Source organism: Sphingobium sp. TKS, assembly GCF_001563265.1.
Classification (GTDB): Bacteria; Pseudomonadota; Alphaproteobacteria; order Sphingomonadales; family Sphingomonadaceae; genus Sphingobium.
This window is the reverse complement of record NZ_CP005088.1, coordinates 1-55,562: the sequence shown is the minus strand read 5'-3', so window position 1 is coordinate 55,562 and position 55,562 is coordinate 1. Positions and strand designations below refer to the sequence as shown.

General features: G+C 62.0%; 56 protein-coding genes and 7 pseudogenes (1 of these 63 running past the window's edge). 20 read left to right on the top strand and 43 right to left on the bottom strand.

The window, feature by feature from the left end; translation table 11 throughout:
* Positions 1-720, top strand: a pseudogene (locus K426_RS29215) (DUF4158 domain-containing protein); its annotated part reaches 411 nt to the left of the window's first position; the annotation flags it as partial.
* Positions 721-936: 216 nt separating this feature from the next.
* Here the strand turns inward: K426_RS29215 and istB (K426_RS29210) are convergent.
* Positions 937-1,665: an IS21-like element helper ATPase IstB gene (gene istB, locus K426_RS29210; protein WP_015449229.1), complete on the bottom strand. Its 729-nt coding sequence runs from the start codon at positions 1,663-1,665 to the stop codon at positions 937-939.
* A complete protein-coding gene (gene istA, locus K426_RS29205; protein ID WP_015449228.1) occupies positions 1,652-3,169 on the bottom strand; it encodes an IS21 family transposase in 1,518 nt (505 codons plus the stop codon). Before istA ends, istB (K426_RS29210) begins: the two co-directional genes overlap by 14 nt.
* 118 nt (positions 3,170-3,287) lie before the next feature.
* On the opposite strand from istA, the pseudogene K426_RS29200 reads away from it, so the two are divergent.
* The 3 genes and pseudogenes from K426_RS29200 to K426_RS29190 all read left to right on the top strand — a co-directional run.
* Positions 3,288-5,075 (top strand): annotated as a pseudogene (locus K426_RS29200) (Tn3 family transposase); the annotation flags it as partial.
* Positions 5,076-5,217: 142 nt separating this feature from the next.
* Positions 5,218-6,084, top strand: coding sequence for a recombinase family protein (locus K426_RS29195; protein ID WP_006961816.1), 867 nt, complete (start codon positions 5,218-5,220; stop codon positions 6,082-6,084).
* Positions 6,085-6,090: 6 nt separating this feature from the next.
* Entirely contained in the window at positions 6,091-6,588 is a 498-nt protein-coding gene (locus tag K426_RS29190; protein ID WP_257721832.1) for a recombinase family protein, read from the top strand.
* A gap of 298 nt (positions 6,589-6,886) precedes the next feature.
* Here K426_RS29190 and K426_RS29185 read toward each other — a convergent pair whose 3' ends face one another.
* From K426_RS29185 to K426_RS29150, 8 genes are read right to left on the bottom strand one after another with little or no spacing between them, the layout of a single operon-like run.
* Positions 6,887-7,348: a hypothetical protein gene (locus K426_RS29185; RefSeq protein WP_013038681.1), complete on the bottom strand. Its 462-nt coding sequence runs from the start codon at positions 7,346-7,348 to the stop codon at positions 6,887-6,889.
* A gap of 37 nt (positions 7,349-7,385) precedes the next feature.
* Positions 7,386-9,047 carry a type IV secretory system conjugative DNA transfer family protein gene (locus K426_RS29180; protein WP_013038680.1) on the bottom strand — a complete coding sequence of 554 codons (1,662 nt, stop codon included), beginning with the start codon at positions 9,045-9,047 and terminating at the stop codon, positions 7,386-7,388.
* A gap of 6 nt (positions 9,048-9,053) precedes the next feature.
* Positions 9,054-9,770, bottom strand: coding sequence for an SIMPL domain-containing protein (locus K426_RS29175; protein ID WP_013038679.1), 717 nt, complete (start codon positions 9,768-9,770; stop codon positions 9,054-9,056).
* Entirely contained in the window at positions 9,767-10,702 is a 936-nt protein-coding gene (locus K426_RS29170) for a HEPN domain-containing protein (protein WP_013038678.1), read from the bottom strand. Before K426_RS29170 ends, K426_RS29175 begins: the two co-directional genes overlap by 4 nt.
* A complete protein-coding gene (locus tag K426_RS29165; protein ID WP_013038677.1) occupies positions 10,699-10,983 on the bottom strand; it encodes a hypothetical protein in 285 nt (94 codons plus the stop codon). Before K426_RS29165 ends, K426_RS29170 begins: the two co-directional genes overlap by 4 nt.
* Positions 10,980-11,255 (bottom strand): hypothetical protein, encoded by a 276-nt coding sequence (locus K426_RS29160; protein WP_013038676.1) that lies wholly within the window; start codon positions 11,253-11,255, stop codon positions 10,980-10,982. Before K426_RS29160 ends, K426_RS29165 begins: the two co-directional genes overlap by 4 nt.
* Positions 11,248-11,484, bottom strand: coding sequence for a conjugal transfer protein TraD (locus K426_RS29155; RefSeq protein ID WP_013038675.1), 237 nt, complete (start codon positions 11,482-11,484; stop codon positions 11,248-11,250). The genes K426_RS29160 and K426_RS29155 overlap by 8 nt, the downstream gene beginning before the upstream one ends.
* Positions 11,485-11,521: 37 nt before the next feature.
* The gene (locus K426_RS29150) at positions 11,522-11,827 is read right to left on the bottom strand and encodes a conjugal transfer protein TraD (protein WP_013038674.1); all 306 of its coding nucleotides are present in this window, start codon (positions 11,825-11,827) and stop codon (positions 11,522-11,524) included.
* Positions 11,828-12,003: 176 nt separating this feature from the next.
* Here K426_RS29150 and traA point away from each other — a divergent pair, with 176 nt between their 5' ends.
* The 3 genes from traA to K426_RS31000 all read left to right on the top strand — a co-directional run bounded on the left by traA (position 12,004) and on the right by K426_RS31000 (position 16,254).
* Positions 12,004-15,129 (top strand): Ti-type conjugative transfer relaxase TraA, encoded by a 3,126-nt coding sequence (traA, locus tag K426_RS29145; protein WP_013038673.1) that lies wholly within the window; start codon positions 12,004-12,006, stop codon positions 15,127-15,129.
* Between the two features lie 157 nt (positions 15,130-15,286).
* Entirely contained in the window at positions 15,287-16,024 is a 738-nt protein-coding gene (locus K426_RS29140) for a DUF6118 family protein (protein WP_013038672.1), read from the top strand.
* On the top strand, positions 16,021-16,254 hold the full coding sequence (locus K426_RS31000) for a helix-turn-helix domain-containing protein (protein ID WP_013038671.1): 234 nt from the start codon (positions 16,021-16,023) through the stop codon (positions 16,252-16,254). The genes K426_RS29140 and K426_RS31000 overlap by 4 nt, the downstream gene beginning before the upstream one ends.
* Positions 16,255-17,457: 1,203 nt before the next feature.
* Here K426_RS31000 and K426_RS29125 read toward each other — a convergent pair.
* Positions 17,458-18,150 (bottom strand): hypothetical protein, encoded by a 693-nt coding sequence (locus tag K426_RS29125; RefSeq protein ID WP_007685994.1) that lies wholly within the window; start codon positions 18,148-18,150, stop codon positions 17,458-17,460.
* A gap of 192 nt (positions 18,151-18,342) precedes the next feature.
* Here K426_RS29125 and K426_RS29120 point away from each other — a divergent pair, with 192 nt between their 5' ends.
* Positions 18,343-19,107: an IS6-like element IS6100 family transposase gene (locus K426_RS29120; protein WP_001389365.1), complete on the top strand. Its 765-nt coding sequence runs from the start codon at positions 18,343-18,345 to the stop codon at positions 19,105-19,107.
* Between the two features lie 170 nt (positions 19,108-19,277).
* Here the strand turns inward: K426_RS29120 and K426_RS29115 are convergent, their stop codons facing one another.
* The 4 genes and pseudogenes from K426_RS29115 to K426_RS29105 all read right to left on the bottom strand — a co-directional run bounded on the left by K426_RS29115 (position 19,278) and on the right by K426_RS29105 (position 23,000).
* Positions 19,278-21,650, bottom strand: coding sequence for a TonB-dependent receptor (locus tag K426_RS29115; protein ID WP_066564841.1), 2,373 nt, complete (start codon positions 21,648-21,650; stop codon positions 19,278-19,280).
* Positions 21,651-21,843: 193 nt separating this feature from the next.
* A pseudogene (locus tag K426_RS33220) lies at positions 21,844-21,990 on the bottom strand (ATP-binding protein); the annotation flags it as partial.
* 50 nt (positions 21,991-22,040) lie between these two features.
* Positions 22,041-22,805, bottom strand: coding sequence for an IS6-like element IS6100 family transposase (locus K426_RS29110; protein WP_001389365.1), 765 nt, complete (start codon positions 22,803-22,805; stop codon positions 22,041-22,043).
* Between the two features lie 39 nt (positions 22,806-22,844).
* Positions 22,845-23,000, bottom strand: a complete 156-nt coding sequence (locus tag K426_RS29105) for a helix-turn-helix domain-containing protein (protein ID WP_443018235.1) — start codon at positions 22,998-23,000, stop codon at positions 22,845-22,847.
* Positions 23,001-23,189: 189 nt separating this feature from the next.
* On the opposite strand from K426_RS29105, the gene K426_RS29100 reads away from it, so the two are divergent.
* The 4 genes and pseudogenes from K426_RS29100 to K426_RS29085 form a co-directional block, all read left to right on the top strand.
* Positions 23,190-24,386 carry an IS256 family transposase gene (locus K426_RS29100; RefSeq protein WP_007684572.1) on the top strand — a complete coding sequence of 399 codons (1,197 nt, stop codon included), beginning with the start codon at positions 23,190-23,192 and terminating at the stop codon, positions 24,384-24,386.
* Positions 24,387-24,437: 51 nt separating this feature from the next.
* Positions 24,438-24,935: pseudogene (locus tag K426_RS29095) on the top strand (IS21 family transposase); the annotation flags it as partial.
* On the top strand, positions 24,932-25,795 hold the full coding sequence (gene istB / locus K426_RS29090) for an IS21-like element helper ATPase IstB (RefSeq protein ID WP_004211466.1): 864 nt from the start codon (positions 24,932-24,934) through the stop codon (positions 25,793-25,795). The pseudogene K426_RS29095 and the gene istB (K426_RS29090), both read left to right, overlap by 4 nt.
* 81 nt (positions 25,796-25,876) lie before the next feature.
* Positions 25,877-26,200: pseudogene (locus K426_RS29085) on the top strand (transposase); the annotation flags it as partial.
* A gap of 45 nt (positions 26,201-26,245) precedes the next feature.
* Here the strand turns inward: K426_RS29085 and K426_RS29080 are convergent.
* The 8 genes from K426_RS29080 to K426_RS32970 all read right to left on the bottom strand — a co-directional run bounded on the left by K426_RS29080 (position 26,246) and on the right by K426_RS32970 (position 31,004).
* Positions 26,246-27,343: an IS630 family transposase gene (locus K426_RS29080; RefSeq protein WP_007683624.1), complete on the bottom strand. Its 1,098-nt coding sequence runs from the start codon at positions 27,341-27,343 to the stop codon at positions 26,246-26,248.
* Between the two features lie 63 nt (positions 27,344-27,406).
* Positions 27,407-28,369 carry a tyrosine-type recombinase/integrase gene (locus tag K426_RS29075; protein WP_007682488.1) on the bottom strand — a complete coding sequence of 321 codons (963 nt, stop codon included), beginning with the start codon at positions 28,367-28,369 and terminating at the stop codon, positions 27,407-27,409.
* Positions 28,369-28,767 (bottom strand): hypothetical protein, encoded by a 399-nt coding sequence (locus tag K426_RS29070; protein WP_007682491.1) that lies wholly within the window; start codon positions 28,765-28,767, stop codon positions 28,369-28,371. Before K426_RS29070 ends, K426_RS29075 begins: the two co-directional genes overlap by 1 nt.
* Complete coding sequence (locus tag K426_RS29065) at positions 28,764-29,069, bottom strand: hypothetical protein (RefSeq protein WP_007682492.1); 306 nt, start codon at positions 29,067-29,069, stop codon at positions 28,764-28,766. Before K426_RS29065 ends, K426_RS29070 begins: the two co-directional genes overlap by 4 nt.
* Entirely contained in the window at positions 29,069-29,458 is a 390-nt protein-coding gene (locus K426_RS29060; RefSeq protein ID WP_007682494.1) for a type II toxin-antitoxin system VapC family toxin, read from the bottom strand. Before K426_RS29060 ends, K426_RS29065 begins: the two co-directional genes overlap by 1 nt.
* Positions 29,455-29,703 carry a type II toxin-antitoxin system VapB family antitoxin gene (locus K426_RS29055; RefSeq protein WP_007682496.1) on the bottom strand — a complete coding sequence of 83 codons (249 nt, stop codon included), beginning with the start codon at positions 29,701-29,703 and terminating at the stop codon, positions 29,455-29,457. The genes K426_RS29060 and K426_RS29055 overlap by 4 nt, the downstream gene beginning before the upstream one ends.
* Positions 29,704-29,871: 168 nt before the next feature.
* Positions 29,872-30,315 (bottom strand): TolC family protein, encoded by a 444-nt coding sequence (locus tag K426_RS32975; RefSeq protein WP_335339818.1) that lies wholly within the window; start codon positions 30,313-30,315, stop codon positions 29,872-29,874.
* 8 nt (positions 30,316-30,323) lie between these two features.
* Positions 30,324-31,004: a TolC family protein gene (locus K426_RS32970; protein ID WP_335339817.1), complete on the bottom strand. Its 681-nt coding sequence runs from the start codon at positions 31,002-31,004 to the stop codon at positions 30,324-30,326.
* On the opposite strand from K426_RS32970, the gene K426_RS29045 reads away from it, so the two are divergent.
* The gene (locus K426_RS29045) at positions 30,991-31,755 is read left to right on the top strand and encodes an IS6-like element IS6100 family transposase (protein ID WP_001389365.1); all 765 of its coding nucleotides are present in this window, start codon (positions 30,991-30,993) and stop codon (positions 31,753-31,755) included. The genes K426_RS32970 and K426_RS29045 overlap by 14 nt on opposite strands.
* A 97-nt stretch (positions 31,756-31,852) precedes the next feature.
* Here K426_RS29045 and K426_RS29040 read toward each other — a convergent pair whose 3' ends face one another.
* From K426_RS29040 to K426_RS31695, 4 genes are read right to left on the bottom strand one after another with little or no spacing between them, the layout of a single operon-like run.
* Complete coding sequence (locus tag K426_RS29040; RefSeq protein ID WP_007682395.1) at positions 31,853-32,215, bottom strand: hypothetical protein; 363 nt, start codon at positions 32,213-32,215, stop codon at positions 31,853-31,855.
* Entirely contained in the window at positions 32,215-32,901 is a 687-nt protein-coding gene (locus K426_RS29035) for an EthD domain-containing protein (protein ID WP_007682394.1), read from the bottom strand. Before K426_RS29035 ends, K426_RS29040 begins: the two co-directional genes overlap by 1 nt.
* Before the next feature lie 21 nt (positions 32,902-32,922).
* Positions 32,923-33,675 (bottom strand): 2,5-dichloro-2,5-cyclohexadiene-1,4-diol dehydrogenase LinC, encoded by a 753-nt coding sequence (linC, locus tag K426_RS29030; protein WP_015460611.1) that lies wholly within the window; start codon positions 33,673-33,675, stop codon positions 32,923-32,925.
* A gap of 39 nt (positions 33,676-33,714) precedes the next feature.
* Positions 33,715-34,164, bottom strand: a complete 450-nt coding sequence (locus K426_RS31695) for a TonB-dependent receptor (protein ID WP_237230250.1) — start codon at positions 34,162-34,164, stop codon at positions 33,715-33,717.
* Between K426_RS31695 and K426_RS29020 the strand changes: the two genes are divergently transcribed.
* Positions 34,141-34,905: an IS6-like element IS6100 family transposase gene (locus tag K426_RS29020; protein WP_001389365.1), complete on the top strand. Its 765-nt coding sequence runs from the start codon at positions 34,141-34,143 to the stop codon at positions 34,903-34,905. The two genes, K426_RS31695 and K426_RS29020, sit on opposite strands and share 24 nt — an antisense overlap.
* A gap of 18 nt (positions 34,906-34,923) precedes the next feature.
* Here K426_RS29020 and K426_RS29015 read toward each other — a convergent pair whose 3' ends face one another.
* The 4 genes and pseudogenes from K426_RS29015 to linX form a co-directional block, all read right to left on the bottom strand.
* Positions 34,924-36,081: an FAD-dependent oxidoreductase gene (locus K426_RS29015; protein ID WP_021246209.1), complete on the bottom strand. Its 1,158-nt coding sequence runs from the start codon at positions 36,079-36,081 to the stop codon at positions 34,924-34,926.
* A 428-nt stretch (positions 36,082-36,509) separates the two neighbouring features.
* Positions 36,510-36,980, bottom strand: coding sequence for a hexachlorocyclohexane dehydrochlorinase (linA, locus tag K426_RS29010; RefSeq protein ID WP_013040172.1), 471 nt, complete (start codon positions 36,978-36,980; stop codon positions 36,510-36,512).
* Positions 36,981-37,040: 60 nt separating this feature from the next.
* Positions 37,041-37,741: pseudogene (locus K426_RS29005) on the bottom strand (SDR family NAD(P)-dependent oxidoreductase); the annotation flags it as partial.
* A gap of 320 nt (positions 37,742-38,061) precedes the next feature.
* Positions 38,062-38,814 (bottom strand): 2,5-dichloro-2,5-cyclohexadiene-1,4-diol dehydrogenase LinX, encoded by a 753-nt coding sequence (gene linX, locus K426_RS29000; RefSeq protein ID WP_007682029.1) that lies wholly within the window; start codon positions 38,812-38,814, stop codon positions 38,062-38,064.
* Between the two features lie 367 nt (positions 38,815-39,181).
* On the opposite strand from linX, the gene K426_RS28995 reads away from it, so the two are divergent.
* Complete coding sequence (locus tag K426_RS28995; RefSeq protein ID WP_007682027.1) at positions 39,182-40,420, top strand: acyl-CoA dehydrogenase family protein; 1,239 nt, start codon at positions 39,182-39,184, stop codon at positions 40,418-40,420.
* Positions 40,421-40,554: 134 nt separating this feature from the next.
* On the opposite strand, the gene gorA is transcribed toward K426_RS28995, so the two are convergent.
* The 7 genes from gorA to K426_RS28960 all read right to left on the bottom strand — a co-directional run bounded on the left by gorA (position 40,555) and on the right by K426_RS28960 (position 48,740).
* Positions 40,555-41,901: a glutathione-disulfide reductase gene (gene gorA / locus K426_RS28990; protein ID WP_007682024.1), complete on the bottom strand. Its 1,347-nt coding sequence runs from the start codon at positions 41,899-41,901 to the stop codon at positions 40,555-40,557.
* Between the two features lie 38 nt (positions 41,902-41,939).
* Entirely contained in the window at positions 41,940-42,932 is a 993-nt protein-coding gene (locus tag K426_RS28985) for a molybdopterin-binding protein (RefSeq protein ID WP_007682023.1), read from the bottom strand.
* The gene (locus tag K426_RS28980; protein ID WP_007682022.1) at positions 42,929-43,870 is read right to left on the bottom strand and encodes an XdhC family protein; all 942 of its coding nucleotides are present in this window, start codon (positions 43,868-43,870) and stop codon (positions 42,929-42,931) included. Before K426_RS28980 ends, K426_RS28985 begins: the two co-directional genes overlap by 4 nt.
* Positions 43,871-44,040: 170 nt before the next feature.
* Complete coding sequence (locus tag K426_RS28975; protein WP_066564838.1) at positions 44,041-46,575, bottom strand: TonB-dependent receptor; 2,535 nt, start codon at positions 46,573-46,575, stop codon at positions 44,041-44,043.
* Between the two features lie 117 nt (positions 46,576-46,692).
* A complete protein-coding gene (locus tag K426_RS28970) occupies positions 46,693-46,932 on the bottom strand; it encodes a lipoyl domain-containing protein (protein ID WP_007682525.1) in 240 nt (79 codons plus the stop codon).
* Entirely contained in the window at positions 46,929-47,912 is a 984-nt protein-coding gene (locus K426_RS28965) for an alpha-ketoacid dehydrogenase subunit beta (protein WP_013040175.1), read from the bottom strand. Before K426_RS28965 ends, K426_RS28970 begins: the two co-directional genes overlap by 4 nt.
* A gap of 63 nt (positions 47,913-47,975) precedes the next feature.
* Positions 47,976-48,740: an IS6-like element IS6100 family transposase gene (locus tag K426_RS28960; RefSeq protein WP_001389365.1), complete on the bottom strand. Its 765-nt coding sequence runs from the start codon at positions 48,738-48,740 to the stop codon at positions 47,976-47,978.
* Between the two features lie 63 nt (positions 48,741-48,803).
* On the opposite strand from K426_RS28960, the pseudogene K426_RS28955 reads away from it, so the two are divergent.
* Positions 48,804-50,195, top strand: a pseudogene (locus K426_RS28955) (Tn3 family transposase); the annotation flags it as partial.
* A 15-nt stretch (positions 50,196-50,210) separates the two neighbouring features.
* Positions 50,211-50,696 (top strand): hypothetical protein, encoded by a 486-nt coding sequence (locus K426_RS31680; protein WP_013038662.1) that lies wholly within the window; start codon positions 50,211-50,213, stop codon positions 50,694-50,696.
* Here the strand turns inward: K426_RS31680 and K426_RS28945 are convergent.
* The 4 genes from K426_RS28945 to K426_RS28925 form a co-directional block, all read right to left on the bottom strand.
* Positions 50,693-51,319 carry a histidine phosphatase family protein gene (locus tag K426_RS28945; RefSeq protein ID WP_013038661.1) on the bottom strand — a complete coding sequence of 209 codons (627 nt, stop codon included), beginning with the start codon at positions 51,317-51,319 and terminating at the stop codon, positions 50,693-50,695. The two genes, K426_RS31680 and K426_RS28945, sit on opposite strands and share 4 nt — an antisense overlap.
* A 168-nt stretch (positions 51,320-51,487) precedes the next feature.
* Positions 51,488-51,682, bottom strand: coding sequence for a hypothetical protein (locus tag K426_RS28935; RefSeq protein ID WP_021223634.1), 195 nt, complete (start codon positions 51,680-51,682; stop codon positions 51,488-51,490).
* A 54-nt stretch (positions 51,683-51,736) separates the two neighbouring features.
* Entirely contained in the window at positions 51,737-52,018 is a 282-nt protein-coding gene (locus K426_RS28930) for a helix-turn-helix domain-containing protein (RefSeq protein ID WP_013038658.1), read from the bottom strand.
* On the bottom strand, positions 52,015-52,338 hold the full coding sequence (locus K426_RS28925) for a type II toxin-antitoxin system RelE/ParE family toxin (protein WP_013038657.1): 324 nt from the start codon (positions 52,336-52,338) through the stop codon (positions 52,015-52,017). Before K426_RS28925 ends, K426_RS28930 begins: the two co-directional genes overlap by 4 nt.
* 418 nt (positions 52,339-52,756) lie before the next feature.
* On the opposite strand from K426_RS28925, the gene K426_RS28920 reads away from it, so the two are divergent.
* The 3 genes from K426_RS28920 (at position 52,757) to K426_RS28910 (ending at position 54,430) form a co-directional block, all read left to right on the top strand.
* On the top strand, positions 52,757-53,389 hold the full coding sequence (locus K426_RS28920; protein WP_013038655.1) for a transcription elongation protein SprT: 633 nt from the start codon (positions 52,757-52,759) through the stop codon (positions 53,387-53,389).
* A gap of 121 nt (positions 53,390-53,510) precedes the next feature.
* A complete protein-coding gene (locus K426_RS28915; RefSeq protein WP_004213364.1) occupies positions 53,511-54,146 on the top strand; it encodes a nucleotide-binding protein in 636 nt (211 codons plus the stop codon).
* A complete protein-coding gene (locus K426_RS28910; RefSeq protein ID WP_013038654.1) occupies positions 54,146-54,430 on the top strand; it encodes a ribbon-helix-helix domain-containing protein in 285 nt (94 codons plus the stop codon). Before K426_RS28915 ends, K426_RS28910 begins: the two co-directional genes overlap by 1 nt.
* A gap of 28 nt (positions 54,431-54,458) precedes the next feature.
* Here the strand turns inward: K426_RS28910 and K426_RS28905 are convergent, their stop codons facing one another.
* Positions 54,459-55,562, bottom strand: coding sequence for a replication initiator protein A (locus K426_RS28905; protein ID WP_004213366.1), 1,104 nt, complete (start codon positions 55,560-55,562; stop codon positions 54,459-54,461).

Sequence of the window (55,562 nt, the reverse complement as noted above, 5' to 3'; positions counted from 1 at the left end):
CGTATCTATGGGCCGTCGCGCAAGGAGCTGGAACGCCTCGTCCGTTCGCAACGACACCTCTATCTGGAGGCCCTGTTGGCCCGAGTCCGCGATCGGCTTGCGCCGGATGCGGTCGCCTTGCTGGAAGCCTCGCTCGCCGATCCCGATGGCCCGACCGGCTTCAACACGATGAAGGGGGATGCAGGTCAGGCGACGCTCGAAAACATTCTTGGCGTGACCGCCAAACTCGCCTTTATCCAACGGCTTGCTCTTCCCCGAGATTTCCTATCGGTCACGGGCAAGGCATGGGTCGATCAGATCGTTCGCCGGGTTGCCGGCGAGAAAGCCTCGGAGATGCGCCGGCATGTACCGGCGCGCCAGCTCGGGCTCTATGCCGTTTATCTGATGGCGCGGGAAGCTCAGCTTACGGATGCGATGGTCGACCTGCTGATCGAGACGGTCCATAAGATCGGATCGCGCTCGAAACGCAAGGTGGTGGGCGATATCGCGAAAGACATCGAGCGGGTCTATGGCAAGGAGCGACTCCTGGTCGAGATTGCCAGCGCTTCGATCGACGATCCATCCGGGCGCATCTGCGATGTCATTTTCCCAATCGCCGGCAAGGACAAACTGGCGGCGATCATCAAGGAAAGCCAGGCAAAGGGCGCCTTGGATCGGCGGATCTACAAGGTGATGCGGAGGTCATGGGCCAATCATTATCGCCGTATGCTGCCAAGCCTGTCAACCGGCGCGCAAAGTTGACCCCCTATCGGCGCCCAACATTGACCCCCTTTTTCGTGAGTTCCGGCGGTTATCCCGGTAGTCCATAGGAGGGACCCGCGGACGCCGACGCGCGCCGTCAGGAGCGCTGGCGGCGGCGTCCGCGGGAGGTACCTGTGGACCCACCGGGGTAACCGCCGGGGATGGGGGTCCGGGGGAAGGGGTTTTTCCCGTCTCTTAGCTTCGGTTTTTGAACCGCCAGCTGTCGTTGCCGGTTTCGATGATGTCGCAATGATGCGTGACACGGTCCAGCAGCGCCGTCGTCATTTTGGCATCCTGGAAGACGCTAGGCCATTCGCCGAAGGCGAGATTGGTGGTGATGATCACCGAGGTCTTTTCGTAGAGTTTGCTGATCAGATGGAACAGCATCTGGCCTCCTGACCGGGCGAACGGCAGATACCCGAGCTCGTCCAGAACCACGACGTCCAGGCGGGCCATCTGGGCGGCCAGGCTGCCGGCCTTGGCCTGCCGGGTTTCTTCCTCCAGACGATTGACCAGATCGACGGTATTGAAGAACCGGCCCCTGGCCCCGGCGCGGACCACCGCAGCGGTGATGGCGAGCGCGAGATGCGTCTTGCCGGTGCCGGTGCCACCAACCAGCACGATATTGCGCCGTTCCGGCAGGAACGAGCCGGCATGGAGCGAACGCACCAGGCTCTCGTTGATCGGTGTGTCGGCGAAGACAAAGCCGTCGAGATCCTTGATGGCCGGCAGCCTGGCCGCAGTCATGCGATACCGGATCGAGGCGGCTTCACGGTGGGCCGTTTCGGCGCGTAGCAGATCGCCAAGCATCTCCATGGCGGTCCGGTCACGGCGGATGCCATTGGTGACGGCATCGTCGAACGCGGCGATCATGCCCTTCAGGCCCAGCCCCTTGAGGGCTGCCAACATCTCATGCCGCTGCATTGAGGCCTCGCACCGTATCGTAGCGCGCGCAATCGGCAATGGGCGGATGCTTGAGCCTGAGATCGACGACAACATTGATCGCCTGCACAGGCTGTGGTTCGCGTCGGCGCGACAGGATGTTGAGAATGACCTCGTCATTGGCCGTGCCCGCCGCCATGGCTTCGCGCACGGCAGCTTCGACTGCCTCCAGGCCATCCTCGGGCACCGCTGCCAGTACCCGTACAAAGCGTCGGTCTGCGTCATCGCTTTTGCCCAGCTTGCGGCGCAGCTGGGCCAGGGCCGGCGGAAGATCCCAGTCCTGGAAGGGAGCGCCGTTGCGCAATGCGCCTGGCTTGCGGATCAGGACCGGCAGATAGTGCCAGGGATCGAACTTCGTCTGATTGCGGCCGAACAGGCGGGCATGCTCGGCGACCACCTTGCCGGCACAACGGATGACGACCCGGTCGGCATAGGCGCGCAGTTGCACCGCATGCCGGGCAGCAACGGCCATGACCGAGTAACGGTTGCGATCGAAGCTGACGAGGCAGGTCGAGCTCGCCACATGTTCGCTCTCGAAGAAGCCGTCAAAAGGCGTGGTGAGCGGCTGTAGGGAGGGTCGTTCCATCTCCAGTGCCTGGGCGATGGTCATATCTTCCATATCCGGATGGGCATAGCGCTCGGCCCATCGGCGACACTCGGCCTCCAGCCATGCGTTCAACTCTTCCATGCTGGCAAACCGCAGACGTGGCTTGAACAGCCGTTCCCTGCCGGTCTGGACCTGGTTCTCGACCTGTCCCTTCTCCCAGCCTGCCGCCGGGCTACAGGCCACCGGCTCAACGCCATAATGATCCGTCATGATCAGGAAGCGCCGGTTGAACACCCGCTCCTTGCCAGTGAACACCGTCGTCACCGCGGTCTTCATGTTGTCGTAGATGCCGCGCGTCGGCACCCCGCCGAGAAAAGCAAAGCCCCTGGCATGGGCGTCAAACACCATCTCCTGGGTCTCACGCGGATAAGCCCGCACAAAGGGCGCCCGCGACCAGCATAGCCGCATATGCGCCACCTTAACCCGCATCGGCTTGCCGGCGATCTCCACGTCCTCGTGGCTCCAATCAAACTGGTAGGCCTCGCCAGGCCGGAACATGAGCGGGATGAACACCTTGCTCATATCCCCGCTGCCACCGGCGTGGCGCTCCTGCTTCCAGCGGGCCGCATAGCGCCGCACCGCATCGTAGGAGCCGGTGAACCCCTCACGTTCCAGCAGATCATGAATCCGCGTCAGCCGCAGTCGCTCGCGCCGGGGGCGCTCTTCGTTCTCCGCCAGCAACTCATCTAACCGTTCGCGAAATGGACCGGTCTGCGGACGATGCTGCTCCTTCCTCTCGTAGCTGAAATCCGCCTCCGGAGCACGGATCGCCTTGCGCACCGTGTTGCGCGACAACCGTAAATCACGCGCAATCTCTTTGATCGGCTTACCGTCCCTGTGCTCCCTGCGTATCTTGGCAATAGTCTCCACAATCAACATCCCCGTCCTCGCCGCCTGGAAGCCCAAGCCGCGACGCCTCACACTCTGGAATGATGGGGGTCAATTTTAGACGCCGATCACCCCGCTAAGGGGGTCAATTTTGCACGCCGCTCCACAGCCAAGCCTGCTTTCGGCACTGGAGTTCCGGTCGAACAACGCCGTGTGGCGTCCGGTGCTGGCGGCCCTGGACTGGATCAGAAGCAAAGTGGATGATGGATGCCGCTACGTGCCGCCGCACGCAGTGCCGGTCGACGAGGTCATTCCGGCGAGATGGCGCAGTTCCGTCATTGATGAAGAGGGGCGCGTAAACCGGATCAGTTATGAGCTTTGTGTCCTCGCGCAACTGCGCGATCGCATCCGTTCTAAGGAAATCTGGGTTGTCGGGGCGGACCGATACCGCAATCCCGATGACGATCTTCCCAAGGACTTCGATGCGCGGCGAGAAGCATATTACACAGGATTGAACCTGACGGCGGATGCGCGTGCATTTTCAAGCGCCATCCGGGAAGAGCTTGCTCAGGAACTGTTGCTCCTCAATGCCAATATTCCCCGGAACGACAAGGTTCGGCTGCTGTGGCGCGGCGAGAACCGTATATCTCTCACCCCGTTCAAACCCTTGCCCGAACCCAGGGGTCTCGCCTCGATCAAGACCGAGATCGGCCAACGCTGGCCGATGACCGGGCTGCTCGACGTACTGAAGGAGGCTGCCCTTGATACGGGACTTCTCGAAGCGTTCGAAACATCGGCCTCGCGTGTTGCACTGCCGAAAACCGCGCTGGATCAACGTCTCCTGCTATGCCTCTACGGCCTGGGAACGAATGCCGGGCTCAAGCGGATCGCCGGCGCCACCCCCGATGTCAGCTATGAAGAGCTGCTGCATGTCCATCGCCGCTTCGTTCATGCCGCGGCGCTCAAGGAGGCGTGTGCCAGGGTTGCGAATGCGACCCTGGCAATCCGCAATGCTGCAGTCTGGGGGGACGCCGGCACGGCCTGTGCGTCAGATTCCACAAAGTTCGGAGCCTGGGATCGCAACCTGATGACGGAATGGCATGCGCGTTATGGTGGACGGGGCGTCATGATCTACTGGCATGTCGAACGACGCGCGACATGCGTCTATTCCCAGCTCAAGCGCTGCTCTTCCTCCGAGGTCGCCTCCATGATCGAGGGCGTGCTGCGCCATTGCACCGACATGGAAATCCAGCGACAATATGTTGATAGTCATGGCCAAAGCGCGGTTGGCTTTGCATTTTGCCGGCTTCTCGGATTTGAGCTTGCACCCCGCCTGAAAGCGATCGCTCGCCAGAAGCTGGCTCTTCCCGATGTCGGCATGCGAACGCGGCTTCCCCACTTGCAGCCGATCCTCTCCAGTCCGATCAACTGGGATGAGATCGAGCAGCAATATGACGAGATGGTCAAATATGCAGCCGCGATGCAGACAAAAACCGCCGACCCGGAGGCGATCCTGCGCCGGTTTAGCCGCTCCGAGGTGATGCACCCGACCTACAAGGCGTTGAGTGAGCTGGGCCGCGCGGTCAAGACGATCTTCCTGTGCCGGTATCTGCGCGAGGAGTCCTTCCGCCGCGAAATTCATGAAGGCCTGAATGTCGTTGAAAACTGGAACAGTGCCAATGGGTTCGTTTTCTTCGGCAAGGGCGGCGAGATCGCCACTAACCGCATCGATGAGCAGCAGCTCTCGGTCCTGGCGCTACATTTGCTGCAAGCGTCGCTTGTCTATGTGAACACCCGAATGCTTCAGAGCGTGCTGGTGGAACCGAAATGGACGGGCCGGATGACGCCGGATGATTATCGCGGCCTCACACCGCTGATTTACAGCCACGTCAATCCTTATGGCCGCTTCGACCTCGATCTGAATAGCCGGATCGATTTTGGGCGGCTTGCTGCCTGACCGGGGCCTTTCCGCTCGCACCATTTGGGTGCACCCGAACGTGACGATCGGAAGTGACATATACGACATGTCACAAAAGGGTGGTTCCGTCACCAATGTTACTGTACGAGGGCAAAGCCACCCTAATGTGACGGATTTGCCCATGACCCGCGTCGGCTACGCCCGCGTCAGCACCATCGACCAGGATCTCGACATCCAGGTTGCCCGGTTGAAGGCAGCGGGCTGTGAAATCCTCCGCTCCGAAACAGGCTCGGGCGCATCGCGCACTGGACGCACGGAGCTTGAGACGATCATGCAGTTCCTGCGCGCCGATGACGAACTCGTCGTCCTGCGTCTCGATCGGCTCGGTCGCTCCACACGCGATGTTCTCAATCTGGTTCATGAACTCGACCAGAAGGGAGCCTCATTGCGGGTGCTTGAGCCGGAGGTGACGACGGCCGGAAGCATGGGGCGGATGGTGATCACCATTCTGGGCATGGTCGCGGACATGGAACTGACGTTCATCAAGGACCGGCAGCGCGCCGGGATCGAGGCGGCGCGCGCCGAAGGCGTCTACAAAGGCCGGAAGAAAAACATCGATGACGATGAAATCCGACGCCGGATCACCGCCGGCGCGAGCAAGGCCAGCGTCGCGCGCGACCTCAAGATCTCAAGAATGACCGTCTATCGGGCGCTTGACGTCATTCCTTCAAGGATCGGGCTGCCGGAAAAGCCGCCTTCTGTCACCATCGCCCTGCATCTGACCATCGAGAACTTCAACAAGCATGGTCGTGGCAGAAAGCCCGCTCGCGAGCGCATTGAGGCGATGCTGGAGCGGGATTACCAGATGCAAAAGACCGGGAACTGCGATTACACGCTGACCGTCGCCTATGATCAGGGTGCCGATGGCGTCAGCCTCGATGATGAGATCGCATCTCTCCAGACAGAGATGTTCAACATCGCAGAGAGCTACAGGTGCTCGATCGAGACCGATGTTTACGAGATTGGAGGACAAGAGCGAGCCTGGTAGATCGCCATGTTCAATCTTTGTTCTTCAACATGGCCAAAATCGCAGCTTCGGGCCGACTGGGCCTATCTGCGCAGCGGCGACACGCTGGTGGTTTGGAAACTCGACCGTCTTGGGCGCTCGATGAGCCATCTGATTGAGAAGGTCGGCGAGCTAGCGACGCGAGGTATCGGGTTCCGCTCGCTCACCGAGAACATCGACACCACCACTTCGGGCGGGATGCTGGTGTTCAACATCTTCGGCTCGCTTGCCCAGTTTGAGCGCGATCTGATCCGGGAGCGCACCCATGCAGGCCTCAAGGCCGCTCGCGAGCGAGGTCGCCCCGGTGGGCGGCGGCCAGTGGTCACACCTGACAAGCTCCGCAAGGCGCGCGAACATATCGCTTCCGGCCTCACAGTTCGCGAGGCCGCCGCGCGCCTCAAGATCGGCAAAACCGCCCTCTACAAAGCCCTCGAAGCCACGGAGAAGAACACAAAGTCCCAGCGTTCCCGGTCCGTTCGCTCTTAGCGTGCAGATAAGTCACTTTCGTGCAGTCACCCCTTTATGGACGCTAGGGCTGAAAAACGGCAACATCGGGTCCGAGCGGCCGCGATCGGCGCGGCGAGCTTCAAGATTTGTGCGCCAGACAACGATTTCGCGAACCTGGCCCGATCATCGTTGCGGGAGAGGGCGGAATCCTACGCTAAGAACCGGCAGGGGAGGGCGCGGAAAGTCCGCTAAACAACGCCCAGGCCGAACAGACGGCGAACTTGTATATTTGTATACGCCTATACATTCGCGCCCTGTGGCGCGTGGTGCTATCGCTTCAATTCAGGACGGGTTTGTCGTCGGCCGATGGATCAGCGTGGAAAAGGCCCTCCATCGGATTGTCGCGAATATACTCGCCGCCTTCGGCAAATGCCCGGAGAGGATCGTTGCCCTTCATGCGGCCAGCGGTGATTTCGCGTTCGGTCACGCGCAAAAGCACGGCCTTGTCGATCTGCCCGTCAACCAAACTCTCCTGGCGGAGCATGAGATGGTAAGTCGAAAGGTTATCGGCCAGAAAGCCGATGATCTGAGAGCCTGGGGCTTGTGCCTTGGCCAAGCCTTCGGCAGCGATGTTGGTCAACGCAATGTGCATACTTATCAGGCGGACACGGTTAAATTCGTCGCGCTCGACAGCGTGCAGTTCTATCAGCTCATCGACCAATGCTTGTAGGTCACAGCCCGGCTCGCCGATGCTTTTCATGAATCGATCGGCAAATTCCTCAAATCGTTCATTAGGCATGGTCGAAATACCTTGTGTTTGAGACGGTTTAAACGCTCTACACCTTGTCGAACTTCCCCGCGAACTCGCGATCGGCGAAATAGCGTAGCTTGGCGGCGACGATCGGCCGTTGCCCCGCGAGGAACAGGAGCTGCAAATCCTCGCGCAGCGTGCGGACCTCATCGGGCGTGAGCAAGGGGCGGCCGACATGCTGCGATCCGAACGATATGCCGGTCTCTTCCGCGTCGATCGCGCGGCTCATGCTCTCGAACACGACCGTTTCCTGGCCGAGCAGATCGGAGACGAGCTTGGCGCTGTCGTGATCGTTGACGCCGAATATCTGCAAGACGCCGGCGTTCGACAGGAAGGTGCCGGCGCGGCGCTCGTAGAGCGCGCGGAGCTGGTGAACGTCTTGCAGGATCGGCCAGAGCTGGATGCCGTAGCCGGCCATGAGGCCCATAGCGCGCTCGACGGGTTCGAGGCGGCCGAGGGCGGCGAACTCATCGAGCAGGAACAGGACGGAGCGGGCAGGGGAGGCCGGCGCGCGCGCGAGATCGGTCAGCCCTTGCGCGAGCATCAGGCGCAGCCAGCGCGCATAGGTGGCGAGCCGATCGGGCGGCAGCACCAGATAGACGCTGGTAGGCTGCGCCTTCACATCGGCGAACGTGAAATCCGAGTGCCCCAGCACCGCCGTCATGCGCGGGCTGTCGAGAAAATGGGTATGGCGCTGCGCGGCCGACAGCACGCCAGCGGCTTCGCGATCGGACTTGCCGAGGTGGCGATTGGCGGCGCGGGCGGTGAGGCCGCCTTGCGCCTGCATGGCTTCGAGCTGGGCGGCGAAGGCTTGCGGAGCGAGGGTGAGCCGGTCGCGCAGCGTGGCAAGGGTTCGTGTGCCCGCCGGCTCCTGGCAAACGATATGCAGGATCAGGCCGGCGATCAACGCCTTGGCTTCCTCGTTCCAATGCGCCTCGCCCGCTTCGCCGGGGGCGTCATAGACCAGTGCGTCGGCCAGCGTCATGCAGTCGTCGGCGAGATCGAGGCCGGCAGGGTCGATACGATCCAATGGATTGAACGCGGCCCCGACCATGCCCGTTACGCCGAAGGGATCGAGGACATGGACCGGGCCGAAGCGTGCGCGATAGTGGGCGGTGATACGCGCGTTCTCGCCCTTGGGGTCGATGCAGACGACCGGGCCGGGATAGTCGAGCAGGTTGGGGATGATGGTGCCCACGCCCTTGCCGGTGCGCGTCGGCGCGATCGTCAGCAGATGGGCGGGGCCGGCATAGCGCAGCGGCTTGCCCGATTTGCGGTCGCGGCCGATCAGCAGGCCGTCGCCATTTTGGGCGAGGGGGCGCGTCTCGCGATCGGTGGCGAAGCGGGCCGAGCCGTGGGTATCGTCGCCGGCAGGGCCACCATAGCGCAGGATCAGCGGTTGGAAGAGGGCGCGCAGCGTGACCAGGATGATGACGAGGAACGTCAGCATCATGCCGAGCTGGTAGAGATTGGAATCGCGAGCCAGGCCGAGCAGGGAGGCGAGGACGAATTGCATCCCGCCGGCCAGGACGATGCCGACGATCAGGAACAGGATCGCGGTGCGAAACAGATGGCGGATGAGCGCGAGCGGGCTAAGGGTCAGCGCCGTGATCGCCCAAATCGGTTGCTCGCGCGCGAGGCGGGCGAGGTTGCGGATCGCGCGGCCGAGCTGGCGGAACCATTCCATGCCGGATCACTTCGCCGCCAGGGCGAAATCCACCCGCACGGTCACGATGTTCATGTTGGTCCCCGCCATCACCGGGGGCGCTGCCTGTGGCACGACTGTCGGGGGAGCGGCGATGCGGGCCTCCATGTCGGCCATTTGCGGCATATAGCCGCCCTGGCCGCCATCGCTGATCGCCAGCACGCGCGTAACGCGCAGGTTGGCGGCGGCGGCATAGGCATCGGCCTTGGCGCGCGCGGCCTTGTAGGCGGTGCCATAAGCGCCGAGGTTGGCCTTTTCGGGATCGGCGACCGAGAGATTGGGGCCGGAGACGATGTTGGCCCCGGCAGCGGTGACGGCGGCGAGAGCTTCGCTCACCCGTTTGTTGTCGCGGACCCGCACGGCGACGCTGTTGCTGGCCTCATAGCGGCCCTTGTTCGCGCCATAGTCGATCCGGTTGACCGAGAGGTTGCGGGTCTGAATATCCCGCGCCGGAATGTCGAGCCTGGCGAGCGCGGCGGTGATCTTGTTCATGGTTTCCGCGTTGCGGGCGCTGGCGGCCTGCGCGTCGGCGGCGATGCTCGACAGGCCGGCAGTGAACAACGCCTGATCGGGGGTGGCTTCGGCGCGCCCCGTGCCGGTGACGGTCAGCACGGTTTCGTCGCGATCGACACCGCGAGGGTCGGGCGCAGCGGGGGTGCAGGCGGCGAGGCCGAGCAGGGGCGTGAGGAACAGGGCTGGTTTCATGGCAATCCTCCTGGGTCGTTTTTGGTGTCGATCGTGGCGAGATGTTCGGCGCAGATCGCGGCGGCGATCGTGTGGAAATGCCTCACGCGCTCGACGAGCCAGGCCAGTTCGTCGGGGGTGATTTCATAGGCGTGGGAATAGCGGGCCTCGACATAGGCGCGCTGCAACTGTGCGAAATGGCGGCGGGCCGCGCGAGTATCGCGCGGCCATGCTTCGATCAGCCGGGGGTCTAGATTTTCGGCGAGCGAGCGCAGGATGCCGAGACGGTGCGATTTGGGCGCGTAGAGCGTCAGGACGAGCAGCACGGCATTGTAAGCCCGCTCGACGGCCTGGTGCAGCATGAACGCCGCATCGCGCGGCACGCCGTCGGCGATGCTGTCCTGGGCGAGCTTGAGCGCGTGCGCGGCGAGCGGGAACCAATGGTCGCGATGGCGCAGGGCTTCGGCGTGGCGTTCCTGCGCGTCGAGCTGGCGCGGCATGGCGAGGCCCTGTCCCGGCGCTTCGTAGAGGGCAATGCCATCGCGGGCTATGTCGGCAAAGAAGGGACGGCCGCGCGCGAGCTGGTCATTTACGTCCATCAGGGAATGGACGATGAAATTGACCGGCGTTGAGAGATGGCGGGTGACGGTCAGCTCGCGCACCAGATGATCGTCGGCGACCGCCCACCATGTTTGCAGATCGGTGAAGGTCTCGGAGTTGACGACGACGAGAAGGTCATAGTCGGAGATGTAGCCGCTGGCGCGATCCTCGACCCAATCGCCGCGCGCGTAGGAGCCGAACAGGATCAGCTTGAGGATGCGGCCGCCCTTGCGTTTGTCGGAGAGCTTGGTTTTGACGGCATCCTCAAATTCATCGAACAGGACGCGGGCGACCCGTTCCAGTTCGCGGCGCTTGGCGGCGGGAAGATGATCGAGATCGGCCCGCATCGTCATCCGATCGTTGCCGGCGTGATCGCCAGCGCCGGGTCCGCGTCGGGATGATCGAGCAGCTTGAGGACGATCGCGGTGGCGAGGGGAGGGGGGACAGCTTCCGCGCGCAGCATGTCGAACAGGGCGTGTTCGTCGGCGTCGAGGTCCATGCCTTCGATCGCGAGATTGGCGCGGGCTTCGGCATCGCCTTCGCGCCACATCGCGACTTCGGCGGGGGTGCCGCGCACATAATCGAGCGCGCGGACCTGGGCGCGGATCGCCCCGATGTCGAGGGCGCGCGTCACGGTTCCTGTCCTTCGCTTGCCGGCAGCGCGATATGGGTGATGCCCGGAGCGGCGGCGATTTCGTCCACCAGGCTATCGACGGTTTCCATGCGGTGACTGGGCCAGTCGCGCGAGACGGTGACATAGCCGGCATCGGTCTGGACATTGATGGTCGCGGTGGCGGGAAGCAGATCGAGCAGCGAGGCGAGCTTGTCCTGAATGTCGGGGGTGATCCGGTCGATTCCCGGTCCGACCATCAGGAGCTGCCAGGAGAGGCGCGACGTGTCAGTCATGGGCGTTTCCTTCCGCGTTGTCCTGTCCTTCCGCTTCCGCGTCGAAGGCCCGTTTGCCGCGCCGCTTCCAGAGCGCGAGGGCGTTGCCATCGCCTTGCGCGCGGGCGGCCAGATCGAGCATCGCGCCATAGAGCGTTGCTCGATCGTCGTCGGTCAGTTCGACGAGCCCGGCTTTCTGGACGAGGCCGCCCAGCTCTATGAGATGGCGGGTGCGTTCGCGACGCTGCACGACCCATCCTCTCGTATCGGTGCGGCGCTTGGCGGCTTCAACCCTGTGCCTCGCCTGCGCCAGCTTGGTTTCCGCCTTCGCCGTTGCCGCCAGCGCGTCGCCCAGCCTTGCGCCCGCGTCCTTGAAAGAAGGCCGCGCCCCGCGAGCGCCACGCCTCCCTTTCCTCCGCGTCGGCCGATTCCACGGCGGCGAGCAGCGCACCGGCGAGCGTGTCCAGATCGAGCGCATCGGCCCCGGTCCCCGTCACCAGCTCGCCGAGTTGCTGTATCTTCTTCGCCTTGATAGACTTGGCCTTGTCGCTCAGTGCCCGCAATTCGGCGTCATAGTCGCGCGTCTTTCGCATCATTCTCTCCCTCGCGCCCGTCGAACAGAAGCCGCACAGTAGCATGATCGCGCTGGCAGGACAGCGGTTCCGAACAGAAATACGGTGAAGTCAATCACGCGAACGGCAGTGAGTGGTGAGTGCGCGCTTATAGGTCGTTGCCGACCTGCGCTAAGAAAGGTAAGTTTCGTATCGTCATGGCAATCTACCATTTCTCCGCGAAAGTCATTGGCCGATCCAGTGGATCGAGCGCCGTTGCGAGCGCGGCCTATCGTGCGGCGGAGCGGCTGCACGATGACCGACTCGGGCGCGATCATGATTTCTCGAACAAGGCCGGCGTCGTCCATTCGGAAATCATGCTGCCCGAAGGTGCGCCGGAGCGTTTAAACGATCGCGCGACCTTGTGGAACGAGGTGGAGGCCGGCGAGAAGCGCAAGGACGCGCAACTTGCCCGCGAAGTCGAGTTCTCGATTCCGCGCGAGCTGAACCAGCAGCAGGGCGTCCAGCTCGCCCGCGAGTTCGTCGAAAAGCAGTTCGTCGAACGCGGCATGGTGGCCGACCTCAATGTGCATTGGGACATGGGCAAGGACGGCCAGCCCAAGCCGCACGCGCATGTCATGTTGTCGATGCGTGAAATCAGCCCGGACGGCTTCGGCAAGAAGGTAGTCGAGTGGAACAGCACGGCGCTCCTGAAGGAGTGGCGCGAGGCGTGGGCCGACCATGTGAACCAGCGCCTTGCCGAGCTGGATATTGACGCGCGGATCGACCATCGCACGTTGGCGGCGCAGGGGATCGACCTTGAGCCGCAACACAAGATCGGGCCGGCTGCATCGCGGATGCCCGAACAAGGGCTTGAGGCCGAGCGGGTCGAGGACCATGCCCGGATCGCGCGCGAAAATGGCGAGAAGATCATTGCGCGGCCCGAGATCGCGCTGGACGCGATCACGCGCCAGCAGGCGACGTTCACGCGGCGCGACCTGGCGCAGTTCGCGTTCCGGCACAGCGACGGCAAGGATCAGTTCGACCAGGTGATGAGCGCGGTGCGGACCTCGCCCGAGCTGGTGGCGCTGGGGAAGGACGGGCGCGGCGAGGATCGGTTCACGTCGCGCGACATGATCGACACCGAGCAGCGGTTGAGCCAGGCCGGCGATCGGCTTGCGGATCGGGCGGGGCATGGTCTCTCGGCGGCGTCTCAAATGGGGGGGCGAGACACCGCCGAGAGTGGAAGCCTTGCGCTGGGAAGCCAGCAAAAGGACGCCCTGGCGCATATCACCGGCAAGAACGACCTGGCAATCGTCGTCGGCTATGCCGGCACCGGCAAATCGACCATGTTGGGCGTGGCGCGCGACGAATGGGAGCGCGCCGGCTATCAGGTGCGCGGCGCGGCCTTGTCCGGCATCGCGGCCGAGGGGCTTGAGGGCGGTTCCGGCATCCAGTCCCGCACGATCGCGAGCATGGAATATCAGTGGGACCAGGGCCGCGAGCTGCTAGGCCCGCGCGACGTGCTGGTGATCGACGAGGCGGGCATGATCGGCACGCGCCAGATGGAGCGCGTATTGTCCGAGGCCGAAAGGGCCGGCGCGAAGGTGGTCCTTGTCGGCGATCCCGAGCAGTTGCAGGCGATCGAGGCCGGGGCGGCGTTCCGGTCCCTTGCCGAGCGCCACGGCGCGGCCGAGATCAGCGAGGTTCGCCGGCAGCATGAGGACTGGCAGAAGGACGCCACGCGGGCGCTGGCGACGGGCAGGACCGGCGAGGCGATCCATGCCTATGCCGAGCATGGCATGGTCCACGCGGCCGAGACGCGCGAGGCTGCGCGGGCCGAGCTGATCGACACATGGGACGCGCAGCGGCTTGCCGATCCCGAAAAGACGCGGATCATCCTCACCCACACCAATGCCGAGGTTCGTGATTTGAACCAGGCCGCGCGCGATCGGCTGCGCGAAGCCGGCGAGCTGGGGCAGGACGTGCGGATTTCGGCCGAGCGGGGCGCGCGCGAGTTCGCGACCGGCGACCGCATCATGTTCCTGAAAAACGAGCGCGGGCTAGGCGTGAAGAACGGCACGCTGGGGAAGGTCGAGCGCGTGTCGCCCGACAGCATGGCGGTGCGGCTCGATGATGGCCGACAGGTGGCGTTCGACCTCAAGGACTATGCCCATGTCGATCATGGCTATGCCGCGACCATCCACAAATCGCAGGGCGTGACGGTCGATCAGGGGCATGTGCTGGCGACGCCGGGGATGGACCGCCATGCGGCCTATGTGGCGCTGTCGCGGCACCGTGAGGGCGTGCAGCTCCACTATGGCCGCGACGACTTCGCCGACGATCGGCGGCTTGTCCGCACGCTGTCGCGCGAGCGGGCGAAGGATATGGCGTCGGATTATCCCATGTATCGGGACCGCGACGCCGAGGCGCAATCGTTCGCCGATCGGCGCGGTCTGTCGGGCGAGATCCGATTGCCGGATGCGCCCGAGCGCAAGGGTGTGGAGCTTCTTGGCCCGCGTGCTGGCACCATGCGCCAGATGGGCGGAGATCCACGCCCACGCGAGATCGGCGAGGGCCGCGGCGCAGGGGATGCGAAGGCCGCGGCCGAGCGACAGCCGCGGCGCGGCATGTTCGACGGCTTGAAGCTGTCGGCCGAGCCGGCGAAGGCGGCCGAGCCAGCGCAGGGCGCGAAGGAAAAAGCGGCTCCCAAGCGGGGCATGTTCGATGGGCTGAAACTGTCGTCGCGCACGCCGACGCCGGCGAAGGAAGCCCCGGCGCGTGCCGAGCAGGGCCTTACCCATGATTTCCGGCGCGCGGTCGAGCGGGCCTCGCGTTCGGCCGAGGCGGTGTTGCAGGCCCGCGCATCGGGCGGGCCGGTATTGGAGCATCAGAAGGTCGCGCTCGAGCGCGCGACCGAGGCGCTGGACCAGATCAGGGCGGGGGCTTCGCGCGATATGGCATCGGCGTTCCAGCGCGAACCCGGCTTGCTCCATGAGGCGGCGGCGGGGCGCAGCGGCCCGATGATGGATGCGATGGCGCAGGAGGCCAAGGTGCGGGCCGATCCGAACTTGCGCGCCGATCGGTTCGTGGAACGCTGGCAACAGCTCTCCCAGGACCGTGACCGGCTTTATCGCGCCGGCGACATGACGGGCCGCGAGAAGGCGGGCAAGGAAATGGCGGGCATGGCGAAAAGCCTTGAGCGCGATCCCCAGGTGGAATCGATCCTGCGCGGCCGTGAGCGCGAGCTGGGGCTTGAGATGGGCATGGGGCGCGGGCGCGACCTTAGCCACCAGTTGACGCACGAACTTGGGATTGGCCGCGATCGTGGCCTTAGCCGGTAATTGGCCGACCGGAAAAATGGCCTGCCAGTCCCACGACTGGCAGGCCAGTAAGTCTCAAGAGAGTCGCTATTGAGACTTTCGGGTCGCGCGCCGCCTTATCATTTGATTTCGTTGGATGTTGTGAAAAATTGTCAAATATAGACGGACGGAGGCGGCGATGCGGGAAGAGGATGATAGTTTTGGCGACGCTGACGATCCGGCGCTGGCGTTCGCGCGGGTCGAGGATCGGTTGGCGTCGGTGCATGGCGAGGTGGCGTTGCTGCGCGCCGCGATCGAGGGGCTGACCGCCGCGCGCGAGAATATCGAGATTCCCGATTACGAGCCGACGCTGGGGCGCACCGAGCAAGTGCTGGGGGTGCTGGCCCAGCAGATCGCCGCCATGCGGAAAAGCCCCGCCCTGTCGATGGACCCGGCGCATATGGCGGGTGAGATCGCCAGCGCCGCCACGAACGCGCGCCGCGAGGATCAGCGCCTTATCACCGAGGCGCGCACGGCGCTGGACCAGGCCGCGCGCGAGATCGGCAACCGTCTCGCATCGGCGCGGCGCGGCGACGAGCAAAACCGCTGGCTGTATGTCATCGGCGCTTGCGGCGTGGTGCTGGGGCTGTTGCTCTACGCCCTACTTGCCGGCCCGCTCGCGCGGGCGACCCCCGATAGCTGGCGCTGGCCCGAGCGTATGGCGACCCGCGTTCTCAATGAGCCTGGCCCGTGGGGGGCGGGGCAGCGGTTGATGCAGGCGGCCGATCCGGAGAGCTGGGCGCTGATCGTCGCGGCTTCCCCGCTGACGGATGCCAATCGCGAGACGGTGCAGAAATGCCGTGAGCAGGCGGAAAAGGCGGCAAAGCCCGTGCGCTGCACGATTGAGGTCAAAGCGGATAGCGGACAAAAACCATGAACCAACCAGCTCTTGCCGGAGTAGAGAGCTTCGCGATGCTTGTCGGCCGAAACTGCCGCGAGCGCCGCGTGCAACTCGAAATGTCCCAAACAGAATTATCGGAGCGATCCGGCGTTACTGCCTCGTATCTATCGCGCATAGAAAACGGACGCGGCAACCCCACGTTGGAACTGTTGGATTCGATTGCGGGCGCGCTGGGCTGTCATGTGGTGGACCTATTTCGCGAGTGACGATCGCGCCTCTGCGTTGGTTGAGATCGTTTAAACGACTTAGCGGAGGGCAGCGCCGCGAACGTGCGGAACTGCACTTTATTTGCAATTCGTAATGCTTTTCCTCTAAACGACACGCGCCCGCTGAGAGGGGGGCAGAGGCGTGGAAACCTCTCAATGTAAGACGAGCTTCAGCGACCGGGCAGCGAACACGCATGTCCAAGGCCCTTGGCCCAAAGGTGTTCGCGCCTGACTTACATCAGGTTTCCAATGGCCGGTTGCTGCCGGCTGCACGCTTCCGATGTGGCGGCGTGCGGTCGGCTGTCCGATCGACTGTCGCCGGCGAGTGCAGATGGAGCTTTGCGGTAGGGGTGGGAAGCGCGTGAACAGTCATCTCCCTGTCGGCCGAATGGCCGAACGTCTGGAATCCCTGCCGCGCGAACATGCCTGGTTCGCGATCCTCGTTGCCGTCACCGCCCTTTCATGGGCGAACCACGCCTATCCCAGCGCTGGCTTGCTTCCGCTTTACGTTCCGATCATATGCGCCGCTGGATGGGCGCTAGGTGTAGGCGCTTGCAACCGTAGCAGCTTCTGCTCGCAAACAGCGCCTTTTCCTGCCCAGATTACCTGACAACGAGCCGACTATGCTGCTCACGCTATCCGACAATGTGCTCGCCATCATCCGCGTCTGCTCGCAAACGGCAAAGGGCCGCTCATGGTATCTGCCAACTACAAAGTCGAGATTAGCAGTCATTTGCTGATGCGCGATGCTCACGCAGCTTTGTGGAACCCAAGATCAGAAAGTACACGATGGGGCAAACCACCATCAGCATCACTGCTGGATCGGTAGCCCATCTCGTTGGGCCATCGCTGTCCGGCTCACTTGCTACCGCGAGCATGAGCGCGATTGATCCTCGCACAGCGGCGTAGGTGGCAGGAACAAGCAGGATGTGGAGAAGCCACCCGTAGCGGAACCGCATGGCGCCAAACCAGCAGAGTACAGCTATGGCGGGTGGAGCGAGTGTGGCGGCTACGAAGCCGCAGAACCAAATGGCAAACCCTGCCGGAGTCAGCGTATCGCGATAGTAGCTGGCGATCCCATCCGGTCGCAATCCGAGAGCGACGAAAGAGCCTGCGACGACAACGGCACCCAAAGCCGTCAGTCCGACGCCACGCAATGTCCCGTGTCTCGGCATCAATCTATGCAATCCAGTAAGCCATTGATCAGGCTGCTCGCACTTTGGCTCGGAAGAAGGTCGTTTCCGACCCAATCAGATCGGGGTCGATCCCGCTCTCCTCGGCGGCCAGTTGCTGGATGATCCGCCAAATCTCGGGGGCGGTGAGGCGCGCGCCGTCGCGGGCAAGCCTGCCACGGTTCTGCTCCGTGACCAGTCGGGCGAGATCGCCGATAGTGTCGCACCTCCGAGGTAATCGCCGGCGGTCGAGGTGCCGTAACCATAGCCCCGCGTAGGCGCTCGCTCCAGCAGCGAAGATGCGAAGGGGAGGTGCCAGCGTCGTGAAGGCGAGGATCGCGACCGCGACAGCGAAGCAGAGACCACTGACAATCCCAAGCCATCCGGCTCGCGTCGCCGGCATCTTGAGGTCGGTATCGGCTTCCAGGTCGCTGAACGCTTGGCGCAGCTTCCCACCGATCAGCGGCGCCAACGGCGCATCCGGCCCGACGTGCCGGCCAAGCCCGAGCGCGCGTCGAAGCCTGTAGAACGTCATCTGCGTGGCGCATGTCGTGCCGCCCCCGCTGTAGGCTGCGACATGCGCGACGACATGGTCACGCACCTCGCCGAACGTTGTCCAAGGCAGGTTCGAGCGCAGGCGCAGATCGAAGGTGCGCTCGATTGCGAGGAAGAAGTCGGTGTCGTCGCCATCACCGACCCAGCCAACCGTATCGAGCACCTGCATGAACCCGGCTCCTCAGCGGTTCTGCAAAACGACCGTTTCTGACGAGCCGATCGCCTTGCTGGGCCGGCAACGTAAATCTGCGGGCCGCACTTTGTCAAAACTGTTCTGGAAACCCGCGTCGCAAAACGGTAGGCTCTGTTGCAAAAATCGTGAAGCTTGAGCATGCTTGGCGGAGATTGGACGGACGGAACGATGACGGATTTCAAGTGGCGCCATTTCCAGGGTGATGTGATCCTGTGGGCGGTGCGCTGGTATTGTCGCTATCCGATCAGCTATCGCGACCTTGAGGAAATGCTGGCGGAACGCGGCATTTCGGTCGACCATACGACGATCTATCGCTGGGTCCAGTGCTACGCCCCGGAGATGGAGAAGCGGCTGCGCTGGTTCTGGCGGCGTGGCTTTGATCCGAGCTGGCGCCTGGATGAAACCTACGTCAAGGTGCGGGGCAAGTGGACCTACCTGTACCGGGCAGTCGACAAGCGGGGCGACACGATCGATTTCTACCTGTCGCCGACCCGCAGCGCCAAGGCAGCGAAGCGGTTCCTGGGCAAGGCCCTGCGAGGCCTGAAGCACTGGGAAAAGCCTGCCACGCTCAATACCGACAAAGCGCCGAGCTATGGTGCAGCGATCACCGAATTGAAGCGCGAAGGAAAGCTGGACCGGGAGACGGCCCACCGGCAGGTGAAGTATCTCAATAACGTGATCGAGGCCGATCACGGAAAGCTCAAGATACTGATCAAGCCGGTGCGCGGTTTCAAATCGATCCCCACGGCCTATGCCACGATCAAGGGATTCGAAGTCATGCGAGCCCTGCGCAAAGGACAGGCTCGCCCCTGGTGCCTGCAGCCCGGCATCAGGGGCGAGGTGCGCCTTGTGGAGAGAGCTTTTGGCATTGGGCCCTCGGCGCTGACGGAGGCCATGGGCATGCTCAACCACCATTTCGCAGCAGCCGCCTGATCGGCGCAGAGCGACAGCCTACCTCTGACTGCCGCCAATCTTTGCAACAGAGCCCTCCCAGTCGCCAGCAGGTGTGAAGCTTGATGTCTGCCGGCCTGCAAAGTCCCAGGCCGACAATATTGAGGGACGTGACGGTGCCCCCTCCCTCAGGCGCCCATGCCAGGCGCACGTCAATCGAACTTGAAGCCAAGCGTGACTCCATAGGTCGCTGGCCGAGCAGCAAATCGCGAGATCGAGTCGTCGAAAGTGATCACGCTGGTGAAGTAATATTTGTTGAAGATATTCTTGCCCCAGAGGGACACGGTCCAGCGCCCATCCGGCGCCTCGTATCCCACCCGCGCGTCGAACGTGGCGTAGCCCTTCATCTCGAAGGGATGAATCAATCCTGGAAGTACCTTGTTCACCGGCGATGGTGGGATGACGATGCGTCCGCCGCCGATTACCGCGTCCTGCGAGGATCGCGCATTCATCGTAATTCCGATGAAGGGCGCTCCGCCATTGTCGAGCCGAGCCTTGTAGTCGGCATTGAGGCCGACATTCCACTTCGACGTGAAGGGCAGCCGGTCGCCCGCGAAATTGTTGACCTCTCCGATCGCGTTGTAACCCGAATAGCGTTGGACCTTGCTATCGAGATAGGTGAGGGATCCTGTGAGACTAAGGCCCGGCAAGGGGTTGATCGTCACATCTCCATCGAAACCAAGGACGCGCGATTTAGGAACATTGGCGAGGAGGTCGAGCACGGAAAACAATGGATCGTTGATCTTTCCGCGCACCTGCTTGTTACGATAATCATAATAGAAGCCGGCCAGGTTGAGCTGCACCTTTCGATCCCAGAGACCCAGCTTCGCGCCGGCTTCGTAGGCAGTGAGTTGCTCCTGTGTCACCGGGTTCAGCGAGGACTGGCTTGCGGTAGCGAGTACCGGGAAGCTGCCTGCCTTATACCCGCGAGACACGTTCGCATAGAGCAACGAGGTGGGCCCGACATGATAGTCCACACCGGCCCGCCAGGACACATTGTGCTGGTTGAGCTGGCCGATATAGGGCGTCCCCGGGACGTTGTTCTGGTTGAGCGCGTAGCAGTCATTGATGCCGATCGGCGTGAACGGCACGGTCCCGAGAAGGCTTCCCAGCAGGTTGAGGAGTTGCGCCACCCGTCCGTCCCCACCGTCGTAGGTGCATGTCAGCGCGTGATTGTGGCTGTTGGTATACCGAACTGCGCCTTTCAGCGTCAGCCTGGACGTCAGGTCATATTCAGCGTTCCCAAAGATAGCATAGTTCCTGATCCGCTGGCGATTGTATACGCCCCCCGCATCGATGAAATTGGCACCGGCATTGTTCTGGGACGAATCTGCGAAGTTGAGGAACTGGTTCTCGTAAGTGCGGCTGCGCTCATAGTTGGCGCCGAGAACCCATCGGAACGCCGACTTGCTCGAGTTGGCAAGGCGCACTTCCTGGTTGAAGGTGGTGATCCGGCCATCGTCCCTGACCAGATCGCCTTGTGCAAGCGCCATGCCATCACCATCGGTCGTCTGCCGCTGGGTGTAGTGGCCGTAAGAGGTGAGCGACGTCAGCGTGATCGCTTCGGTGAGATCGATGTCCGCGCGGAGCGCGGGCTGGTAGAATTTGCGGTCGCTGCGCGGCGTACTGATACCCGTCGACCAGTCGGCTGCTCGGGGATTTTGTGGCGAGAACGGATAATCGATCGACGATTGCTGCACGAAAGGGTTCTGGCCGCGAAGTGCGATGTATTGGGAGGCTTGCGGATCCGATGTATCACGCCACGCATTCAGGCTGAGCGAGAACCGCACGCTGTCCGACGCATCCCAATCGACGATGGCGCGCCCTGTGATATAGGAGACCTTTCCGTTGGTGTCGTAGGGGCGACTGTTGCTGCGCTGCCAGTCATCGGTGTGTGTGCCGCTAACAGCTATCCGGGCGCGCAGGTTCTCGGTGATCGGGCCGCTCAGATAGGCATTGCCGTCAATTTCGTTGAAGCGGCCGTAGCTGATGTCGCCGCCTGCTGTGAAGCTGCGGGTCGGCTTGGCCGCGATATAGTTGATCGCACCGCCGGTTGAGTTCTGGCCGAACAAGGTTCCCTGCGGGCCTTTCAGGACCTCGATCCGCTGAAGATCGAACGCCGAATGGCTTGCCAGAACCGGAAACGGAAGAGGGGCCTGGTCGACGTAGACGCTGACCGCCGGGTAGACGCCGAGCGAGCTTTCGTTGAAGCCTACGCCACGCAATGTGAGGATCGGCGTGTTGGTGGCGCTTTGCGCGTAGGCAAGGCCAGGGATGGCGGACGCGACGTCCTGAAGCGACGTTATCTTACGCTCCGCCAGCGCATTACCGGATAGCGCTGTGATCGACAGGCCGACATTGTTGAGTTTTTCCTCGCGCTTATTCGCGGTAACCACGATCTCGTTTGCGCCCTGCGCGGTCGCAGCGTTCGGCGCGGGCGCCGATGCCGGTGCGTCTTGCGCCGAAGCGGCACCCCCGCCCGCGAGCAGGAGCCCAGCGACGCTACAGTAAAGATAAGCTCTCATGAATCATCCCCTCGTTTGTCTTTTATCTGCTCGAAGCATGGTCCATATTCGGATCAGCGGCGACTGTCAACGGCGGAGCAAAATCCGGCCAGGGTGGCGGTGTAAAAGTAGGCCATCGGTCGAGGCGTGATGACGACATGGAAAGGGCCCCGATCGGGGCCCTTTCCATGTCGTCGTGACCGTTTTCTCCCGGCTATGTCGGCGGGATCTCTCCGGTGTTCGGGTCGGCCGACACAGTGGCCTGGTTTTGCTCCACCCTTCTGGCGGAGCGCCGGCCGGCGGACTGTTTGAGGCGGTAGCTGTCGCCATTCATGGTGAGGATGGAGACGTGGTGCGGGCTCTGTTGCAAAGATTGGCGGCAGTCAGAGGTAGGCTGTCGCTCTGCGCCGATCAGGCGGCTGCTGCGAAATGGTGGTTGAGCATGCCCATGGCCTCCGTCAGCGCCGAGGGCCCAATGCCAAAAGCTCTCTCCACAAGGCGCACCTCGCCCCTGATGCCGGGCTGCAGGCACCAGGGGCGAGCCTGTCCTTTGCGCAGGGCTCGCATGACTTCGAATCCCTTGATCGTGGCATAGGCCGTGGGGATCGATTTGAAACCGCGCACCGGCTTGATCAGTATCTTGAGCTTTCCGTGATCGGCCTCGATCACGTTATTGAGATACTTCACCTGCCGGTGGGCCGTCTCCCGGTCCAGCTTTCCTTCGCGCTTCAATTCGGTGATCGCTGCACCATAGCTCGGCGCTTTGTCGGTATTGAGCGTGGCAGGCTTTTCCCAGTGCTTCAGGCCTCGCAGGGCCTTGCCCAGGAACCGCTTCGCTGCCTTGGCGCTGCGGGTCGGCGACAGGTAGAAATCGATCGTGTCGCCCCGCTTGTCGACTGCCCGGTACAGGTAGGTCCACTTGCCCCGCACCTTGACGTAGGTTTCATCCAGGCGCCAGCTCGGATCAAAGCCACGCCGCCAGAACCAGCGCAGCCGCTTCTCCATCTCCGGGGCGTAGCACTGGACCCAGCGATAGATCGTCGTATGGTCGACCGAAATGCCGCGTTCCGCCAGCATTTCCTCAAGGTCGCGATAGCTGATCGGATAGCGACAATACCAGCGCACCGCCCACAGGATCACATCACCCTGGAAATGGCGCCACTTGAAATCCGTCATCGTTCCGTCCGTCCAATCTCCGCCAAGCATGCTCAAGCTTCACGATTTTTGCAACAGAGCCGCGGCAATGATCGCCTCCTTGTTGGCAAAGTCCCGATAGATCTGCCCCACCGCGATGCCGGATGAACTGGCGATTTGGGCCATCCCGGTCTGATGGAATCCGCGTTTGACGAAGAGATCGCGGGTCGTGGCCAATATATGCTGCCGCCGCGCCGCAGAGCGGGGTCCCCGCACTCTTGCGACCGAATTGTTTTTTGCCACCATACCTCCCTAGTGGATTGATCGGAACGAATGGGTAGTGTGCGTGAAGTTCTGCAAAATCGCTTGAGGAGCGAGGCGGTCATGGCAGGCTGGTGATGTTCAACGTCACCGAGGAGACCCGCCATGACCAGGACCGAGATTAAGCCTGCTGTATCCGCTGTCAAAGAGTTGCTGGCGCAGGAGCCGGATGCGCTTCGCGAGATTGTGCGCAGCGTGATGCAGGCGATGCTGGAAGCCGAGATGGACGAGGCGCTGGGCGCGGGCAAGAGCGAGCGCAGCGATGCGCGGCTCGGCTACCGTTCGGGGCATTACCCGCGCACGCTGGTGACGCGGGTCGGCAAGCTGGAGCTGCGGGTGCCGCAGGACCGTGCCGGGCGCTTCTCGACCGAGCTGTTCGAGCGCTACCAGCGGTCGGAGCAGGCGCTGGTGGCGACGCTGGCCGAGATGTATGTCCAGGGCGTTTCGACGCGCAAGGTCAAGGCGATCACCGAAGAGCTGTGCGGCCATGCCTTCTCGGCCTCGACGATCTCGGCGATCAACAAGAAGCTCGATGGCAGCCTGGCGGCCTTTGCCCAGCGCCGCCTCGACGAGCCGTTCCCTTATCTGATCCTTGATGCCCGCTACGAGAAAGTGCGCGAAGGCGGCGTGGTTGGAAGCCAGGCGGTGCTGATCGCGATCGGCATCGACTGGGACGGCAGGCGGCAGATACTGGCCGTGGAGATGGCCAATCGCGAGAGCGCCACGTCATGGAAGGACTTCCTGCTGCGCCTGCGTGACCGGGGCCTGCATGGCACCGAGTTCGTCGTCGCCGACGATCATGCCGGCCTGCGCGCGGCGATCCGCGAGGTGCTGACCGGCGCCGCATACCAGCGCTGCTACGTGCACTTCCTGAGGAACGCGCTCGATCACTTGCCAAGGAAGGCCGACGACGACTGCCTGCAGGAACTGCGCTGGCTCTACGACCGGCGCAACCTCGCCGAGGCCCGCGCCGATCTCGCCCAGTGGCTCGCCCGATGGAGCGCCAAATATCCCAGGCTCACCGACTGGGCCGAGGAGACGATCGAGGAGACCTTCTCCTTCTACCGGCTGCCACGCAGGCATCACAAGCACATGAAAAGCACCAACATGCTCGAACGCTTCAATGAGGAAATCCGGCGGCGAACCTATGTCGTGCGGATATTCCCCAACGCCCCCAGCTGCCTGCGCCTGGTCCGCGCACTCGCCGTCGAAACCCACGAAAACTGGCTCGAAGCCAACCGCTACCTCAATATGGACGAACTGCGCGAGCAGAAGAAAACCGAACTACGCAAAGCCGCATGACCAGCACCATGACCGCCAATTTGCAGAACTTGACGCACACAACCAACGAAGGTGCCGTCACGGTTGATCGGGCATCGACTGCGTGTGCGCCTCTACGATGATCGGCTCGATCTGTTCCTGGGCGGCAGTTATCTCATGACCCGGCCACGCGGTCGCCCGAAAAGCGCTACCGAACATGGCTATGTGGTGGATTACCGTCACGTGATCCATAGCCTCAGGCGTAAGCCGATGGCCCTGCTGCAGCTGACCTATCGCGACCAGTTGTTCCCGCGCGAGGCGTACAGGCTCATGTTCGAACGGCTGCTCGAAGCCATGTCCGAGCGTGACGCTTGCCGCAAGATGGTCGAGTTGCTGTCCATGGCCCATGAACGGGCCTGCGAGGCCGAGCTTGCCGATCTTCTCGCCCAGGACCTTGACGAAGGCCGGCTGCCTGACATCGCCGCGTTGCGAACGCGCTTCTCGCCCGATCCGGCCGCGCTGCCCGAGGTGGTGGTCGAGCTTGGCCCCCTGACCGACTACGATGCCCTGCTGCTGGGAGAGGCCGCATGACCAAGGCCCATAACGTCGATGCCCAGCGCCTGAGCTTCATCCTCAACGAGTTGAGGCTTCCTGCCATCAAGGTGATCTGGCCCGAGTTTACCGAACGTGCCGACAAGGAGGGCTGGCCCGCCACCCGACTGCTCGCTGCACTTACCGAGCATGAAATGGCCGAACGTGACCGGCGTAGGATCGAACGTCATCTGAGCGACGCACGATTACCACCGGGCAAAACGCTCGACAGCTTCGCCTTCGACGCCGTGCCGATGGTCTCGCGGGCGCAGGTCACGGCCATGACCTCGGGCGACGGATGGCTGGAAAAGGGCGCCAATCTCATCCTGTTCGGCCCGCCGGGCGGAGGAAAGAGCCACTTGGCGGCAGCCATCGGCCTGCAACTTGTCCAGAATGGTTGGCGCGTGCTGTTCACCCGCACGTCCGAGCTGGTCCAGAAGCTTCAGCTCGCGCGCCGCGAACTGGCGCTCGAATCCGCCATCGCCAAGCTCGACAAATACCACCTGCTCATCCTGGACGACCTCGCCTATGTCGCCAAGGATCAGGCTGAAACCTCCGTGCTCTTCGAGTTGATCAGCGCACGCTATGAGCGCCGATCCATGCTCATCACGGCCAACCAGCCCTTCGGCGAATGGAACCGGGTCTTCCCGGATCCCGCCATGACGCTCGCGGCCGTCGACCGTCTCGTTCATCACGCCACCATCTTCGAGATGAATGTCGAGAGCTATCGTCGCAGGGCCGCCCTCCAGCGACAGACAGGGGCTGGAAGGACCCCAAAATACGCGACAATCAAATCCATCGAGAAAATGTCGATCAGCGACAATCAGAGCGAAGAATCGCCCTTGCCAGCGACAATCTAACCCGGCACCATGAACCCGCCGCGACAATCTGTTCTCATCCTGATAGTCGCTGACCTCTCACCCAGATCGTCGCGCTATAACTACGTCTCAAATTTACCTGCCGACGCCACCCTCAAAATGCTCGCCGCGACGATCAAGGCGAGATGGATCTGCGAGCAAGCACATCAGCAGCTCAAGGAAGAACTGGGCCTCGATCATTTCGAAGGCCGCTCCTGGGTTGGATTACATCGACATGCATTGATGACAATGATCGCATACGCTTTCCTTCAAGCCCGCCGTCTCAAAGCAGCGGGGCGGAAAAAAAAGAGTCGGGGGGCCGCCGCCACAACCGAGCATGCCAGCTATCCGACAGGCGATCTTGAACATCTTCATAAGGCCTCCGCCACTTCGGTGCCCCCATTGTGAAAAGCTCCTCGTAGACAGGCCTGAACAAAAACTGCCAAAGTAGTGCTAGTCACCTGAATCTGAAGTTCGGCTCATTGTTTTTTGGCAGAATCGTTTGACGGCGGCGAGGATTTCGTCGGCGGATTTGACCCATTTGTAGGGCTTGGGGTTTTCGTTGTGCGCCGCGATGAATGCGGTGATGTCGGTCTCAAGTTCAGCGGTTGATCGGTGGACACCGCGCTGCAACTGCTTGCGGGTCAGTTCTGCAAACCATCGTTCGACCTGATTGATCCAGGACGCCGAAGTCGGTGTGAAGTGAGCATGCCAATGCGGGCGGCGTGCGAGCCAGGCCTTGATCTTTGGCGTCTTGTGGGTCGCATAGTTGTCCATCACGAGGTGGACGTCTGGCCCCTTGGGGATCGCGGCGTCGATCCGCTTGAGGAAGTCGAGGAACTCGGTTGCCCGATGGCGCTTGTAGCATTTCCCGATCACGGCGCCGGTGGCAATGTCGAGCGCGGCGAACAGGGATGTCGTGCCATTGCGGACGTAGGTATGGGTGCGCCGCTCAGGAACCCCCGGCGCCATGGGCAAGACCGGCTGCTCGCGATCCAGCGCCTGGATTTGCGATTTTTCATCCACGCACAGCACGATCGCCCGGTTCGGCGGCGACATGTAGAGCCCGACTATGTCCTGCACCTTGTCGACAAATAGCGGATCGGTGGACAGCTTGAATGTCTCGGACCGGTGCGGCTGCAGGCCGAACGCGCCCCAGATCCGGCGGATGGTGGTGTGTGACAGCCCGGACTTGGCGGCCATGGAACGGATCGACCAATGCGTGGCGTCCTTGGGGGTCGTGTTCAGCGTACGCTCGATCACCTGAGCTACTTGCGTGTCAGATACTGTTCGTGGCCGACCCGCACGATATTCGTCAGTCAGTCCTTCAATGCCAGCCTGCACGAACCGGCGGCGCCATTTGCCAACCGTGTGCTCGTGAACGCCCAGGCGTTCGGCGACTTCCTTGCTCTGCAGCCCTTCTGCACAAAGCAGGACCATCCGGCATCGATCAGAGAGTGAACGCGGCGCTTTGTGGCGGCGGACCTGAGCTTCGAGAAAACGCCGGTCATCTCCGCTCAAGACAACCAAATCCGCCCGTCTGCCCGCCATCACATTAACCTCCGTCTGATCTACAAGGGCTTATACAATGAAGCTTACTTCAGTTCCAGGTGACTAGATCAACACCCGTTCCACCTCATCGAGCGTCACGTCATCGGGCCTCCGATCGTAGAGCTGGGTCGTGCGCGTGGAGCTATGGTTCGCCATCGTCGCGGCCGTCTCCAGCGTGCCGCCGTTCTTCAGGTAAGTGGTAATCCCGGTCGCGCGGAACGAATGGTTGCCGATCGCCGTGCCGATCTCGGCCGCCACCGCGCGTCGGCGCACCATCGCGAACGCATTGGCCTGGGGCAGGGGAGTGTCGCTTAGCCGCTTGGTCCCGCGCGCGATCGTGCGGAACAACGGCCCCTTGGCTTGCGCGCGCAGCTCACACCCGTCGATATAGGCGGTCAGATAGTCCTCAAGATTATGGTGGCAGGGCATTTCGTGCTGCTTGCCGCCCTTTTCGTGCAGCCGCACCCAGAGACGGCGGTTCTGCATGAAAACGTCCTCGACACGCATGGAGAGCGCCGCGCCGATCCGCGCGAACGAATAGACCATCAGCCCGATTAGCGCGCGGTCGCGCAGACCCGCCGGCCCACCCACGTCGATCGTATCAAGCAGCCGCCGCGCCTCGTCGGGGGCCAGCACCGGCGTCTTGCCGCGCCGCTGACTATGCGCCGGCCCGCGCACCGATGCGGCGGGGTTCACCGGCATGACCTGGCCTATCACCAGCCAGTCGAACAGCCGACGCACGCCGGCGAGCTGCTGCTTGACGCTGGGCGCGCTCATCTCGCCTCCCAGCGCCTCGATCCACGCGCCGACGTGGAGCGGCTGCACGGCCCCAAGGGACGTGACCCCGCGCGCCGCTACCCAGGTCAGGAAGTCGCCAGCCGCGCGCGCATAGGCGCGGCGCGTATGCGCGTTGCGGATGGTGACGGCGAAAAACTCCAGGAACCGCAACCGCGCGCGGTCGTCGGCCGACGCGATCAGCGCCGGCAAGGCCAGCGTGGGCGAGGGAAGGGGGGCGAGCTGAGCCATTACCCCTCTCTCCGCCAGCGTGCGGGCGCGGCGCGCGGTTCGACGCGACGGCGCGCCATCTCCGCTTGCACCTGTTCATGGGGAGTGCCCGGCCTCGGATCATCGACCGCCGCCTGCAACAACCGGCGCAGCAACGCGTCGCGCAGATCACGATGCGGCTCCAGATCGCGGAAGTTGCCGACGATCGCGAACACCGCCTCCGAAGGATCGGCGAACATGCCGCGCTCGATCGGTTCCAACAGCCAGTCGGCCAGCGCCGGGGGCAGATAGGCCTCAAACCGCAACCCGCCCGCGCGGGCCTGCTCCCGCAAGCTCTCGGCCTGGGCGCGGGACACGGGATTGTCATACGGGTAATCATCCTCGTCGTGCATGTCGGGGACACCGCCGATCTGGGTCATGGCCGGCCCCGGACATGGGCGGCGGGATCGATGATCGTGATGGCGTCGCGCGAGCCGTTGGCGACGGCATCGGCGATCCCGAAGATCTCGACGCGACCGCCTTCGTTGTAGATGCGTCCCGCCACCGTGCCATGGATGATTGCGCGCGCGCCGGTCTCGATCGTCAGGTTGCCCGTAATTGTGCCGTGGAGGATGAAACGGATGCCCCGATGCAGCGTCGCATCGCCAGCGACCATGCCATAGAGGGCGATATTCTCCTCGATGGCGAAGGGGCCTTCGATCTTGTCGTGCACCGCGCGCATTATGCCGCCGCCTCTATGTCCGTCAGGGCAAAATCATTGCCCTTGAACAACAGCGGCTCGTCGGTCGCCTTGGCCAGCGCATAGGAAAAGCAGTCGCCAAAGTTCAGGCCCGCTTTGTGGCGGCCCTTGCCGAAATCGAGAAACGCCTGTCGCGCCAGTTCGCCATGATCGAGCGTCACCGGTTCGATCGTGATGCCGGCGCGGCGAAAGAAGGCTTCGGTCTGGCGCATCCCTTCGGGACCGAGCTGGCGTTCGATGACCATCGACAGCTCGACATAGCTGGCGACGCTGATGCGGCAGGCATCGGCATCATGGATGGCTTGTGCGAAGGTCGCCGCTTCGGGTTCGCGATAGAGGATCGCGACCAGGGCCGAGGTGTCGAGGATCATTTCGGCAGGCCATTATCGTCATAAAACAGTTCGGCATGATCGACATAGGGGCGCTTCACATGCGTGGCGGCGCGATCGGCGATCGTTAGCAGTTCCGCGACGCTCGCCTTGCTTTTCTGACGCTCGATCCTGGCGAAGCGCTCGCGCAGCGCCTCCGTCACCACGCGGGTCATGCTCTGGCCGGTCGCTTGGGCGATGGCCTGCGCAAGCCGATGGGCTTCAGGGTCTTTAACATTGAGGCTCATGGTCCGCCTTTCTAGAAAATTAGCCACCTTTCTACCATGCAGCGCGCCTAAGGGGAAGAGTGTATGATAAAGGACATTATCATATATAGGTCAGGGAATTTATCGGCGGACCGATCTGTAGGTTGTCATGATCAATAGCCAAGGCCCGTCGGTGGAACATTACCACCATTACCCTTGCTGGCCGCCGCCCAGAGCGACATACAGAGAGACGAGAGCATCCAGCTCGGCGCGACGCAGCTGTATCAGTGTCTGTTCCGCGATGAACAGATTCCGTTCGGCATCGAGCACTTCAAGGTAATTTGCGACGCCCTCGCGGTAGCGAGTGCGGGCAAGATCGGCGATCGCTCGCTGTGCCGCAGTGGCACGAACCTGCGCGGCGACCTGTTCAGCAAGCCAGCGGCGCCCGGCAAGGGCGTCCGCAACTTCGCGGAAAGCTCCCTGAATGGTGCGTTCGTATTCGGCGATGGCAATATCCTCACGTGCCTCAGCCACGCTCAGATTGCCCTTCCTCGCACCCCAATCGAAGATGGGTAGGCTGATCGAAGGTCCAAAGCTCCAGCTCAGTCCTTCGTTTCCGATCAAATTCCCAAGATCAGTTGAAGCGAAACCGATACTACCGGTTAGTGAGATGGATGGAAAGAAGGCTGCCCGAGCAGCACCGATATTGGCACGCGGAAGGCTGCCCGAGCAGCACCGATATTGGCACGCGCTGCCCGCAGTTTCTCTTCTGCCGCCAATATGTCCGGTCGAGTCACCATCAGCTCGGAGGGTAATCCGGCGGCAATCACCGTTCCGTTTTTCTGGTCAGCCAGCGTCAGCGGCACCGTGAGCCCGACAGGAACGGGTCCGCCCAAGAGTACGGCCAGGAAGTTCTCACTCTGCGCCTCGGCCAAGCGCAGGCTGGCCAACTCCGTTTCGGCTTGAGTCAGTAGCGACTCCGCCTGTCGAAAATCAAGAGCTGAAGTCACCCCGGCTTCAAGGCGACGCTCGGCTATGCGGAGGCCTTCCTGCCGGCTGCGTACCGTAGCTTCGGCAAGGGCGATCCGCTCGTCGGCTTCCCGGGAAGCAAAATAGGTCGAGGCCACATCCCGGATCAACGCGAGGCGGAACGCCCGTTCAGCCTGCACGGTTGCTAGATATTGCGAGCGCGCTGCGTCAGAAAGGTTGCGCACCCGGCCCCAGAAATCGAGCTCGAATCCTGTGACGCCAACGCCGATCGAGTAGCGGGCTCTGTTGCAAAAATCGTGAAGCTTGAGCATGCTTGGCGGAGATTGGACGGACGGAACGATGACGGATTTCAAGTGGCGCCATTTCCAGGGTGATGTGATCCTGTGGGCGGTGCGCTGGTATTGTCGCTATCCGATCAGCTATCGCGACCTTGAGGAAATGCTGGCGGAACGCGGCATTTCGGTCGACCATACGACGATCTATCGCTGGGTCCAGTGCTACGCCCCGGAGATGGAGAAGCGGCTGCGCTGGTTCTGGCGGCGTGGCTTTGATCCGAGCTGGCGCCTGGATGAAACCTACGTCAAGGTGCGGGGCAAGTGGACCTACCTGTACCGGGCAGTCGACAAGCGGGGCGACACGATCGATTTCTACCTGTCGCCGACCCGCAGCGCCAAGGCAGCGAAGCGGTTCCTGGGCAAGGCCCTGCGAGGCCTGAAGCACTGGGAAAAGCCTGCCACGCTCAATACCGACAAAGCGCCGAGCTATGGTGCAGCGATCACCGAATTGAAGCGCGAAGGAAAGCTGGACCGGGAGACGGCCCACCGGCAGGTGAAGTATCTCAATAACGTGATCGAGGCCGATCACGGAAAGCTCAAGATACTGATCAAGCCGGTGCGCGGTTTCAAATCGATCCCCACGGCCTATGCCACGATCAAGGGATTCGAAGTCATGCGAGCCCTGCGCAAAGGACAGGCTCGCCCCTGGTGCCTGCAGCCCGGCATCAGGGGCGAGGTGCGCCTTGTGGAGAGAGCTTTTGGCATTGGGCCCTCGGCGCTGACGGAGGCCATGGGCATGCTCAACCACCATTTCGCAGCAGCCGCCTGATCGGCGCAGAGCGACAGCCTACCTCTGACTGCCGCCAATCTTTGCAACAGAGCCGATGCTGGCAAGCTCGGTCATCTCGTTCATGCGACGAACTCCTTTACAGCGTTGGCTCTGCCGTCCGCAGGATGCGGACCTGGTGCGGATAGGGCGAATTGTGCGCGCGCGGCTGCTTGTGCAATTCTACGGACATCGCCGCGTGAGCCAGCGCCAGCTGTAGCCTGAACAGGCGCAGCGTCGGCGCCGGCATCGCGTCGAGCGGAAAGGTCTCGACATGGTCGAGGATGGCTTCCGAACGGGAGAGCAGCACATCGTAGAAGCGGGTTATCTCCGCCATAGTCGCGCGCGCCCGGATATCCCATCGTTCCTGCGCCGTCTCGCCGATCCAGTGCGGCACGAATTCGAGAAGATCCTCGAAGCCGGGGGGCAGCACGGGCTCCTCGTCGAGCGCGGGGGCCGGCATCAGATCACCCGCTCGGCCGATGCCAGCATCGTGTAATGCTGGCCGGCCTGTGCCAGGAGCGCATCGAACGCCGCGCGATCACCCGCCACGCCGCGTTCGAAATCGGATAGCGTCGGCCACCACAGTTCGCGCGCGCCGATGAACGGCGAGGTGCCCTTGTGCACCGCGTCTATCGCGAACGAGCGGACATGCCGAAACGCGCCGATGCGATCGCCCAGCGCCTTGTCCTGATCGCCTGCCCAGGCCGGATTGCCATCCGCCTTGACCAGTTGCAGGATCTTGACGCTTACCGACCATTCGGTGGGCGACCACTGCACGGCCGCATCATCGGGATCGTCCACCGCCGGTCGCGAGCGGATAATGTCCTCCTCGAAGAAGGTGAACTTCAGTCCGTCCATGTCGACGAACAGCGGTTCGTCGGGGATGTTGTATTTGCGATGCGCGGGATCTTTGCCCATGTTGAGCGCATCGTCGAGACTGTCATACCACAGCTCGGTAATGCCGTCGTAGGCCAGCTGTGTATCAGGCAGCAGCGGAGAGACGATCCGGTGCGATTGCACATAGCCGCGCAGGCACGCGATCTTCTTGCTGAGTGTGCCGTGCGGATGGCGCCAGTGATCGTGGAACTGCTGTTCCGAAATGTCCTTCCGGCGCGGGATCGTCGCGAGTATCTTGATGCTGTGCATGGAGGCTGCTCCGTAAAATGATCAGATCGCGGTAAAGCCGCCGTCTGCTGCAAGGCAGGAGCCGGTGACGAACGAAGCCGCGTCGGACAGCAACCATACGGCGGCCTGGGCCTGCTCGTGCGGTTCGCTGAAACGGCCGATCGGGTGGATCGAGTTCAGATAGGGCTCAAGGCCCGCATCATTGTCCATCGCGCGCTGCAGCATAGGCGTGCGCACCGCGCCGGGCACAAGCGCGTTCACGCGAATGCCGTGCTTGCCATAGTCTGCCGCCGCCACGCGGGTCAGCCCGACCACCGCATGCTTCGCGCCGACATATTCGCCGTGCATCGGCACGCCGACCACGCCAGCGACGGATGCGGTGTTGACGATCGATCCCTTCGTCCCGCGCTCGATCATCGCAAGGATCTGGTACTTCATGCACAGGAACGTGCCGGTTACATTGATATCCATGCTCTGCCGAAACCGTTCGAGCGACACTTCGGCAAGCGGCAGTCCGGCCTGCGGGATCGCCGCATTGTTGAACGCGCCGTCAAGCCCGCCGAACGCCGCCAGAGTCTGCGCGACAAGTGCCTTCACGTCCTCTTCCTGTGCGATGTCGCACCGGAAATAGGCGGCCTTCCCGCCAGACGCAGCGACGACCGCCTCACCGGCCTCGTCGTTGATGTCCGCCACCGCGACGTTGGCACCACTGGCCACCAGCAATTCCACGGTGGCGCGCCCGATGCCGCTGCCACCACCCGTCACGATTATCGTCTTGCCGCTCAAATCAGACATCTATCCCTCCAACAGTTTCTTATCGGCGTTCCGGTTTCATTACTGGAACTTGAAGCGCACGGTCAAGCCATATTCGGCGGGTCGACCAGCGTAGCGAACAACGGTATCGTAAGTCTGGATCGTGTTTGTCCAGTAATACTTGTTGAAGATATTGCGACCCCAGCCGAAGACCGCCCAGCGGCCATCAGGCGCTTCCACGCCAAGCCGCGCGGAAACGAGCGTGCGGCCATTCACCTCGTAGAGATCCTTGTCCGCGTTGGTGATGGCCAGAACGCCCAGCGATTTGCTTTGTGAGGAGATCGTCGTGCCCATGGTTAGGTTCACGCCACCCAGCGGCAGGCTGTAGTCCGCGCTCAGGCTCGATTGCCATTTGGGCGAAAACGGCAGCCGTGCGCCGCTGAAATGGCTCTGTTGCAAAAATCGTGAAGCTTGAGCATGCTTGGCGGAGATTGGACGGACGGAACGATGACGGATTTCAAGTGGCGCCATTTCCAGGGTGATGTGATCCTGTGGGCGGTGCGCTGGTATTGTCGCTATCCGATCAGCTATCGCGACCTTGAGGAAATGCTGGCGGAACGCGGCATTTCGGTCGACCATACGACGATCTATCGCTGGGTCCAGTGCTACGCCCCGGAGATGGAGAAGCGGCTGCGCTGGTTCTGGCGGCGTGGCTTTGATCCGAGCTGGCGCCTGGATGAAACCTACGTCAAGGTGCGGGGCAAGTGGACCTACCTGTACCGGGCAGTCGACAAGCGGGGCGACACGATCGATTTCTACCTGTCGCCGACCCGCAGCGCCAAGGCAGCGAAGCGGTTCCTGGGCAAGGCCCTGCGAGGCCTGAAGCACTGGGAAAAGCCTGCCACGCTCAATACCGACAAAGCGCCGAGCTATGGTGCAGCGATCACCGAATTGAAGCGCGAAGGAAAGCTGGACCGGGAGACGGCCCACCGGCAGGTGAAGTATCTCAATAACGTGATCGAGGCCGATCACGGAAAGCTCAAGATACTGATCAAGCCGGTGCGCGGTTTCAAATCGATCCCCACGGCCTATGCCACGATCAAGGGATTCGAAGTCATGCGAGCCCTGCGCAAAGGACAGGCTCGCCCCTGGTGCCTGCAGCCCGGCATCAGGGGCGAGGTGCGCCTTGTGGAGAGAGCTTTTGGCATTGGGCCCTCGGCGCTGACGGAGGCCATGGGCATGCTCAACCACCATTTCGCAGCAGCCGCCTGATCGGCGCAGAGCGACAGCCTACCTCTGACTGCCGCCAATCTTTGCAACAGAGCCGTTGGGATCATAATGTTGATGTACGCGCGCACGGTCATGGTAATTGCGCTTCTCGTTGAAGACACGATTCCCATAGCGATTGACAATGAACATGCTGTCGCCCGGCGGAATCCATACGTCGCTTGGCACGCTTACATATTCCAGCGCCTCTTCCAGCACGATCTCGGCGCGCCAGGCGCTTCCCATATTGCCAAGCTTCGCTCCAACAGCCCCGGCAATCGATACAAAGTCGCCAGTATTGGTCGGCACCCCGCAACCGCCATAGACCGGCCCTGTCTGATGGAGATTGAGCATTTCGCGATTATAGGTGAACCCGCCCGTTGCGAAGATCACGCCTTTGCGCGCGCCAAAGGAAACCTCCTTCCCGTCGTTCAGCGCCTCGACGCCGAGCACCGCGCCATCCCCGTCGGTAACCAGGCGGACAACCTGGTGGCTGGTGAGCAGGGGAATGCCATAAGCGTCGATGCGCGCCTTGATCTGGCGCATCAACTCCGCGCCGAATCCTGGCGACCCATCAGGCTTGATGGGTCCGAGGCACCGTCCGCGAGGCACCTTATTGTTGCCGTCGAGCACGCCATAGTCAGGCAGATCGGTTCCCTGGCCGTCGGGAAGGACATGAAAGCGGCCTATCTCGGCTGCCTTGATTTCCCGCAACATGTCCGTCATCGGCGACGCGTTGTCGTAAAACGCCTCAAGCAGTTTGTAGACATCCTCACCCAGGCCGAGCGTCGGTGAATTGCTGTCGAAAAGATGCGGATATGAATAGGCAGCGCAATAAGCCAGGAGCGAAGCCTTTGGATCCTCGATCCCCCGCTCCTTCAGCCTGAAATTATTGGGCACCCAGAAAGCCCCACCGGATTTCGCGGACGTACCGCCATATACCGGCGCTTTTTCCAGCATGAGGACCTTCGCGCCGTCCTTGGCAGCCGCAAGTGCGGCAACCGAGGCGGCCGCGCCGCTGCCGACCACGACTATATCCGCGATTTGGGTCCACTGCCGGCCCACCGCGGCAACAGCCGGAGCAGATGCCGCAGCACCCAGGGTGGAAACCGCCAGCCCCGCGCCGCCGGCCTGGATGAAAGCGCGGCGAGATAACCGCGATCGCTCTGCCGATTGCTTCAAGAATGCCCTCCACCGGTCGAACGACCCAAAGCCGCCGACCGTCTCTCCTGCGTCGAAGTCAATGCTCCGCCCTTCTTTTACCGAAGCGAGATCACGTCGCACCTCGATACAAGGAAAGGATAGATTACCAAATGGTCACATGTCAACCGCGCCTGATCTCCGCATCGGCAAGCACGAGAAGGCAAATGGGGCCATCCCGAAACATCTTTCGATGGGCGGCGCTCATGCTTCTAACGGACCAGGCGGGCGAAATTGCAAGCCCGATCGGCAATGCTGAATGGGGGGCCACCATTCGGCGCCAGGTGCCCCGGCGTGACTCATCTCCAATCGCGAGTCGCGTTGTGTTTGAGTTCTCCATCCATATAAAATTGGGCATCCACACGACAAGCGTCATGTGAATGCCCAACTAATCACTTGTATATATAAGATTATGCGCCGGACGGTGCGAAATGAATGCCGGGCGGTGCGAAATGAATGCCGGCCAGCGGGGTGAAATAGTTCGTGCATGCGTTGCGCTTAGAGAACTTCCACACCCCGTCACGGCGCTCATACTCATCCGTGAAGACCGCAGCGATAAGAATCGACTGATTACCTTCGACGAGATTTCCAAGGAGAAGGACGTCGCCAATACCATTTACCTTGTCCGCGCTCACAAATTCCAAGCGCAGATTGGTTCCATAATGAATACATTCGTGAAACATTGGCCAGAGTACGTTATTGGCCAAATCGAGGGCGCCTTCCGGGCCCTTGTAGGTGCCGATTCCCTCAATGGTCCACTCTGCATCATCCCACCAAATAGAAGCGAGACGGCCCTCTTGGCGCTTGTCTACGGCAATGAGCTTGTCAGAGTAGAGGTCCTGAATCGCGGCCCGGCTTGCAAGTCTGTCTAGATCACTCATTTTGTATCTCCTAGTTGAATATAATCCCGTAATCTTAGCAGGATCGAGGGCATCAAGGATTTAGGCCGCAGAAGACCAGCCGCCATCGATGAACAGTTCCGTTCCAGTAACATATTTAGCTTCGTCTGACAGAAGATATAGCGCCCCATAAGCGATATCGTTCGGCTCGCCAAGATCGCCCATCGGGATCTGCGCTTTGTACCATTCAACCTGCTCGGGCGTGACGTTCGCCTGCATCGGCGTCTTCATGCCACCAGGAACGATGGTGTTCACCCGCACCCCTTGCCCGACATATTCCAGCGCAGCCACCTTGGTCATCGCGCGTACCGCAGACTTGGTCGCCGCATAGCTGATCAAGCCAGGCTCACAGATGACGCTGACGAGCGAACTGATGTTTAGGATCGCACCATTTCCCGACTTCGCAATTTCCGGCGCAACCATCTTCAGGCCCAGGAAAAGCGCAGTCTGGTTGACCGCGATCATCTTGCTCCAGCCTTCGAGCGTCTCGTCCTGGATCATCGCGCCGTGGATGATGCCCGCGGTGTTGTAAAGCGTCGTGAGCTTCCCAAAGGCCCCAACCGCCGCCTCGACAGCCCCCGCCCAGCTCGCAGCATCGGTGATATCCAGCCGCACGATAGGGCCTCGCCCCCGCTTTCCTGAATCTCGGCCACGACCTTGTTGCCCATTTCGACATTCAGATCGGCGACGACGACCTTGGCGCCCTCCTTGGCAAAAAGCCGAGCCTGCGCTGCACCCAGGCCGCTCGCCGCGCCCGTTACGAGCGCGACTTTCCTGCCATTCTGTTGCTCATCCTGTGCCTCCTAAATAGCTTGAGCGCGCAATTCAGACCCGCGTCGCTGAGGGTTCTTTTTTCCGATGCACAACAACTGGGCCGATCACCGGACCTTGATCCAAGCACAATTACCAGTTGGTAGTCAAGCTGGATTCTGAGGAACCGGACCGAAAAGTGAGACTAAATGTCCAAGTCCCCTGGCCCGCTAATGCTGCCCCTTTGCGCGCGGCACGCAGCCGCGCGCTTTCACTTTCTAATGCTGTGTTTTCACAAATAATATCAATGAGTTCAAACACCCACGGACCAGCCTCCGTCAATCGGCAGATCCACGCCAGTAATATATTTCGCCTCGTCAGAGGCCAGAAAAAGCGCGCCGTTGGCAATGTCGATCGGGTCACCGAGCTTTCCCATGGGGATCTGGCTTGTCTGCTGCTTCAGCACGTCAGGGGGGACATTCGCCGTGATCGGCGTGTTCATTCCGCCGGGCACGATCGTATTCACCCGAACGCCGCGGTCCACAAACTCCAGCGCCGCCGCCTTGCTCATGATGCGCACGGCCGCTTTGGTGGCACAGTAGCTGGCATTGCCGGCGGTGGGAAACATGCCGATCAACGAACTGATGTTGATGATCGAGCCATTGCCCGACTTCACCAGCTCGGGGATTGCCGCCTTGATTCCGAGGAAGATAGCAGTCTGATTGACCGCCACCATCTTGTTCCAGCCTTCAATGCTCTCCTCCTCGAAGCCGCCAGGATGAATGATACCGGCAGTGTTGGATAGAGTCGTAAGCCCGCCAAAAGCCTCGACGGCAGCGGCAATCGCATTATTCCAGCTCGCCGCATCGGTAACATCCAACCGAATGAAGAGCGCATCGCCACCAGCAGCCCTGATTTCGGCTACGACGCCCTTGGCCATCTCTTCATTGAGGTCGCCGATTACGACCTTGGCGCCTTCTTCCGCGAAACGCTTCGCCTGAGCGGCGCCGAGCCCGCTCGCTCCACCCGTGATGAGCGCAACCTTGCCTGCGAGTCTGTTAGCCATTCTTCATCCTCCGAAAATGCTCAACTGCGCGAATTGACTTCGCTTCAGCCTTGACCACATCGCCAGTGGCCCCATGTGCCTGGCACCAGCCTGAAAGATCAGAGCATACTTACCACATGGTTACAAGCCTGCTTTGCGAGAGGACGAAATGCCCTCTTGTCCAGCCGGGGCGAAAGGCGCTGGTTCATACTCTATGTTCTACAATGGCTTCCTTTACAGCGTTCGCGGCCTGCAATCTCCGACTCGAAGTGAAAAAGCCTACGCAGATGGCGCATGCCCTCCTTTTATCGAATCGCTTGGATCATGCAGGGGTTAATGATAATTACCATGTGGTCATCATGCCCATGGGCCAGATAAGGACTGCAATATGAATTTCACGATGTCGCCCGCGGAAACCATGTGGCGTGATCGGGTCCGTAATTTCATGAACGATGTGGTTCGGCCCCATGATGAGACCTATGCCGCGCAGCAGGCTAGTGGAGAGCGGTGGAAGACTCTGCCGATAATCGAGGAATTGAAGGAGCGCGCGAAAGCGGACGGCATATGGAATCTTTTCATGCCGCCGCTGGCCGGCCACAATCCCGTCGACAGCAGCTTCGAGTTCGTCGCTCCGGGCCTTACCAATCTGGAATATGCCTCCTGCGCGGAAGAGATGGGCCGCATCGAATGGGCGTCCGAGGTGTTCAACTGCTCCGCGCCCGATACCGGCAACATGGAGGTCCTGCACCGCTATGGAACTCGCGAGCATAAGGAGCGCTGGCTCCGGCCGCTGATGGAGGGGAAGATTCGCTCGGTCTTTCTGATGACCGAGCCGCGAGTCGCATCCTCTGACGCCACCAATATCGAAACCTCCATCGTTTGTGACGGCGACCATTATGTGATCAACGGCCGCAAATGGTGGTCTTCGGGCATAGGCGATCCTCGATGCTCGGTCGGCATTCTCATGGGAAAGACCGATCCTGATGCCCCGCGCCATGCTCAGCAGAGCATGATCCTCCTGCCGCTCGACACGCCGGGGGTTAAGGTTCTGCGAATGCTTCCTGTGTTTGGCTATGACGATGCGCCTCATGGTCATGGCGAAGTCGAGCTGAAGGATGTTCGCGTTCCGGTCGAGAATATGCTGCTCGGCGAGGGGCGCGGCTTTGAAATTGCTCAGGGGCGATTGGGGCCAGGCCGAATCCATCACTGTATGCGCACGATTGGCTTGGCCGAGGAAATCTTGAAGAAAATGGTGGAGCGGCTCCTTTCGCGCACTGCCTTTGGGAAACGCCTAGCAGAGCATTCCATCTGGGAGCAGCGGATCGCCGAAGCACGGACGTCACTTGAAATGACCCGCCTCCTATGCCTCAAGGCCGCCGACGTGATGGACAAGCTTGGGGCCAAGGCAGCACAAGCGGAAATCGCGATGATCAAGGTGGCGGGGCCGCATATGGCGTTGAAGATCGCCGACGATGCGATCCAGGCGCATGGCGGCGCGGGCGTCGCCGACGACTTCGGCCTTGCGCGCGCCTATGCACATCTCCGCACAATGCGCCTGGTGGATGGGCCGGATGAGGTTCACAACCGCGCGATCGCTCGCCTCGAAATGCGCCGCTATCGTCAATAGTTGAATTGCCGACCCTGTTATTCGGTCGCAATGACCAGCTAACGGCCTGCCGGTCGCGTTCAGGCGAACGGCAGGCCAAGCGCATGACCGACGCAGCGCCCAGGCGCATACGTCGGTAGCTGGCAACCCAAGCCCTACCGCATCAGCACCAGTTCCTCGGCCATAGAGGGATGCAGTGCTACGGTATCGTCGAACTGGGCCTTGGTGAGCCTCGCCTTCACCGCGATCGCGGCGGCCTGCAGGATTTCAGGCGCGTCGGGGCCGATCATGTGGATGCCGACCACCACGTCGGTCTCAGGATGGACGACCAGCTTGTAGAGCGCGCGCTCGTGGCGGTCGGCGAGCACATTCTTCATCGCCCGGAAGTCGGAGGTGTAGACCTTGACCTCACCGAGCTTGTTGCGCGCCTCGGCCTCGGTCATGCCCACGCCCGCCATCGGCGGATGGCTGAATACGGCGGACGGGATGCAGCCATAATCGACCCGGCGGGGATTATTGCCGAACACAGTGTCGGCAAAGGCCTGGCCCTCGCGGATCGCGACCGGCGTCAGCTGCACCCGGTTGGTGACGTCGCCCACCGCATAGATGCTGGCGCAGCTCGAGCGGTTGTCGTCGTCCACCTTGATCGCGCCCTTGGCGTCGAGTGCGACGTCGGCCGTCTCCAGCCCGAGATTTTCGGTATGCGGGCGTCGGCCGGTGGCGAATAGCAGCATGTCGGCCGGGATCGGCTCATGGCCGGTCATGTGCACCAGCAGCGAGCCGTCCGGTTGCTTGTCGACCTTCTCGAAGGCGACGTGGAATTTGAACTCGATCCCCTTGGTCATCGAGATCTGGAGCAGCCGGTCGCGGATCTGCTCGTCATAGCCGCGCAGGATCACGTCGGTGCGGTTGACCAGCGTCACATGCGCACCAAACTGGTGGAAGATGCCGGCAAATTCATTGGCGATATAGCCCGCCCCTGCGATCACCACGCGCTTGGGGAAGGTATCGAGATGGAACACTTCATTCGAGGTGATGCCATGCTCGGCCCCCGGAAAATGGGGTACGATCGGCCAAGCGCCGGTTGCGATCAGGATTTTGCCGGCGGTGATCGTCTGGCCCGAGCCGAGCAGCACCTCATGCGGCCCGGCGACGGTCGCCCGCTCGCGGATGATCTCGACCTTATTGTTGCCGAGCGTCTCGGTGTAGAGACCTTCGAGCCGCGAGACCTCGGCGAGCACATTGTCGCGCAGCGCCGACCAGTCAAATTCGCAATCGGGCACCTTCCAGCCAAAGCGCCGTGCATCCTGCAGATCCTCGGCGAAATGCGAGCCATAGACGAGCAGCTTCTTGGGCACGCAGCCCCGGATCACGCAGGTGCCGCCCACCCGATGCTCCTCGGCGACCGCCACCCGCGCGCCATAGGCTGCCGAAACCCGCGCCGCGCGCACTCCGCCCGAGCCCGCCCCAATGACGAACAGATCATAGTCGTAGGTCAACATCCAATAATCCCAACCAAGTAAGTGTTGTTTTTCTACAGCTAGAGGGCGCGCGCATCGAGTCGTCCGCCTCCATCCCCGAGCAGACCGCCGACTCCCATGCCGGCGATCACATCGCTATCCACGCCGAACCCAGCGAAGAGCCGCTCCAATATCAGATCAACTCCATTACGCAGGGGGCTACGTGCACAACCCGGCAACCCAATGACAGCCCGCCTGCGCAACCAACCGAGGCACAGGAGATTGCCGGGATCGACCGGCATTCCCACCCGCTCCACGCGCCCGCCCGCTTGTCGAATGGCCGCGGGGACCACATCTTCGCGGTCGGCCGTCGCCGATGCCGCCATGATCAGCACAAGATCCGCCTCCGAAGAGTCCGCGAGCAAATTGGTTAGAGCCGCTTCATCATGATCGCAGATCCACACATGATTCAAATGTCCGCCAAGCCTCTCGACTCGCTGCCTTATAACGGTTTCGGTCTTGGCGAGAAGCTTGAGGCTTACGCTGCCTAGACTGGTTTGCACGAGATTGACCGAGAGGGGCCCGAATGCAGCTATACGGACCTTGCAACCATCCGCGACTTGCCCCGCTGAGACAAGTTCGGCTCGGGGCACCGCATAGGGAATTATCTTGACGGTGCCTACCACGTCGCCCGCGCGCACCGGCGTCATCGGCGCGACGGCGGCGAATGTGATCGCCTCCGTTGCCCGATTGAGCTTGCCTATGCCGTCGGGTGCATAAACGAGAAGGCCGTTCGTCTCGGCGATCAGATCAGCCCGCCCATGGACGGGAGGTTCGGCGCGGACATGATCTCCGGCCAGCCTCTGCGCAATCGCCATCGCGACATCATTTTCACCAATATCGTCCGTATCGAGCCGAGCAACGGTGAGCGCTTCCAATCCCGCATGCCGGACCGCCGCCAGATCATCGCAATCGAGCACGCGCCCTTTTGGCAAGCGGCGTCCCGGAATCGAGAGGCTATGGGCCAGGATCGCACCCTCGGCCTCTTCCAGCGATACCCGTCCAAACCTCACTTCGAGCTCCGCAAGACTGTCGTCATCTCGGCCAGGATGGAAACGGCGATCTCGGCTGGTCCCGCCGCACCGATTGGGAGCCCTGCCGGCCCATGGATGCGGGCGAGCTCCTTATCCGTGAAGCCGGCGGCGCCGAGCCGCTCGAGCCGGGCAGCATGTGTTTTTCGTGATCCCAATGCGCCGATATAGAAGGCCGGCGAGTTCAGAGCGCGCGCCAGCGCCGGATCATCAAGCTTTGGATCATGCGTCAAACTGACTACCGCGGAGCCGCCGTCCGGGCGCCAACGATCAAGCGCTTCGTCGGGCCAATTCTCGTCTACAGGTTGATCAAATCGGGCAGCCGCCGCGAACATGCCGCGCGGATCGATAACGGTTGTCTCATAGCCCGCAAGGCGCGCCATCGGGACGAGCAGCTGGGCGATATGAACCGCCCCCACGATCGCGAGACGACGGCGCGGAGGATAGAGATTGAAGAACCATTCCTTCAGAGGGGCCGCATTCTCGCGGGTCGCACCGCTTGTCAGATCCGTCGCCAGACCCAGCGGCAAACCCTGCGCCCGTGCATCAACGATACGCTCGATCAGCGCAGGCGGAAAATGTGCCCCATCGACGGTCTGTAACAGGATGGAGATTCGGCCGCCGCAAGCAAGTCCCACCTCCCAGGCCTGCGCGTCAGCCACGCCATAATCCAGGCGACGAAAGCCGCCCCCTGCCGCAATCAATTCGAGAGCCTGAACGATGACGTCGCCTTCGACACAACCGCCGCTGACGGAGCCTTCGAAAATTCCGTCGTCGCGGATCACCAGATGGGATCCCGCCCGCCGAGGCGCCGACCCCCAGGTCTCGATCACTGTGGCAAGCGCGACATGACGGCCCGCCGCAAGCCATAGCGCCGCGGCATCTATCACGACATCCAGGTCATCCGCTGCCTCAGCCATGATCCCATTCTGATCCAAAAAATGCTGAACTTAAAGGATTACGGCCGGAGCGTCCGAAAAATCGGATGCTCCGGCCGTATCCATTCAATGCACCACCGGCTTCATGCCGGCAGAGGAGGGGAGATCCCAGGCCAATCTCGACAGACCAACCCAAGATCCTCCGATCAGCTTTAGAAACGGAAGCTGGTCTTTACTCCGTAGGTGCGTGGCATGGCCGCATACCGAACCGCCGTATCGGACAGGAACGCTACGTTGTTCCAGTAATATTCGTTGGTCAGATTCTTCACCCAGAACTGGACCTGCCATGCATTGTCCGCATCCTGAAGTGCAATGCGAGCATCAACGGTGGTAAACGGCTTGATGTAGGTTACCGCCTTCGTCACCGCATCATGACCGATCGCAGCCTGCGTGCTGCTGTTATAGGTCAGGCTGGCACCCAAATTCACTGCCAGGCTGGCGCCAAGCGGAACGGTATAGTCGGCGTTTGCACTCGCATTCCATTTCGGAGCGAATGGCACCCGGTCGCCGGCAAAGTCAGTAAATACCCCGTCGGAATTCAGACCGGAGTATTTTTTGATCTTCGTGTCGACATAGGTCACCGCGCCACTGAGGTTGAGGCCATCGACCGGCCGCCATACGATGGCCAGCTCACCGCCCTTGACGGTGGACTTAGGCACGTTGTCGAGTGCGAACACGATGCCGAAAGGCGGCTGATCGAAGAAGCCCCTCAGCTGCTTGTTGCGGTAGTCATAGTAGAAGCCAGCACCGGTGAGCAGCACCGAGCGGTCGAACAGCTCCTGCTTGAAACCCGCTTCGTAGGCAATGACCGATTCCTGAACGACCGGACGATATTGACTGACAAACGCCGCCGTAATCGTTGGGAAGCTGCCTGCCTTATAGCCCTTGGTCACGTTCGCGTAAAATAGCGAACCAGCCACCGGCTTGAAGTCGACGCCAACCTTCCAGGACAGATTATCCTCATTGAGGTTGGTATCGCCGAGGATGCTCTCAAAGGCATCCGGCCGTTGCCCATTCTCTACACCGATAAGTGGATTGCCGTTGGCATCCGTCAGCGGGTCGATCGCACTGGTGCAGTCACCCGGCTGCAGGGGGGTCGATGCTCCCAGGCCCACCAGGGATCTGGCGAACGTGTGGATAATGTCGAACAGCCTGCGCTGGGCGTCGTCGCCATGTATCGGGTCGAAATTATTATCAAAGGTACAGCCGACGAAATGGCGCTTGCTGTTCGTATAGCGAAGGCCACCCTTCACCGTGATGGTGTCTGTCACATCGAAATCGACGTTTCCAAAGAACGCATAATTTTCGATCGTCTGCCGGCTGAAATCCGATGCTCTGGAAAATGGCACCGGCAGCAAAGTGCTCGTCCCGTCTATCTGAGAGAAATTCGAGATGATGCTATCTCCATCGGAAAGCTTGCTTAGCTCATAGACTTTGCTGTGCTGATAATTAGCACCGACGGTGACCCGCATGCGCGATGCGGCGTCGTTCGACAGGCGCAATTCCTGGTTGAAGTCACGAATATATCCGTCGTTGGCGACATAATCATAGTCTTGCACCGCAGTGCCGTCATCCGCCGCCCGGCTATTACGCTTATAGTCCGAATAAGAAGTGATCGAGGTCAGGGTCAGATTATCGGTCACGTCATAGTCGGTACGCAGCGCGGCATTATACATTCTGTCGTCACGGAAAGGTTCAGCATCCGCGGACCAATCGGCGGCGCGCGCCTTGCGCGGCGCATATGGCGTCACCAATGTACCCGTTTCGAAATTATAAAGCTGAGGGCTCAAAAATTGCTCCTGCCCCGCCGTGGCAGGACGCAGGAAGATGTACTGCCCGATCTGCGGCTCGCTGCCGTCATGCCAACCACTCAGGCTGGCCATGAAACTGAGTCTATCGGTGGGCTTCCAGTCTAGAGTGATACGGCCAGCGAATTCCCGCCGCTTCCCGAACTCGTCACCTGGACGAGAGAAGTAATTTTTCTGCCACGATCCCGCATAAGTGCTGCGGCCAGCGAGCCGTATATTGAGCGTGTCGGTCACAGGTCCACTGATGAAAGCTTCGCCTTCAACCGTGCTAAATCGTCCATAGCCAAGGCTGAACCCGCTCGTCAGAGTGTCGGTCGGCTTGTTGGCGATGTAGTTGATCGCGCCGCCGGTGGAATTCTGGCCGAACAGAATGCCCTGCGGACCTTTCAGTACCTCAACACGCTCCATGTCCAAACCGACCCCGATGCCGGGCAGCGCGGAGAAGCTGAGAGGCGCCTGGTCGACATAAACGCTAACCGCAGGCGATGCCGCCAGAGCGGTATCGAAATAGCCGACGCCACGCAGCGTGAACACCGGGGTGCCGAATGCCGACCGCGCATAGGTCAGACCCGGGACGGCCTTGGTCAAATCCTGGACGCTGCTGATACCCTGCTTGACGAGCTGATCGCCACTGACCGCCGCAATCGTGAGGCCGACCTTGTTGATCGATTCAGCGCGCTTGCTGGCGGTGACGATGATCTCGCCGGCACCCAGACTTTCACTCTGCGGCGCTTCGGCGGCTGCGGATTGGGCAGCAGGCTGCTCCGCCGGAGCCTCGCTCTGGGCGAATGCGGGCGAACAGAAGCAAAGAAGCGCGACGCCCGATGCGTATAAGTTAATGCCGTGCCGTTTCGTTGTGCTTTCTGGTCTGACAATCATAACCATCCCTCCCTAGATATGACCGAAGTATCGTTTCGCGCTCTTAAACATTTTTTCTTCGGTCGCGTTGAAAAACTATCCGTGTCTCCTGCCCACTTCACTCCGGTGTCAGGACAATTATTTCGTTTCTATTCGGCAGACTGCCGCTCCAACAGCAGCATCATCACCTTCAGAAACCAATATTTCAATGAGAGTTCCATCGCACGGGGCTTCCACCTCGGACGTCACCTTTTCGGTTTCCACCTCATAAAGGATGTCACCGAGAGCAAAGTCTGCGCCCAGCTGTACGTGCCAGCGAGCGATCGTGCCTTCTTCCATGTTCATGCCAAACATCGGCAACTTAAGCGACATCTTCATGCAACGTCTCCATCGCGTACAGCCGCGCGGATCGCAGCCTCAACCATAGCCTCATCAGGGATCACCGCATTTTCGAGATGGGGCGCGAACGGGATCGCCACATCCTGCACGGTGACCCGGCGCACGGGACCACGCAACGAAGCAAAACCCTGTTCGGCGACGATAGCGGCAATTTCACTTGCGGCGCTGCATGTAGCACGCGCCTCATCGAGGATTACTAGGCGCCCGGTCTTGCGAACCGAGGCCAGGATCAGCTCCTTATCGAGCGGGAAGAGCGTCATCGGATCGACAACTTCGACCTCGATCCCCTCTTCGGACAATGTCGCCGCTGCGCGCATTGCATGACGCACCATCACACCGATCGCGACCACCGTGACATCGCGACCCTCGCGCTTCACCGATCCCTTGCCGAGCGGCACGACATGATCGCCATCGGGCACTTCTCCTTGCTCGCCGCCGCGGCGGGTGGGCAGCAGGAAGAGGACCGGATTATCCTCACGGATGCTGGCCTTCATCAAACCCTTGGCGTCGGCTGGCGTGCTGGGGATCACGACCTTGATGCCGCCAAGGTTCATAACGCCTGGATAGGGTGCATCGGAATGCTGGGCGCCAGATGAGCGGCCGGCACCTGTAGATGCCAGGTAAACGAGCGGCAGCTTGAGCTGGCCCGCCGTCATATAGCGAAGCTTGGCGGCCTGGTTCGCGATGGAGTCAAAGCCGGTATAAAGGAAGTTGCCATACATCATGTGGCAGATCGGGCGATAGCCGGCCGCTGCCATCCCAACCGCCATACCGGTCATGACAACCTCGGAGATTGGCGTGTTGATCACCCGCTTGCCCCCGAACTTGTCGAAGAGGCCGCGTGTATCGCCGAACAAGCCGATCCTGACATCCTCGCCATAGAGGATCACACGATCGTCGCGCTCCATTTCTTCATGAAGCGCTTCGTTGACAGCATGGATGAGGCGCCGCTTAGCCATTGGCGAACAGGCTCTGTTGCAAAGATTGGCGGCAGTCAGAGGTAGGCTGTCGCTCTGCGCCGATCAGGCGGCTGCTGCGAAATGGTGGTTGAGCATGCCCATGGCCTCCGTCAGCGCCGAGGGCCCAATGCCAAAAGCTCTCTCCACAAGGCGCACCTCGCCCCTGATGCCGGGCTGCAGGCACCAGGGGCGAGCCTGTCCTTTGCGCAGGGCTCGCATGACTTCGAATCCCTTGATCGTGGCATAGGCCGTGGGGATCGATTTGAAACCGCGCACCGGCTTGATCAGTATCTTGAGCTTTCCGTGATCGGCCTCGATCACGTTATTGAGATACTTCACCTGCCGGTGGGCCGTCTCCCGGTCCAGCTTTCCTTCGCGCTTCAATTCGGTGATCGCTGCACCATAGCTCGGCGCTTTGTCGGTATTGAGCGTGGCAGGCTTTTCCCAGTGCTTCAGGCCTCGCAGGGCCTTGCCCAGGAACCGCTTCGCTGCCTTGGCGCTGCGGGTCGGCGACAGGTAGAAATCGATCGTGTCGCCCCGCTTGTCGACTGCCCGGTACAGGTAGGTCCACTTGCCCCGCACCTTGACGTAGGTTTCATCCAGGCGCCAGCTCGGATCAAAGCCACGCCGCCAGAACCAGCGCAGCCGCTTCTCCATCTCCGGGGCGTAGCACTGGACCCAGCGATAGATCGTCGTATGGTCGACCGAAATGCCGCGTTCCGCCAGCATTTCCTCAAGGTCGCGATAGCTGATCGGATAGCGACAATACCAGCGCACCGCCCACAGGATCACATCACCCTGGAAATGGCGCCACTTGAAATCCGTCATCGTTCCGTCCGTCCAATCTCCGCCAAGCATGCTCAAGCTTCACGATTTTTGCAACAGAGCCCCTTGCGCGACGTCGCCCACAATCTGGCCGGACGCGATGCTGCCCTGTTCGCTGGCGAGCGATTGCGATTTCCCAAGGAACTGAAGGACGATGATGCCAGGCACGACGAAGGACGGCGCCTGACGCTTGCCTGCTACGACATGCTGCCTGCCACGCGTATCACCGACGTGTTGTCGCAAGTCGAACGCTGGACCGGCTTCACCCGGCACTTCGGGCACGTCTCGACCGGGTTGCCGCCTGGCGATGAGCAGGCCTTCCTCGCCACTCTGATTGCCGAAGCGACCAATCTTGGGCTGTCGCGCATGGCCGAGGTATGCGGCGCAGGGTCACGCCGCGCGCTGCTGCGCATGCAGACATGGCACATGCGCGAGGAAACCTTTCGGGCGGCGCTCGCCTGTCTGACCGACGCCATCCACGCCGAGCCGATCGCCGCCTGGTTTGGGCAAGGACACCGGGCTTCCGCGGATGGCCAGGCCTTCTACCTGGGCGGGCCGGGCGAAGCCGGCGGAGCGGTCAACGCCCATTATGGTCGCGACCCAGTGGTCAAGATCTACACCACCATCACCGACCGCTACGCGCCGCTGCACCAGACGGTGATCGCCGGCACGGCAGGAGAAGCCATCCATGCGCTCGATGGGCTCCTCGGCCATGACAGCAACGCCGATCTGACCGCGCTGCACGTCGATGGAGGCGGCGTTTCCGACATCGTATTCGCGACGATGCATCTCCTCGGGCTCGATTTCGAGCCGCGCATTCCTCGCCTGTCCGACCGGCGCCTCTACGCTTTCGAACCCTCGAAGCGCTATGGCAGGCTTGCGCCACTGTTCGGTCACAGGCTCAACCGGGACCTGATCGTCAGCCACTGGCCCGATATTGAACGTGTCATTGGCGCGATCCGTCACCGCACCGTCACGCCATCGTTGATCCTGAAGAAGCTGTCCGCCTACCGCCAGCAGAACAGCCTCGCTGCGGCGCTGCGGGAGATCGGGCGGATCGAGCGCACGCTGTTCACGCTCCGCTGGTTCGAGGATCCGGCTCTGCGCCGTACCGTCACTGCCGAGTTGAACAAGGGCGAGGCCCGCAACAGCCTTGCCCGGGCGGTCGCCTTCCATCGGCTCGGCCGTTTTCGCGACCGTGGCCTGGAGAACCAGCAGACCCGAGCGGCCGCGCTCAACCTCGTCACCGCAGCGATTATCCTGTTCAACTGTCGCTATCTGGGGCGCGCCGTCGACGAAATGCGTCGTCGAGGAAGCCCCATCGATCCAGCTATGCTGTCCCGGCTCTCGCCGTTGGGTTGGGATCGCATCAATCTCACCGGCGATTATGTCTGGTCCGATCACCTCGATCTCGACGCCAACGGCCTCATGCCGCTGCTCATCAAACCGCTACCGTGAATCCGTGTCCTGATAATGCACAGGGGCCAACATGACGCGGCGGTGCGCTCGATCGCGCGGCGACTGGCGACAACCTATATCCTGCCGGCCTTGGCCGTGCGCGCGACCGGGGGGCAGGCGAACGGATCGCCGCTCGCCATACCGTTCGCCGGCGGCCTGCTACTCGGTCGCTTCCAGGCCGAACCAAAGATCGACAATTCAGGCGGCCATGTGACCTTCAACAAATATTGTATGCGGAATCACACCGTCTTTTACCCCACCCCGACGAATTTCGTTGTGCGAACCTACGTCAATCCGAAGCTGTTGAGGCCGGAACAGCATGAGATCGTGCGCGAGATGGAGGCATGGCTTGCGGCGCACCAGGCCGAAGCCGAGGCGGCCGTCATGCAATATCACCGGCTTGAAGATAACGACCAGGGCGAGTTTCTGGACTCCGCGAGCTGGGCGACGCTGCAAGCAGATTTTCAGGCTTTGTGGCCCCGGCTTTCCGCGCAGTTTTAGGCCGTGCCGGCCAGCGCCGGCGCACAGGACCAGCGGCCACCTTCCCAATGAAATCCTACCCGCTGCGCGTTGGCGATCGCGGGCGGCTCGCCCTTGCGCCAGAACGCCCGCATCTTGGCCCGTTCGTCCAGATGGGCGTCAGCGACGATCGCGCGCGCGGCCTGGATGAACTGCCCATGCCCGAACACATAGACCAGCGATGCAGCCGGCATGGCGGCGAGCCGCGCCAGCGCGGCCTCGCAGCGCCGTAGCAGGGTGGCGAAGCTCTCCGCCCCTTCCCCGTCGCAATAATCAGGATCGGCCGCGCTCCAATAGCGTTCGAGGTGCGGCATCCGCTCCGCGCTGCGCGTGCCGTTCCAGCGCGCCGGTTGCAGATAGGTGAACTCTTCGATCGGCCACACTTCGACCGGCACGCCGGGAAAGCGCGCGATCGTCGGCGCGGCCGTCTGCCGGGTGCGCGTATAGGGCGACGTGACGATGAGCGCGGGCGCTTGCGTCCAGCTCGCCGCGACTTCGCGCGCCTGTTCCTGGCCCAGCTCCGTCAGCTCGATCGCGCCGAGATCATCGCAGGGCACGCCGGCGTTGCCGGTGCTTTGGCCGTGGCGGATGAAAATCGCCCTCATAGCCGGTTGTCCCGGAGCCGATCGGGCGTCCAGCCTTCGGGCAATTCGTCGCCGGGTTCGGGAGGCCGATCGGGCACCTTGGCCAAGATGCGGTCAAGACCATCCAATGTGGAGCCTTTGGAACGCCGCCTGAAAAACTCCGCAGCCGTTTCCCCTTTGCGCGGCCGATCAATCGCCATCATGCAAATCCGTCATAAGCGCATCGACGCTGGGGAAGCGTGCCCCCTTCCCCGCTTCCAGTTCCTCGATCGCCGCGCGCGTCGCGGCTTGGCCGGTCAGCTCGGCCGTCGCCGCCATTTCGGCCTCGAACTGCGCCTTGCGCGCCTCATACTGGGCGCGGCGCTCTGGACTCCAATCCTTCATGCGATCAGCCACAAGATCGCGAAACGGGCGATGGCCTGCCATTTTGCCCGTCGCTCAGGCCGCTTCTTTCAGCGTCAACTCGACGTGCAGATGGGCCGACGCTGCAATGTTGACGAGCGCATCCAGGGAGAACTTGGCCAGCTTGCCGCGCAGCAGATCATTGGTCCGGGGCCGTGTCAGCCCAAGCCGCTTGCCCGCTTCGTCCTGTGAGACATTCCAGCCCTGCACCACCTTGCGGATTTCATACAGCAAGGACGAGCGCAGTTTCAGGTTCGCGGCCTCCTGCTCGGTATCAGCGAGCGCGTCCCACACGTTCTCATAGATTTCCGATGTCATTGCTCCGCCTTCCATCGTTTCAACCTTTGCGCCGCGAGTTCGAGGTCTTTCTTTGCCGTTGCCTGCGTCTTTTTCTGGAACGCATGAAGCACCAGAACCCGGTCTTCCAACGTCGCCAGATAGATCACCCGGAACGCGCCCGACGCTTCCCGGATGCGAATTTCCCGAACGCCTTGCCCCACGGTTTTCATGGGCTTCCAGTCGTCGGGATCGTCGCCGCGTTGGACAAGCTCAAGCTGCCAACCGGCATCTGTTCGCGCATCTTCGGGGAAGGCGCGAACATCGGCCTTGCTACTTCCCAACCACTCTACCGGCTTCATGAGGCTGGGTGTATCAAAACGGAGACATTAATTCAAGCTCCTTCGCCTTGGGCGTTCGGAGGCTGGGATTTGCGCCTGCCGCTGCGCGGCACCGTGGCCCTACTCGCTGCGCTCCCCAAGCCCGCAAGCGGTCTTGGCCCAAGGTGACGACCCACATGGCGGGGGCGAGATCGCAAGCGGATCTCGCTAGCCAAGGTGCCGGCGTTCGCCGGCGCGTCGTCTGCCTTGTGGGGGAAAGCCGGTCCCGGCCTTCTCTCCCCCGCAACGGGATTAGACGGGGCCGTGCCTCGCTGCGCTGCGGCCGCTCCACCCCCATCGAATCCCGCTGCCCCCCTCTCCCGCCGGCGTTCTTGGGCGTCCGTGTTCCGGCCGATGGCATGGCCATCGCCGGACAGGCGATTTGAAGGGAGTAAGGACGATGACCCACCAAACCCGTGAAAGCTGGCTCAATGCGGTGGCGCAGGGCATGGCTCCGCTGTTCGAGGCGCTGGACGCCCCCCTGCCCGACCGCGTGCGCGTGGCGATCGGCTTCACCAGCAGAGGCGCGAAGGCCAAGGCGATCGGCGAGTGCTGGGATAATCGCTTGAGCGCGGACGGCCATTTTGAAATCTTCATCCGGCCCGACCTGGCGCACGCGCCCGACGCCATGCCGGCGCAGATCGCGGCCATCCTCGCGCATGAGCTGGTCCATGCCGCAGTCGGCATCCCGGCAGGGCATGGGAAGGCGTTTAAACGGGCCGCCCTTGGGCTGGGCCTAGTCGGGCCGATGCGCGCCACCACCCCCGGCGAGGCGTTCCTTGCGGCCATCGCGCCGATCTTGGAGAGCGTCGGCCCCCTCCCCCATGCCCGCCTTGATACGGATGGAGAGTCGACCGCGCCCAAGAAGCAGAAAACCCGGATGCTCAAATGCGAGTGCGCGACGTGCGGCTATACCGTCAGGACCGCGCGCAAATGGTTGGAGCTGGCCGGAGCGCCGCTTTGCCCGATCGAGGATCACGGCCAGATGCAGCATGAGCCGCTGGACGATGACGAGGCCGAGCCGGAGGAATGATGCGCCGCGCTTTCGTCAGTTCAGATTCAGCGCCGCCCTATCGTCATTTCAGCGACGATAGGGCTTTCCCTCTCGGTTCACCGCGTATACAAGTATAGGACTATACGTGTAGGAGTGTAGCATGAAGGTTCTCGCCATTCTCTCACAGAAAGGGGGCGTCGGGAAAACGACGCTCGCCACCTGTCTGGCGGTCGCGGCCGAGCAGGCCGGCAAGGTCGCTGCGATCATCGACCTGGACCCGCAGGCGACGGCCTCGTTCTGGAAAGACGTGCGCCAGCTCGACACGCCCGCCGTGGCGTCGATTCAGCCGGTGCGCCTGCCCGCCATGCTCAAAGCCTGCGAGGATGCCGGCACCGATCTTGTCGTGATCGACGGGGCGGCGGTCGCGCGCGACGTGGCCTATGAGGCAGCGCGCCAAGCCGATTTCATCCTGATCCCGACCAAGACGGCCGTATTCGACACCATGAGCATGACGCACACGCTCGACGTTGTGCGCCAGCTCGACCGCGCCTTTGCCGTGGTCCTTACCTTCGTGCCCCCACAAGGTCAGGAAACCGGCGATGCGATTCAGGCCGTGGCGGAGCTGGGCGCGACGGTTTGCCCGGTGACGATCGGCAACCGCAAAGCCTTTTTCCGCGCCCAAGCCGCAGGCCAGGCCGTGCAGGAGTTCGAGCCGCACGGACCAGCGGCCGACGAAATCCACCGGCTATACGAGTATACAACTATACGCCTATACAATGAAGCGGAGGCGGCGTGATGGCGAAGGGCGGAAACAGTCTGCAAGCGGTGCTGAACCGCGCCAAGGCGGACGGAGACGCGGCCCCGGCACCAGCGCCGGCGATCGAGCCGGTAGACGTGTCCCGCAAGGCCCCGCCGAGCGGCCGACAGGGGACCAAGTTGATTGGCGGGCATTTCCCCCCGGAGGTCAGCACACAGCTTCGTATTATCGCGGCCGAGGAAGGGACGACCGTTCAAAGCCTGCTAGGCGAGGCGCTGGACGACCTGTTCGTGAAGAAGGGGAGGGGGCGCATCACCAGCTAGTATAGGTGTATAGCTGTATACGCCTATACTAGCGCAAGGGGGCGGTCTTGTGCTTGTTGCGGCAGAAGCCGATGAAGGCGGCGCGGGGGCTTTTCAGTTCCGGCCGTCCGCTGTCGATCCACCATGACACCCATTGGTCATAGAGCGCATACACGTCATAGCCAGGCGCAACGCTCTTGGCGTCGTGGAAGCCTTCGGGGTCGATATAGGGCCGTTCGGGTTCCGCCTCGATCGCCTCGACCGTATCCAGCGCCTCGCGATTGCGGAACGTGACCGTATCGCCGTTCATTTCCACGGCATAGTCGGGCAGATGATCGTGCGCGACGAGATCGCGCAGCATCGAGCGGAACACGCGCAGATGGCTACTCGCGCCAGTCTTTTTCTGTAGCGTTTCGACCGAGATCGACCATTTTTCCTGCGCGCCGCAATGCTTGCGCGCCAGCTCGTAGATGCGCCGTTCGAGCGGCTTGCGGAGACGGAAATAGTCGCGGTGCAGCGTCAGGACACTGCGCCCCTCGACCATCTTGAACAGCCAATCGGAGAGCGTGACCTTGATTTCCGACATTTGGCCGGAGCGGGTTTGCCGCACGATCCGCCATTCGTTGATGAGGCCGAACCCTTCGGTGATTTCCTCGCCATCGGCCTTGATGTTCGTGGTGATCCGCGTCCCCGACAGGCGCTCGAACGCGCTCCGCAGTCGGTCATAGCCGTCGCCATCGGTTTGCCGGTTGGTCCACACTAGCAGATCGCGCGCCGTGAGGTGCAAGGTGCGGCTCGGCCGCTCGCCCTGGTTCATCTTCCCGATGAGCTGGGAGATGCAGTAGATCAGAATATCCTTGTCGTGGATCGTCGCCAGCCCTTTGACGCTGGGGACGATTTCGAGCTTGTTGCCGTTATGCTCGTAGCGGAACACGCGCCGATCGGGCTTGGTCGCGAGCGAGAAAATCGGATGCTCCATCGAGGCCATGTCATCCTTGGGGATGGCGTCGAGAACATCGCAAATGAACAGATCGGGATCGGGATAGCGAACCGGCAACAGGGGAGGGCGACCCTCCGCGCCGTTCGGGGTTTCGTTGACGGCAAGCGGAAGTTCGGGGTTTCGTTGACGGTCAGGCTCGATTCGGGGTTTCAT

Excerpts from the sequence above, each read along its gene's own strand:
- K426_RS28910 (WP_013038654.1), top strand. The coding sequence starts at position 54,146 with ATGGCGAAGGGCGGAAACAGTCTGCAAGCGGTGCTGAACCGCGCCAAG.
- K426_RS28980 (WP_007682022.1), bottom strand. The coding sequence starts at position 43,870 with ATGGCTGAGGCAGCGGATGACCTGGATGTCGTGATAGATGCCGCGGCG.
- K426_RS29160 (WP_013038676.1), bottom strand. The coding sequence starts at position 11,255 with ATGACTGACACGTCGCGCCTCTCCTGGCAGCTCCTGATGGTCGGACCG.
- K426_RS28970 (WP_007682525.1), bottom strand. The coding sequence starts at position 46,932 with ATGAAGATGTCGCTTAAGTTGCCGATGTTTGGCATGAACATGGAAGAA.
- K426_RS29070 (WP_007682491.1), bottom strand. The coding sequence starts at position 28,767 with ATGACCCAGATCGGCGGTGTCCCCGACATGCACGACGAGGATGATTAC.
- K426_RS28905 (WP_004213366.1), bottom strand. The coding sequence starts at position 55,562 with ATGAAACCCCGAATCGAGCCTGACCGTCAACGAAACCCCGAACTTCCG.
- K426_RS29045 (WP_001389365.1), top strand. The coding sequence starts at position 30,991 with ATGACGGATTTCAAGTGGCGCCATTTCCAGGGTGATGTGATCCTGTGG.
- K426_RS29150 (WP_013038674.1), bottom strand. The coding sequence starts at position 11,827 with ATGCGAAAGACGCGCGACTATGACGCCGAATTGCGGGCACTGAGCGAC.
- K426_RS29140 (WP_013038672.1), top strand. The coding sequence starts at position 15,287 with ATGCGGGAAGAGGATGATAGTTTTGGCGACGCTGACGATCCGGCGCTG.
- K426_RS28915 (WP_004213364.1), top strand. The coding sequence starts at position 53,511 with ATGAAGGTTCTCGCCATTCTCTCACAGAAAGGGGGCGTCGGGAAAACG.
- K426_RS29180 (WP_013038680.1), bottom strand. The coding sequence starts at position 9,047 with ATGGAATGGTTCCGCCAGCTCGGCCGCGCGATCCGCAACCTCGCCCGC.
- K426_RS31695 (WP_237230250.1), bottom strand. The coding sequence starts at position 34,164 with ATGGCGCCACTTGAAATCCGTCATCGTTCCGTCCGTCCAATCTCCGCC.
- K426_RS29120 (WP_001389365.1), top strand. The coding sequence starts at position 18,343 with ATGACGGATTTCAAGTGGCGCCATTTCCAGGGTGATGTGATCCTGTGG.
- K426_RS31680 (WP_013038662.1), top strand. The coding sequence starts at position 50,211 with ATGCACAGGGGCCAACATGACGCGGCGGTGCGCTCGATCGCGCGGCGA.
- istB (WP_015449229.1), bottom strand. The coding sequence starts at position 1,665 with ATGCAGCGGCATGAGATGTTGGCAGCCCTCAAGGGGCTGGGCCTGAAG.
- K426_RS28960 (WP_001389365.1), bottom strand. The coding sequence starts at position 48,740 with ATGACGGATTTCAAGTGGCGCCATTTCCAGGGTGATGTGATCCTGTGG.
- K426_RS28930 (WP_013038658.1), bottom strand. The coding sequence starts at position 52,018 with ATGACATCGGAAATCTATGAGAACGTGTGGGACGCGCTCGCTGATACC.
- gorA (WP_007682024.1), bottom strand. The coding sequence starts at position 41,901 with ATGTTGACCTACGACTATGATCTGTTCGTCATTGGGGCGGGCTCGGGC.
- K426_RS28920 (WP_013038655.1), top strand. The coding sequence starts at position 52,757 with ATGACCCACCAAACCCGTGAAAGCTGGCTCAATGCGGTGGCGCAGGGC.
- linA (WP_013040172.1), bottom strand. The coding sequence starts at position 36,980 with ATGAGTGATCTAGACAGACTTGCAAGCCGGGCCGCGATTCAGGACCTC.
- K426_RS29185 (WP_013038681.1), bottom strand. The coding sequence starts at position 7,348 with ATGCCTAATGAACGATTTGAGGAATTTGCCGATCGATTCATGAAAAGC.
- K426_RS29035 (WP_007682394.1), bottom strand. The coding sequence starts at position 32,901 with ATGCACAGCATCAAGATACTCGCGACGATCCCGCGCCGGAAGGACATT.
- K426_RS29195 (WP_006961816.1), top strand. The coding sequence starts at position 5,218 with ATGACCCGCGTCGGCTACGCCCGCGTCAGCACCATCGACCAGGATCTC.
- K426_RS29080 (WP_007683624.1), bottom strand. The coding sequence starts at position 27,343 with ATGGCGGGCAGACGGGCGGATTTGGTTGTCTTGAGCGGAGATGACCGG.
- K426_RS29060 (WP_007682494.1), bottom strand. The coding sequence starts at position 29,458 with ATGATCCTCGACACCTCGGCCCTGGTCGCGATCCTCTATCGCGAACCC.
- K426_RS29040 (WP_007682395.1), bottom strand. The coding sequence starts at position 32,215 with ATGCCGGCCCCCGCGCTCGACGAGGAGCCCGTGCTGCCCCCCGGCTTC.
- K426_RS29075 (WP_007682488.1), bottom strand. The coding sequence starts at position 28,369 with ATGGCTCAGCTCGCCCCCCTTCCCTCGCCCACGCTGGCCTTGCCGGCG.
- K426_RS29020 (WP_001389365.1), top strand. The coding sequence starts at position 34,141 with ATGACGGATTTCAAGTGGCGCCATTTCCAGGGTGATGTGATCCTGTGG.
- K426_RS29125 (WP_007685994.1), bottom strand. The coding sequence starts at position 18,150 with ATGCAGGTGCTCGATACGGTTGGCTGGGTCGGTGATGGCGACGACACC.
- K426_RS28945 (WP_013038661.1), bottom strand. The coding sequence starts at position 51,319 with ATGAGGGCGATTTTCATCCGCCACGGCCAAAGCACCGGCAACGCCGGC.
- K426_RS28935 (WP_021223634.1), bottom strand. The coding sequence starts at position 51,682 with ATGAAGGATTGGAGTCCAGAGCGCCGCGCCCAGTATGAGGCGCGCAAG.
- K426_RS29065 (WP_007682492.1), bottom strand. The coding sequence starts at position 29,069 with ATGCGCGCGGTGCACGACAAGATCGAAGGCCCCTTCGCCATCGAGGAG.
- K426_RS29110 (WP_001389365.1), bottom strand. The coding sequence starts at position 22,805 with ATGACGGATTTCAAGTGGCGCCATTTCCAGGGTGATGTGATCCTGTGG.
- K426_RS28925 (WP_013038657.1), bottom strand. The coding sequence starts at position 52,338 with ATGAAGCCGGTAGAGTGGTTGGGAAGTAGCAAGGCCGATGTTCGCGCC.
- K426_RS29190 (WP_257721832.1), top strand. The coding sequence starts at position 6,091 with ATGTTCAATCTTTGTTCTTCAACATGGCCAAAATCGCAGCTTCGGGCC.
- K426_RS29055 (WP_007682496.1), bottom strand. The coding sequence starts at position 29,703 with ATGAGCCTCAATGTTAAAGACCCTGAAGCCCATCGGCTTGCGCAGGCC.
- traA (WP_013038673.1), top strand. The coding sequence starts at position 12,004 with ATGGCAATCTACCATTTCTCCGCGAAAGTCATTGGCCGATCCAGTGGA.
- K426_RS29100 (WP_007684572.1), top strand. The coding sequence starts at position 23,190 with ATGACCAGGACCGAGATTAAGCCTGCTGTATCCGCTGTCAAAGAGTTG.
- K426_RS29175 (WP_013038679.1), bottom strand. The coding sequence starts at position 9,770 with ATGAAACCAGCCCTGTTCCTCACGCCCCTGCTCGGCCTCGCCGCCTGC.
- K426_RS28965 (WP_013040175.1), bottom strand. The coding sequence starts at position 47,912 with ATGGCTAAGCGGCGCCTCATCCATGCTGTCAACGAAGCGCTTCATGAA.
- istA (WP_015449228.1), bottom strand. The coding sequence starts at position 3,169 with ATGTTGATTGTGGAGACTATTGCCAAGATACGCAGGGAGCACAGGGAC.
- K426_RS29115 (WP_066564841.1), bottom strand. The coding sequence starts at position 21,650 with ATGAGAGCTTATCTTTACTGTAGCGTCGCTGGGCTCCTGCTCGCGGGC.
- K426_RS28995 (WP_007682027.1), top strand. The coding sequence starts at position 39,182 with ATGAATTTCACGATGTCGCCCGCGGAAACCATGTGGCGTGATCGGGTC.
- K426_RS31000 (WP_013038671.1), top strand. The coding sequence starts at position 16,021 with ATGAACCAACCAGCTCTTGCCGGAGTAGAGAGCTTCGCGATGCTTGTC.
- linX (WP_007682029.1), bottom strand. The coding sequence starts at position 38,814 with ATGGCTAACAGACTCGCAGGCAAGGTTGCGCTCATCACGGGTGGAGCG.
- K426_RS28975 (WP_066564838.1), bottom strand. The coding sequence starts at position 46,575 with ATGATTGTCAGACCAGAAAGCACAACGAAACGGCACGGCATTAACTTA.
- K426_RS29170 (WP_013038678.1), bottom strand. The coding sequence starts at position 10,702 with ATGACGATGCGGGCCGATCTCGATCATCTTCCCGCCGCCAAGCGCCGC.
- istB (WP_004211466.1), top strand. The coding sequence starts at position 24,932 with ATGACCAAGGCCCATAACGTCGATGCCCAGCGCCTGAGCTTCATCCTC.
- linC (WP_015460611.1), bottom strand. The coding sequence starts at position 33,675 with ATGTCTGATTTGAGCGGCAAGACGATAATCGTGACGGGTGGTGGCAGC.